The sequence below is a fragment of the Streptomyces sp. NPDC046465 genome (assembly GCF_040646035.1).
Taxonomy (GTDB): domain Bacteria; phylum Actinomycetota; class Actinomycetes; order Streptomycetales; family Streptomycetaceae; genus Streptomyces.
Window position 1 is genome coordinate 1 of record NZ_JBEYZK010000035.1, and the last position, 57,671, is coordinate 57,671.

Annotated in this window: 49 protein-coding genes, 1 tRNA gene and 1 pseudogene (1 of these 51 running past the window's edge); 29 read left to right on the top strand and 22 right to left on the bottom strand. The window is 71.7% G+C overall.

The features are described from left to right. Positions 1-96: 96 nt before the first annotated feature. Positions 97-2,343, bottom strand: coding sequence for an MMPL family transporter (locus ABZ953_RS35930; RefSeq protein ID WP_361733126.1), 2,247 nt, complete (start codon positions 2,341-2,343; stop codon positions 97-99). A gap of 141 nt (positions 2,344-2,484) precedes the next feature. Here ABZ953_RS35930 and ABZ953_RS35935 point away from each other — a divergent pair, with 141 nt between their 5' ends. Beyond that, positions 2,485-3,204: a TetR/AcrR family transcriptional regulator gene (locus ABZ953_RS35935; RefSeq protein ID WP_361733128.1), complete on the top strand. Its 720-nt coding sequence runs from the start codon at positions 2,485-2,487 to the stop codon at positions 3,202-3,204. 3 nt (positions 3,205-3,207) lie between these two features. Here ABZ953_RS35935 and ABZ953_RS35940 read toward each other — a convergent pair whose 3' ends face one another. Continuing rightward, positions 3,208-3,828, bottom strand: a complete 621-nt coding sequence (locus tag ABZ953_RS35940) for a helix-turn-helix domain-containing protein (RefSeq protein WP_361733130.1) — start codon at positions 3,826-3,828, stop codon at positions 3,208-3,210. 92 nt (positions 3,829-3,920) lie between these two features. Between ABZ953_RS35940 and ABZ953_RS35945 the strand changes: the two genes are divergently transcribed. Beyond that, entirely contained in the window at positions 3,921-5,372 is a 1,452-nt protein-coding gene (locus ABZ953_RS35945; RefSeq protein ID WP_361733132.1) for an amidase, read from the top strand. A gap of 20 nt (positions 5,373-5,392) precedes the next feature. Here ABZ953_RS35945 and ABZ953_RS35950 read toward each other — a convergent pair whose 3' ends face one another. Next, the gene (locus ABZ953_RS35950; RefSeq protein WP_361733134.1) at positions 5,393-6,778 is read right to left on the bottom strand and encodes an MFS transporter; all 1,386 of its coding nucleotides are present in this window, start codon (positions 6,776-6,778) and stop codon (positions 5,393-5,395) included. Positions 6,779-7,040: 262 nt separating this feature from the next. On the opposite strand from ABZ953_RS35950, the gene ABZ953_RS35955 reads away from it, so the two are divergent. Continuing rightward, entirely contained in the window at positions 7,041-8,681 is a 1,641-nt protein-coding gene (locus ABZ953_RS35955; protein WP_361733136.1) for a GMC oxidoreductase, read from the top strand. Between the two features lie 42 nt (positions 8,682-8,723). Here the strand turns inward: ABZ953_RS35955 and ABZ953_RS35960 are convergent, their stop codons facing one another. Then, complete coding sequence (locus ABZ953_RS35960; RefSeq protein ID WP_361733222.1) at positions 8,724-9,203, bottom strand: carboxymuconolactone decarboxylase family protein; 480 nt, start codon at positions 9,201-9,203, stop codon at positions 8,724-8,726. 15 nt (positions 9,204-9,218) lie between these two features. Next, positions 9,219-10,295 (bottom strand): dihydrodipicolinate reductase, encoded by a 1,077-nt coding sequence (locus ABZ953_RS35965; RefSeq protein ID WP_361733138.1) that lies wholly within the window; start codon positions 10,293-10,295, stop codon positions 9,219-9,221. A gap of 112 nt (positions 10,296-10,407) precedes the next feature. On the opposite strand from ABZ953_RS35965, the gene ABZ953_RS35970 reads away from it, so the two are divergent. Then, a complete protein-coding gene (locus ABZ953_RS35970; RefSeq protein WP_361733139.1) occupies positions 10,408-13,191 on the top strand; it encodes an AAA family ATPase in 2,784 nt (927 codons plus the stop codon). Between the two features lie 552 nt (positions 13,192-13,743). On the opposite strand, the gene ABZ953_RS35975 is transcribed toward ABZ953_RS35970, so the two are convergent. Further along, the gene (locus ABZ953_RS35975; RefSeq protein ID WP_361733141.1) at positions 13,744-14,535 is read right to left on the bottom strand and encodes a 3-hydroxybutyrate dehydrogenase; all 792 of its coding nucleotides are present in this window, start codon (positions 14,533-14,535) and stop codon (positions 13,744-13,746) included. A 93-nt stretch (positions 14,536-14,628) separates the two neighbouring features. After that, positions 14,629-16,347 (bottom strand): BTAD domain-containing putative transcriptional regulator, encoded by a 1,719-nt coding sequence (locus tag ABZ953_RS35980; RefSeq protein WP_361733143.1) that lies wholly within the window; start codon positions 16,345-16,347, stop codon positions 14,629-14,631. 247 nt (positions 16,348-16,594) lie between these two features. Between ABZ953_RS35980 and ABZ953_RS35985 the strand changes: the two genes are divergently transcribed. The 8 genes and pseudogenes from ABZ953_RS35985 to ABZ953_RS36020 all read left to right on the top strand — a co-directional run bounded on the left by ABZ953_RS35985 (position 16,595) and on the right by ABZ953_RS36020 (position 25,431). Beyond that, the gene (locus ABZ953_RS35985) at positions 16,595-17,173 is read left to right on the top strand and encodes a hypothetical protein (protein ID WP_361733145.1); all 579 of its coding nucleotides are present in this window, start codon (positions 16,595-16,597) and stop codon (positions 17,171-17,173) included. 21 nt (positions 17,174-17,194) lie between these two features. Then, positions 17,195-17,544 (top strand): annotated as a pseudogene (locus ABZ953_RS35990) (Clp protease N-terminal domain-containing protein); the annotation flags it as partial. A gap of 480 nt (positions 17,545-18,024) precedes the next feature. Next, positions 18,025-19,197 (top strand): radical SAM protein, encoded by a 1,173-nt coding sequence (locus tag ABZ953_RS35995; protein WP_361733147.1) that lies wholly within the window; start codon positions 18,025-18,027, stop codon positions 19,195-19,197. A 6-nt stretch (positions 19,198-19,203) separates the two neighbouring features. Further along, the gene (locus ABZ953_RS36000) at positions 19,204-21,351 is read left to right on the top strand and encodes a DegT/DnrJ/EryC1/StrS family aminotransferase (protein WP_361733149.1); all 2,148 of its coding nucleotides are present in this window, start codon (positions 19,204-19,206) and stop codon (positions 21,349-21,351) included. Then, entirely contained in the window at positions 21,348-22,514 is a 1,167-nt protein-coding gene (locus tag ABZ953_RS36005; RefSeq protein ID WP_361733151.1) for a hypothetical protein, read from the top strand. Before ABZ953_RS36000 ends, ABZ953_RS36005 begins: the two co-directional genes overlap by 4 nt. A gap of 7 nt (positions 22,515-22,521) precedes the next feature. Continuing rightward, positions 22,522-23,646: a hypothetical protein gene (locus tag ABZ953_RS36010; RefSeq protein ID WP_361733153.1), complete on the top strand. Its 1,125-nt coding sequence runs from the start codon at positions 22,522-22,524 to the stop codon at positions 23,644-23,646. Between the two features lie 24 nt (positions 23,647-23,670). After that, positions 23,671-24,531, top strand: coding sequence for a phytanoyl-CoA dioxygenase family protein (locus ABZ953_RS36015; protein ID WP_361733155.1), 861 nt, complete (start codon positions 23,671-23,673; stop codon positions 24,529-24,531). Positions 24,532-24,573: 42 nt separating this feature from the next. After that, on the top strand, positions 24,574-25,431 hold the full coding sequence (locus ABZ953_RS36020) for a class I SAM-dependent methyltransferase (RefSeq protein ID WP_361733156.1): 858 nt from the start codon (positions 24,574-24,576) through the stop codon (positions 25,429-25,431). Positions 25,432-25,467: 36 nt separating this feature from the next. Here ABZ953_RS36020 and ABZ953_RS36025 read toward each other — a convergent pair whose 3' ends face one another. Both ABZ953_RS36025 and ABZ953_RS36030 read right to left on the bottom strand, forming a co-directional pair. Further along, positions 25,468-26,520 carry a Gfo/Idh/MocA family oxidoreductase gene (locus ABZ953_RS36025; RefSeq protein ID WP_361733224.1) on the bottom strand — a complete coding sequence of 351 codons (1,053 nt, stop codon included), beginning with the start codon at positions 26,518-26,520 and terminating at the stop codon, positions 25,468-25,470. Further along, positions 26,517-27,518, bottom strand: coding sequence for a zinc-binding dehydrogenase (locus ABZ953_RS36030; RefSeq protein ID WP_361733158.1), 1,002 nt, complete (start codon positions 27,516-27,518; stop codon positions 26,517-26,519). Before ABZ953_RS36030 ends, ABZ953_RS36025 begins: the two co-directional genes overlap by 4 nt. A 310-nt stretch (positions 27,519-27,828) precedes the next feature. On the opposite strand from ABZ953_RS36030, the gene ABZ953_RS36035 reads away from it, so the two are divergent. Then, positions 27,829-29,349, top strand: a complete 1,521-nt coding sequence (locus ABZ953_RS36035; protein ID WP_361733160.1) for a glycoside hydrolase family 3 N-terminal domain-containing protein — start codon at positions 27,829-27,831, stop codon at positions 29,347-29,349. 82 nt (positions 29,350-29,431) lie between these two features. Here ABZ953_RS36035 and ABZ953_RS36040 read toward each other — a convergent pair whose 3' ends face one another. Continuing rightward, positions 29,432-31,819, bottom strand: a complete 2,388-nt coding sequence (locus tag ABZ953_RS36040; protein ID WP_361733162.1) for a collagenase — start codon at positions 31,817-31,819, stop codon at positions 29,432-29,434. 193 nt (positions 31,820-32,012) lie between these two features. Further along, the gene (locus tag ABZ953_RS36045; RefSeq protein WP_361733226.1) at positions 32,013-33,161 is read right to left on the bottom strand and encodes an MFS transporter; all 1,149 of its coding nucleotides are present in this window, start codon (positions 33,159-33,161) and stop codon (positions 32,013-32,015) included. Positions 33,162-33,389: 228 nt separating this feature from the next. Here ABZ953_RS36045 and ABZ953_RS36050 point away from each other — a divergent pair, with 228 nt between their 5' ends. The 15 genes from ABZ953_RS36050 (at position 33,390) to ABZ953_RS36120 (ending at position 44,258) form a co-directional block, all read left to right on the top strand. After that, entirely contained in the window at positions 33,390-34,136 is a 747-nt protein-coding gene (locus ABZ953_RS36050; RefSeq protein ID WP_361733164.1) for a helix-turn-helix transcriptional regulator, read from the top strand. A 78-nt stretch (positions 34,137-34,214) separates the two neighbouring features. Next, entirely contained in the window at positions 34,215-35,438 is a 1,224-nt protein-coding gene (locus ABZ953_RS36055; RefSeq protein ID WP_361733166.1) for an FAD-binding oxidoreductase, read from the top strand. A 68-nt stretch (positions 35,439-35,506) separates the two neighbouring features. After that, the gene (locus tag ABZ953_RS36060; RefSeq protein WP_361733168.1) at positions 35,507-35,830 is read left to right on the top strand and encodes a (2Fe-2S)-binding protein; all 324 of its coding nucleotides are present in this window, start codon (positions 35,507-35,509) and stop codon (positions 35,828-35,830) included. Further along, positions 35,811-37,466, top strand: a complete 1,656-nt coding sequence (locus ABZ953_RS36065) for an NAD(P)/FAD-dependent oxidoreductase (protein ID WP_361733170.1) — start codon at positions 35,811-35,813, stop codon at positions 37,464-37,466. The genes ABZ953_RS36060 and ABZ953_RS36065 overlap by 20 nt, the downstream gene beginning before the upstream one ends. After that, positions 37,463-38,383 (top strand): dihydrodipicolinate synthase family protein, encoded by a 921-nt coding sequence (locus ABZ953_RS36070; protein ID WP_361733172.1) that lies wholly within the window; start codon positions 37,463-37,465, stop codon positions 38,381-38,383. The genes ABZ953_RS36065 and ABZ953_RS36070 overlap by 4 nt, the downstream gene beginning before the upstream one ends. 56 nt (positions 38,384-38,439) lie before the next feature. Continuing rightward, positions 38,440-39,444: a proline racemase family protein gene (locus ABZ953_RS36075; RefSeq protein WP_361733174.1), complete on the top strand. Its 1,005-nt coding sequence runs from the start codon at positions 38,440-38,442 to the stop codon at positions 39,442-39,444. A 131-nt stretch (positions 39,445-39,575) separates the two neighbouring features. Then, a complete protein-coding gene (locus ABZ953_RS36080; protein WP_361733176.1) occupies positions 39,576-40,301 on the top strand; it encodes a GntR family transcriptional regulator in 726 nt (241 codons plus the stop codon). A 346-nt stretch (positions 40,302-40,647) separates the two neighbouring features. Then, positions 40,648-40,863, top strand: coding sequence for a hypothetical protein (locus ABZ953_RS36085; RefSeq protein ID WP_361733177.1), 216 nt, complete (start codon positions 40,648-40,650; stop codon positions 40,861-40,863). After that, positions 40,847-41,371, top strand: coding sequence for a DUF6879 family protein (locus ABZ953_RS36090; RefSeq protein ID WP_361733179.1), 525 nt, complete (start codon positions 40,847-40,849; stop codon positions 41,369-41,371). Before ABZ953_RS36085 ends, ABZ953_RS36090 begins: the two co-directional genes overlap by 17 nt. After that, positions 41,361-42,203, top strand: a complete 843-nt coding sequence (locus tag ABZ953_RS36095) for a helix-turn-helix transcriptional regulator (protein ID WP_361733181.1) — start codon at positions 41,361-41,363, stop codon at positions 42,201-42,203. The genes ABZ953_RS36090 and ABZ953_RS36095 overlap by 11 nt, the downstream gene beginning before the upstream one ends. A 38-nt stretch (positions 42,204-42,241) precedes the next feature. After that, a complete protein-coding gene (locus ABZ953_RS36100) occupies positions 42,242-42,556 on the top strand; it encodes a hypothetical protein (protein WP_361733183.1) in 315 nt (104 codons plus the stop codon). 38 nt (positions 42,557-42,594) lie between these two features. Then, positions 42,595-42,825, top strand: a complete 231-nt coding sequence (locus tag ABZ953_RS36105; protein WP_361733185.1) for a DUF397 domain-containing protein — start codon at positions 42,595-42,597, stop codon at positions 42,823-42,825. A 92-nt stretch (positions 42,826-42,917) separates the two neighbouring features. Next, positions 42,918-43,391 (top strand): hypothetical protein, encoded by a 474-nt coding sequence (locus tag ABZ953_RS36110; RefSeq protein WP_361733187.1) that lies wholly within the window; start codon positions 42,918-42,920, stop codon positions 43,389-43,391. Between the two features lie 15 nt (positions 43,392-43,406). Further along, positions 43,407-43,628 carry a hypothetical protein gene (locus ABZ953_RS36115; protein ID WP_361733188.1) on the top strand — a complete coding sequence of 74 codons (222 nt, stop codon included), beginning with the start codon at positions 43,407-43,409 and terminating at the stop codon, positions 43,626-43,628. A gap of 444 nt (positions 43,629-44,072) precedes the next feature. Continuing rightward, positions 44,073-44,258, top strand: coding sequence for a hypothetical protein (locus tag ABZ953_RS36120; RefSeq protein WP_361733189.1), 186 nt, complete (start codon positions 44,073-44,075; stop codon positions 44,256-44,258). 329 nt (positions 44,259-44,587) lie between these two features. On the opposite strand, the gene ABZ953_RS36125 is transcribed toward ABZ953_RS36120, so the two are convergent. Continuing rightward, positions 44,588-44,675, bottom strand: a tRNA-Leu gene (locus tag ABZ953_RS36125). 138 nt (positions 44,676-44,813) lie between these two features. Between ABZ953_RS36125 and ABZ953_RS36130 the strand changes: the two genes are divergently transcribed. Continuing rightward, positions 44,814-46,157 carry a DUF2254 domain-containing protein gene (locus ABZ953_RS36130; protein WP_361733190.1) on the top strand — a complete coding sequence of 448 codons (1,344 nt, stop codon included), beginning with the start codon at positions 44,814-44,816 and terminating at the stop codon, positions 46,155-46,157. A gap of 66 nt (positions 46,158-46,223) precedes the next feature. Here the strand turns inward: ABZ953_RS36130 and ABZ953_RS36135 are convergent, their stop codons facing one another. The 10 genes from ABZ953_RS36135 to ABZ953_RS36180 form a co-directional block, all read right to left on the bottom strand. After that, positions 46,224-47,279: a sugar phosphate isomerase/epimerase gene (locus tag ABZ953_RS36135; protein ID WP_361733192.1), complete on the bottom strand. Its 1,056-nt coding sequence runs from the start codon at positions 47,277-47,279 to the stop codon at positions 46,224-46,226. Positions 47,280-47,427: 148 nt separating this feature from the next. Then, a complete protein-coding gene (locus ABZ953_RS36140; protein WP_361733194.1) occupies positions 47,428-48,804 on the bottom strand; it encodes a nucleotide pyrophosphatase/phosphodiesterase family protein in 1,377 nt (458 codons plus the stop codon). Beyond that, on the bottom strand, positions 48,801-49,970 hold the full coding sequence (gene eboE, locus ABZ953_RS36145) for a metabolite traffic protein EboE (RefSeq protein WP_361733196.1): 1,170 nt from the start codon (positions 49,968-49,970) through the stop codon (positions 48,801-48,803). The genes ABZ953_RS36140 and eboE overlap by 4 nt, the downstream gene beginning before the upstream one ends. A gap of 3 nt (positions 49,971-49,973) precedes the next feature. Next, the gene (locus tag ABZ953_RS36150) at positions 49,974-50,825 is read right to left on the bottom strand and encodes a TatD family hydrolase (RefSeq protein WP_361733198.1); all 852 of its coding nucleotides are present in this window, start codon (positions 50,823-50,825) and stop codon (positions 49,974-49,976) included. A gap of 8 nt (positions 50,826-50,833) precedes the next feature. Further along, complete coding sequence (locus ABZ953_RS36155; protein WP_361733228.1) at positions 50,834-51,499, bottom strand: EboA domain-containing protein; 666 nt, start codon at positions 51,497-51,499, stop codon at positions 50,834-50,836. A 44-nt stretch (positions 51,500-51,543) separates the two neighbouring features. Beyond that, positions 51,544-52,560, bottom strand: coding sequence for a sugar phosphate isomerase/epimerase family protein (locus tag ABZ953_RS36160; protein ID WP_361733200.1), 1,017 nt, complete (start codon positions 52,558-52,560; stop codon positions 51,544-51,546). Beyond that, positions 52,557-53,579: an SCO3242 family prenyltransferase gene (locus ABZ953_RS36165; RefSeq protein WP_361733202.1), complete on the bottom strand. Its 1,023-nt coding sequence runs from the start codon at positions 53,577-53,579 to the stop codon at positions 52,557-52,559. The genes ABZ953_RS36160 and ABZ953_RS36165 overlap by 4 nt, the downstream gene beginning before the upstream one ends. A 178-nt stretch (positions 53,580-53,757) precedes the next feature. Continuing rightward, on the bottom strand, positions 53,758-54,846 hold the full coding sequence (locus ABZ953_RS36170) for an inositol-3-phosphate synthase (protein WP_361733230.1): 1,089 nt from the start codon (positions 54,844-54,846) through the stop codon (positions 53,758-53,760). A 230-nt stretch (positions 54,847-55,076) separates the two neighbouring features. Continuing rightward, complete coding sequence (locus tag ABZ953_RS36175; RefSeq protein WP_361733204.1) at positions 55,077-56,462, bottom strand: ThuA domain-containing protein; 1,386 nt, start codon at positions 56,460-56,462, stop codon at positions 55,077-55,079. Positions 56,463-56,467: 5 nt separating this feature from the next. Next, positions 56,468-57,671 carry the end of a PQQ-dependent sugar dehydrogenase gene (locus tag ABZ953_RS36180; RefSeq protein WP_361733205.1) on the bottom strand. Its footprint extends 1,280 nt past the window's final position, so only the last 1,204 of its 2,484 coding nucleotides appear in the window; its start codon lies off the right edge, out of view — the gene reads right to left on this strand; the stop codon is at positions 56,468-56,470.

A 57,671-nucleotide genomic window follows, 5' to 3' on the forward strand; every position in this document is an offset into this window, starting at 1 on the left:
GGTCCGTGCCCCCCGTGTCCCCCGTGTCCCCTGTGTCCCCTGTGTCCCCTGTGTCCTCCGTGCCGCCTGTATCTCCCGATGGGGTGGACGCCGGGGTCAGGCGTCCGTCGAGCTGTTGGCGTACGGTGACTCGGCCGCGGAGACCGGGGCCGGGGCCTGCGACGGCTCGGGGGCCTTTTCGCTGAGGCCGAAGCGGGCGTGGAAGCGGCGCAGGAAGCCGGGGGCGTACCAGGCGGAGCGGCCGAGCAGGCGCATCGCGGCGGGCAGGAGGATGCCGCGTACGGCGAGGGCGTCGATGAGGATGGCGAGGCCGCTGCCGAGACCGAACAGCTGCAGGAAGCTGATCTTCGCCGTGCCGAAGGCGAAGAAGCTCACCGCGAGCAGGACGGCCGCCGCGCTGACGATGCGTCCGGTGTGTCCGAGGCCGTTGGCCACGGCGGACTCGTTGGTCTCGCCCTGCTCGTGCAGTTCCTTGATCCGGCTGGTGACGAACACCTCGTAGTCCATGGAGAGGCCGAAGGCGACGCAGAACATCAGCACGGTCATCGATGTCTCCATCGGCTGCGCGGTGAAGCCGAGCAGGGAGGAGAGGTGGCCGTCCTGGAAGATCCAGGTCATGGCGCCGAGGGTCGCACCGAGGCTGATCATGTTGAGGACCAGGGCGCGCAGCGGCTGCACGACGCTGCCGGTGAAGAGGAAGAGCAGCAGGAAGGTGGTGACGGCGATCAGGCCGATGGCGAGCGGGAGTTCGGCGCCGATGGAGTCGTTGGAGTCGACGAGTTCGGCGTCGGCGCCGCCCACGAGCGGCTGTGTCCCGGTGGGCGGAGCCGCCGCCCTGACCTCGTCGACCAGGTTCTGGGCGGCGTCCGACTTGGGCGTCAGGGTGCTCACCACGTTGAGCTGCTGTGCGGCGGGGCGGCCGAGCGCCGCGTTGCCGGGTGTTTTCGCCTTGGGCCGTCCGTCGGTGTAGACGCCCGTGGCGGCCTCGACGCGGGCGACCCCGTCGAGTTCGGACAGCCCGGCCGCATACTGGGCCAGCGGGGCCTTGCCCACGGCCTTGTCGATGACGACGTGCAGGGCCGCGGCGTCGTTGCCGTTGAAGTTCTCCCGCAGCGACACCGAGACCTGGCGGCTCGCGGCGCCCTCGGGCAGTACGCGCTCGTCCGCCGTGCCGAAGGTGATGCCGAGGAGCGGGCTCGCCGCCACCAGGAGTACCGCGAGTACGGGCAGCGCGGTGAGCGCGGGCCGCCGCATGACGGTGCGGGCGAGCCGGCCCCACGCGGAGGTTCCGGCCGCGGCGGCGCGCCCCGGCTTCACCCACGGCATCCGCCCGCTGTTGACCCGGTGCCCCAGGACGTTGAGCAGGGCGGGCATCACGAAGAGGGTGCCGAGGGCCGCGATGACGACGACCCCGACGCCGGAGTAGCCGAACGAGCGGAGGAAGTACTGCGGGAACACCATGAGCGCCGCGAGTGCGGCCGCCACGGTCGCGGCGGAGTACGCGACCGTACGGCCCGCGGTGCTCATCGTCGTCCGTACGGCGTCCTCCACGAGCGCCCCGGCCGCGAGCTGCTCGCGGAACCGGCTGATCATCAACAGGCCGTAGTCGACGCCGAGTCCGAGGCCGAGGGCCGTGGTCAGGTTGACCGCGAAGATGGAGACGTCGGTGACGCTGCCGAGCAGGAAGAGCTGGGCGAACACCCCCACGATGGCGAGGAGCGCGATGGCCAGGGGCAGCAGCGCGGCGACCGCACTGCCGAAGACGACCAGGAGCAGCAGGAGGATCAGTGGCACGGCGATGCTCTCCGCCAGGACGAGGTCCTCCCCCGTCTGCGGGCCCATCTCGTAGCTCACGCCGGTGCTGCCACCGGCCTTGACGGTGAGGTCGCCCCGGTACGTTCCCGCGTAGTCGTCGATGACGCTCCTGGCGTGGTCCTTCCGCTCCGCGTCGTCGCCCCGCACCCGGGCGAGCACCACGGCTTCGCGGCCGTCCTCAGAACGCAGGTCTGGGTTGTCGGTGTCCCAGTACGAGACGACGTTCCGCAGGCCCCGCTCCCTCTTGAGGTCGGACACCAGCGCCCGCCCCGTCCGTTCGGCGGCCGGGGCGTCGACGCGGCCCTCGGCGGCACGGACAAGGAGCACCAGGTTCGTCTCTCCGCCGAACTTCTCGTCGATGACGTCCCGTGCGCGGGCGGACTGGGAGGCCGGGTCCTCGAAGCCGCCGTCCTGCAGCTTCCCGAACGCACCGGCGCCCAGGGCACCCATGAGGGCCACCACCACGGCGGCGGCGACAAGTACCAGCCGTGACCGGCGAATCGCCATGTCAGCTATGCGTTCAAACACGCCCGATCTCCTTCGGTTTCCATACGAAAACGGCGCGAAACGCACGCTGCGTCGCCGTGCACGACGTTAGTGAGACCACAGAAGATTTGGCAGTGTTAGATTTTCCGAACACTCTGACTTCCGCATGGGGAGGAACCCGCGATGTCCCAGCCCTCGCTGCGCGAACGACGCCGGGCCACCGCCACCCGGGAGATCGTCGAGGCCGCCGAGCAGCAGATCGCCGAAGTCGGGCCCGCCACCCTGTCGTTGCGCGCCGTCGCCCGCGCCCTCGGCATGACCGTGCAGGCGCTCTACCACTACTTCCCGAACCGGGACGCCCTGCTCACGGTGCTCGTCACCAAGGCGTACGACGACCTGGCCGACGCCGTGCAGGCCGCCGTCGACACCGCGGCCGACGACCCGGCGGACCCGGACCTGCCGCGTCTGGTGATCGCCGCCGAGGGGTACCGCAGTTGGGCGATCGCCCATCCCGAGCGCTTCCAACTCCTGTACGGCACACCGCTGCGGGGCTACGAAGCGCCCGCCGAGGGCCCGACCACCCGGGCGACGCGCCGGATGGGCACGCTCTTCGAGCGCGAGCTGTTCGGCGGGTTCACCAAGGCGCAGCTCGCCGCGGCCGACACTCCCCCGCTCTCCGCGCCGCTGCGGGCGTATCTGGAGCAGTTGCCGCCGTCCGGCCTCGGCGCGCTGCCGCCGCCCGCGACCGCGCTGTTCATGAGCGCGTGGGGCCGTCTGCACGGCCTCGTGGTCCTGGAGGTGTTCGGGCACACCTCGTTCCTCGGCGACCACCAGGCCGAGATCTTCCGCCTTTCGGTGCGGAGCCTGCTGGACGACATCCGCGGCAGGATTCCCGCCGCCTGAGGGTCAGTCGGCGGCGGCGGCCCGGTCCCGGTGCCGGTGCCGGTCCACGATCCCCTCGACGATGCGCAGCAGCCGCTCCCCCGTCCGGTCGATGCTTCCGTTCTGCCTGCTGACCTGGGCCCCTTCGAGTACGAAGGTGATCTCGGCGGCGACCTGCTCGGGGTCGGGCAGCCCGGCGGCGGCGCACATGCCGACGAGCCTGCGGGCCTGGCGGGCCTTGTGCTCTTCGATCACCTGCCGTGCGGGGTGGGCGCGGTCGGGCAGTTCGGCGAGGGAGTTGATGAACGGGCAGCCGCGGTGCGAGATCGCAGGCAGGCCCTCGGCGATGAAGCGGGCCAGGCCCATGATCTGTTCCTCGGGGCGGCCGGGGTGCTCGGCCTCGACCCGGTCGAAAGCGGCCTGGTAGTCGGCGGCGACGATCCGCAGCCACTCCGCGACCAGCGCGTCCTTGGTGTCGAAGTGCCGGTAGATCGCCATCTTGGTGGTCCTGGCCCGCTCGGCGATCGCCTGGACGCCCACCCGCCGGATGCCCTCGCTCTGGAAGAGCTCCTCCGCCGCGTCGAGGATGCGCTCGCGGGGCGGCAGTTGGGCCACCCGGTCCGGCCTGCTCACGGTCGATGCCATGCCTGCTACGGTACCAGTCCGTTCCACACGATACCGATCGGTATCGCGTGGACCCGCTAGGTATCGTTTGCTGTGTTCAGCTGGGAGTGACAGTGCGCATTACCGAGTACGTGACGTACGACGCGGTCGGGCTCGCGGAGCTGGTGGCCGATGGCGAGGTGACCCCCGCCGAACTGACGGCGGCCGCACGCGAGGCCGCACAGGCGGTCAACCCGCGCGTCAACGCCGTAGTGGAGACGTGGCAGACCGACGACGAGCCGCGCCCCGGCAGTTCACCGCTGGCCGGTGTGCCCTTCCTGATCAAGGACATCGCGGTCGCCATGGCCGGCCGCCGAATGGAACTGGGCAGCCGCCTCGCGGCCGGCAACGTCTCCGCCGTCGACTCCTTCCTGATGGGGCGCCTGCGCCGGGCGGGCCTCGTGACGTTCGGCAGGACCAGCACGCCGGAGATGGCCTACAGCACCACGACGGAACCGGTGCTGTACGGCGCGACCCGCAACCCGTGGGACCTCAAGCGCAGCGCGGGCGGATCCAGCGGAGGCGCGGGCGCGGCCGTCGCCTCCGGGGTCGTCCCGATAGCCCACGCCACCGACGCCGCGGGCTCGATCCGCGTCCCCGCGTCCTGCAACGGCCTCTTCGGGCTGAAGCCCACCCGTGGCCGGGTCTCCGTCGGGCCCGCCTTCGACGAGGTCTTCAACGGCCTGGCCGTGCACGGCAGCGTCAGCCGCACCGTGCGCGACAGCGCGGCACTGCTCGACCTGATCAGCGGCCCGGAGCCGGGCGACCCCTACTTCGCCCAGGAGCCGCCCCGGCCGTACGCGGAAGAGGTCACCCGTCACCCCGGCACCCTGCGGATCGGCGTCCTCACCCACGCGTGGGGCGGCCACCGCACCACCGCACCCGTGGCCGACGCCCTCTCGCGCACGGTGCGGCTGCTCGAATCCCTCGGTCACCGCGTCGAGGCGACCGAGGTCGAACTCGGCGTCGACTGGGAGGAGTTCCTGCTGTCCAACGCCCGGCAGTGGACGGCGAACCTGACGGCCCAGGTCGACGAGCTGGCCGCCGCGACCGGACGCCCCGTCGACTCCTCGACCCTGGAGCCGCCCGTGCTGGCCAGCTACCACTACGGGCAGCGCGTCAGCGGCACCGAGTTCGTCAGCGCCCTCGCGGTCCGCAACCGGGTGGCCCGAAGCCTGGCACAGTACTTCGACGCCCACGACGTGCTGCTCACCCCGACACTGCCTGAGCTGCCCGTGCCGCTGGGTACGCACGCCGAGGGCACGGCGGCGATGGACGGTCTGGACTGGCTCCGCCGCCTCTTCGATCTGTCGCCGTTCACGGCGGTGTCCAACGTCACCGGTACGCCCGCGATGTCCGTCCCGGTGACGGCCGACGCCGCTACGGGGCTCCCGGTCGGCATGCAGTTCGCCGCCGGGTACGGGAAGGAGGGGCTGCTCTTCCGGCTCGCGGGCCAGCTCGAGCAGGCGAGCCCGTGGTCGGGCCGGACCCCCGGAGTGTGGGCGGGGAACCACCCGGGCCACTGAGAGACAGGCGGCGCGGCGGGTCAGCCGCCGAGCGGTACGGAGCCCTCGGGGGCGGGCACCGGGCGCGGCGCGGGACCTGCGGTCTCCTCCGCGGCCAGGTCCCGCCCCCTCGTCTCCCTGGCGAAGTGCACGGTCACGGCGGTGACGAGGGCGGCCAGGCACATGTAGAGGGCGACGGGCACCGCGGAGTCGTAGTCCTTGAGGAGCTCCACGGCGATGATCGGCGCGAGCGCCCCGCCGATGATCGAGGCCAGCTGGGAGCCCATCGAGGCGCCCGAGTAGCGGACCTCGGTGTCGAAGAGCTCGGAGATGAACGCGGCCTGCGGCCCGTACATCGCGCCGTGGAAGAGCAGTCCGACGGTGACGGCGAGCGCGATGACCGGGAAGGACCGGGTGTCGAGCAGCGCGAAGAAGGCGAACGCCCAGCCGGCCACCCCCAGGGCGCCGATCATCGTGACCGGGCGCCGCCCGATGCGGTCGGAGAGCGCGCCCCACAGCGGGATGGTCACGAAGTGGACAGCGGACCCGATGAGCACCGCGTTGAGCGCGTCGCTCCTCGGCAGGTCCAGGTGCACGGTGACGTAGACGAGGACGAAGGCGGTGAGGATGTAGTAGGAGATGTTCTCGCCGAAGCGGGTGCCGATCGCGGTGAGCACCTCGCGCCGGCTCTTGCGGAACACCTCGACCACGGGCGGCTTCGACTCGGCCCCCGTGGCGGCCGCCGCCTCCGCCTTCCGCTGCGCCTGGAGGAAGACCGGCGACTCGGTGACCGAGATGCGGATCCACAGGCCGATCATCACGAGCACCCCGGAGAGCAGGAAGGGCACCCGCCATCCCCACGCGAGGAAGGCCTCCTCGGACTGGACGGCGGCGAGCAGTGCGAGCACGCCGGTGGCCAGCAGATTGCCGCCGGGCGCGCCGGCCTGCGGCCAGGAGGCCCAGAAGCCGCGGCTCTTGTCGCCGCCATGCTCCGACACGAGGAGCACGGCCCCGCCCCACTCGCCGCCGAGGGCGAAGCCCTGCACGAGGCGCAACACGGTGAGCAGGACCGGCGCGCCCACGCCGACGCTCGCATGGGTGGGGAGCAGGCCCATGGCGAAGGTGGCGCCGCCCATCATCAGCAGGCTGATGACGAGCAGTTTCTTGCGGCCCATCCGGTCGCCGTAGTGGCCGAAGACGACGCCGCCCAGGGGGCGTGCCGCGAAGCCCACCGCGTAGGTGAGGAAGGAGAGCAGCGTGCCGACGAGAGGGTCGCTCGACGGGAAGAAGAGGCTGTTGAAGACCAGCGCGGCCGCCGAGCCGTAGAGGAAGAAGTCGTACCACTCGATGGTGGTGCCGACGACGCTCGCCGCCACGATGCGGATGAGGCCGGCGCGGGCGGGCGGAGCGGTTCCTTGCGAGGCCATGTGCACCACTTCCAGGTGTTCTGCGGGGACGCTTCCGTACCGGCACAAGGTAGGAAACCGCAGATCAGTGGCGTATATGGCGGAGCCCCATGGTTCGGCGCCCGGCCGTGTGCACGGCCGACATGCGCGGCCGGGCGCGATGGGCGGCGAGCCGTTCCCGGGGTGCGCGGGGCGGCTCGAAATTACTCACAGGTATGGCGTGACTTCACACACGCTCCGCAGTAGAACTCGTTTCGATTCAGCCAAACGTGAGGAAGATCACATGAGTGCATCTGCCGCGCGTGACACCGGGATTGACGGTGTGTCACGCCGAAGATTCATCGCAGGAACGAGTTCTATTCTTGGGGCGGTCGCGCTGGCCGGTCAGACCACCCCGGCCCGCGCCGGGACCCTCGCCGCCGCACCGGTAGCAGACGGGGCCGACGTGCCGGTCCTGGTGATCGGCACCGGGTACGGCGGCTCGGTCGCCGCCCTGCGGCTCGCCGAGGCGGGCGTCGACGTGCACATGATCGAGATGGGGAAGTCCTGGGACACCCCGGGCTCCGACGGCAAGATCTTCGCCAACACCACGGCGCCGGACCTGCGCTCCTTCTGGCTCCGCACCAGGACCAAGCAGCCGATCAGCAACTTCCTCGGCTTCCCGATCGACAAGAACGTCCCGCGGCACACCGGCATCCTGGACGCCGAGGAGTTCGGCGGCATCATCGTCTACCAGGGCCGCGGCGTCGGCGGCGGCTCACTGGTCAACGGCGGCATGGCGGTCACGCCGAAGCGCGAGAACTTCGGTGCCGTCCTGCCGACGGTCGACGCGGGAGAGATGTACGGCACCTACTACCCGCGCGCCAACGCGGGCCTCGGCGTGAACACCATCGACCCCGAATGGTTCGAGACGGCCGAGTGCTACCAGTACGCCCGGGTCGGCCGCAAGCACGCCCAGCGCTCCGGCTTCCAGTTCACCTTCGTGCCCGACGTGTACGACTGGGAGTACATGAAGAAGGAGCAGGCGGGCACCGTCCCGAAGTCGGCGCTCGCGGGCGAGATCCTGTACGGCAACAACTACGGCAAGAAGTCCCTGCAGCAGACCTATCTCGCCCGCATCAAGGCGTCGGGGCGGGTCACCATCTCCCCGCTGCACCGGGTCACTTCGGTCGTTCCGGCAGCGGGTGGCGGCTATACGGTCACCATGGAGCAGCTCGACACCAGCGGCGACACCACCGCCACCAAGTCCGTGACGGCCGGCAAGGTGTTCTTCGCCGCGGGCAGCGTCGGCACCAGCAAGCTCCTGGTCAAGCTGAAGGCCACCGGCGCGCTGCCCCGCCTCAACGGCGAGGTCGGCAAGGGCTGGGGCGACAACGGCAACGTCATGTGCGGCCGCGCCAACCACCTGTGGGACCCGACCGGCAAGCTCCAGTCGTCCATCCCCACGGCGGGCATCGACAACTGGGCTGCGGGCGGCGCCTTCGCCGAGGTCGCGCCGCTGCCCACCGGCATCGAGACGTACGCCTCGTTCTACCTGTCGATCACCAAGACCCCGCACCGCGCCGAGTTCACCTGGAACGCGGCGGCCGGCCGGGCCGAGCTGAACTGGCAGACCGCCTGGAAGCAGGCGTCGATCGACGCCGCCAAGACGATCTTCGACAAGATCAACGCCAAGGAGGGCACGATCTACCGGACCGACCTCTTCGGGACGTACAAGGTCTGGGGCGACCACCTCACGTACCACCCGCTCGGCGGCGCGGTGCTCGGCAAGGCCACCGACAACTACGGGCGCCTGCACGGCTATCCGGGGCTGTACGTCATCGACGGCGCCCTGATCCCCGGCAACACCAGCGTCAACCCGTTCGTCACCATCACGGCGCTCGCCGAACGGAACATCGAGAAGATCATCGCGACGGATCTGTGATCCCGCCGCGGGCCGTCAGGGCTGTCAGGGCCGTCAGGGCCGTCAGGGCTTGGGCAGCGCGCACACGGTGTCGAGCCCGAGCACGTGATTGAGCCGGCCGAAGGCGAGCCACGATCCGATGCTCATGCTCAGCTCCACGATCTCGGCCTGGCTGTAGTGCTTGGCCATCCGCGTCCAGAACGCGTCGTCGAGGTTGTGGTGGTCCAGGGCGTACCGCTCTGCGTACTCCGCGGCCAGCCTCGTGCGGTCGTCGAAGGCGTCGGTGGTACGCCACTGGGTGACCGCGTCGGCGAACGCGTCGTCGACCTTCTCCCCGTTCCGCTCGGTGCGCCAGTCCTGGCAGAACACACAGCCGTTGATCTGCGCGACGCGCAGCCGCGCCGCCTCGAACTCGCGCAGACCGAGCGTCGTATGGGCGTACACCGCGAGCGAGAAGTTCGACGCGGCCGTCCCGATCTCGGGCACCATGTCACCCCACACGTACGGGATCGCCTCCTCCCCCTCGGGGATGTCGATGCGCAGCGGTCCGGTCATGGGTCACTTCCTTCCCAGTCGGCCCGCCGCCGGGCGCAGCGGGACGTCGAGCGCGTCGTAGAGGCCCGGCTCGGCCTCCGCCAGCCAGTCGACGGCGTTCACCAGGCGACCCACCGCCGTGGCGTTGCCGCCCGCTGAACGGTTCTCGCCCTCGTCGGTGGCCGCGACCGTGACCTCGATGCGCGGCCTGCCGTCGATGATCACCCGGTGGGCGCCGTCGCCGCCGTCCGGAGGCGAGGGCCAGTGGGGCGCGCAGGAGGGGTGGATGCGAGTGATGTGCTCGATGACGATGCGGGGTTCGCCCCCGACGATGCCCTGCACCTCGAAGCGCACCGCGCCCTGGGTACCCGCCGCGAACTCGCCCATCGTGCGCGTGTGCACCGCGGCGTCCAGCGGGTGGCGCTCGAACGTCTCGCGTATCGCGTCGAGTTCGACGCCGAGCGACCGCGCCATCAGCCGTATCTGCCCGCCCCACACCATGGTCGGGACCGAGGGCGCGAGCATGAGCGGCTCGTACTCCATCGGGTGGCCCATGCCGATCAGGTGCCGGACCGAGTCCTCCTGGTCGTACGTGGAGTAGTCGAAGATCTCCTGGCAGCGGATCGCGTCGAGAGTGGAACCGAGCCCGCTGATCAGCAGCGGCAGGACGTCGTTGCCCCAGCCGGGGTCCACGCCGGAGACGAACAGCGAGCCGCCGCCCGCCGCGACGGCCGCGAGCACCGGGTCCCTGAACTCCGCCGGGGCGCTGCGCTGGTCGTAGAGCGGGTACAGCGCGGGCGTGACGACCACGGCGCCGGCCCGCACCGCCCGCACGACGTCGGCGAGCGCCTCGTCGGGGCGCAGATCACCGGAGGCCGCGTAGACCACCGCGCCCGGCCCGGCGGCCAGGACCGCGTCGACGTCGGCGGTCGCGGCAACCCCCAACCGCGTCCCCATGCCCGCCAGTTCACCCGCGTCGCGGCCGACTTTGGCGGGGTCGTGCACGAGCACCGCCGCGAGGACCAGACCGGGATGGGCCTCGACGGCACGCACCGCCGCGCGGCCGACGTTGCCGGTGCCCCAGACCACCGTGGAAATCATGCGCGGAGGGTAGCGAGGGGCGGCAGCGGTTGACAGAGGCGCGGCCCGAGAAGAAAAGATACGTCCATTTCCCTCCCTCTCCGAAGTCACCTACCGCCGGTACGCTTTACGTATGCTCCTTGGGCGTTCCGCGGAATGCGCTCGTCTTCTCGCTCTCATCGACAAGGCACGCGGGGGCGAGAGCGGCGCCCTGCTCATTCGCGGCGAGGCCGGGATCGGCAAGACCAGCCTGGTCAGTCATGTCGCCGCGCAGGCCGCCGATCTGCTGCTGCTCTCCACGCGCGGCGTCGAGGTCGAGTCCGACCTGCCGTACGTGGGCCTCGCCGATCTGCTCCGCCCCGTCCTGACCTTCCTCGACCGCATCCCGGAGCGCCAGGCGGACGCCCTCACCGGCGCGCTGGCCCTTGGCCCCGCCGTCGCCCAGGACCGCTTCGCGGTGGCCGCGGGCACGCTCAGCCTGCTCGGCGCGCTCGCCGAGGAGAATCCGGTCCTTGTCACCGTCGACGACGCGCAGTGGCTCGACCCGTACTCCCTGGACGCGCTCGCCTTCGCCACCCGCAGGCTCGGCCGCGAGGGCGTCGTCGTCCTGTTCACCGCCCGCGACGAGCAGGAGGAGGCCGCCTCCCGGCTGGCCTCCATCGAGACGTTCACCCTCACCGGCCTCGACCCCGAGTCGGCGCACCGGCTGATCGCCGAGGAGGGCACCGCCGAGCTCACCGAGCGGGAGGCCGCCCGGCTGCTCACGGAGGCGCGCGGCAACCCCCTGGCCCTGATCGAGCTGCCCGCGCTCCTCGCCGGCAGCGCCGACGACGAAGACTCCGGAGCGCCCCTGCCCATCGGCGAGATGCTGGCCCACACGTTCGGCAGCGCCGTGGCCAGGCTGCCCTCGGAGGCGCAGGACGCGATGCTGCTGCTCGCGGTCCTCGGCACACGGCCCCTGGCGGGCACCGAGGCGGCGCTGCGGGCGCACGGGCTCAGTTACGAATCGCTGGAGGCCGCGGAGGCGGCGGGCCTGGTCGTCGAGGAGCGGGACGGGTACGCCTTCCGGCACCCGTTGGTGCGCTCGGCGGTCTACCACAGCGCGACGGCCGTCCGCAGGCGGCGGGCCCACCACGCCATCGCCCGTTCCCTGCAGGGCGCCACCGCCCCCGCGCTCGAACAGTACGCATGGCACCTGGCCGCCTCGGGCGCCGAGCCCGACGAGCACGTGGCGTCCCTCCTGGAGAACGCCGCCGCCGGTGCGCCGGAAACCCTCGCCTACCCCTTGGCCTCCCGGCTGTACGAGCGGGCCGCGCGCTTCACCCCCGAGGGGCAGCGCAAGGCCGAACGGCTGCTCGGCGCGGCCCGCGCCTCGCAGGCCGCGGGGGCCCTGAACGAGGCGGCCGCGATCCTGGACCGTGCCCTGGAGCACGCCGAACAGCTCGCCACCCAGCTCGACATACGCCAGCTCCGCTGCTATCTGGACGTGCAGCGCGGCCGGCCGACGCGCTCGCGCGAGCTGCTCAGGTCGGCCGTCGACGAGGCGGAGAAGGTCGACCCGGCGCTCGCCGCGGTGATGCTCGGCGGCATCGCGCTGACCGAGCTGGCGATCGGCGACCTCACGGCGGCCCACCGCACCTCCGCCACGGCGGTGGAGCTGGCCGACTCCGCGCACGAACCGCTGGTTCCCGTACGGCTGTTGCGCACCCTGGTGCTGCTGCTCGGCGGGGACGCCGAGGCGGGCCGTGCGCTCCTGCGCGAACTGGCGGGACCGCTCGCCTCCCCCGACCCCACCTTCCCCTATCCGGTCGCCGGGGTGGGCGGCCTGTGCCACCTCGCGGCGGAGGAACTCGACGAGGCGCACGGCCTGTTGGACCGCGCCGCGTACACGGCGCGCGGGTCCAGTGCGGTGGGGCTGCTCTCGCACCTGCTCGGCACGCTGTCGGTCGTCGAGTTCTGGCGGGGCCGCTGGACGCCGTCGCTCGCCAGCGCCGACGAGGCGGTGCGGCTCGCCGAGGCCACCGGGCAGGTCATCGAGGTCTCGCGCGGCCTCGCCGCCCTGGTCAGGACCGAGGCCGCGCTCAACCGCGAGGAGGACTGCAGGCGGCACGCGGCGCAGGCCATGGAGTGGGCCGCCTCCACCGAGCTGCAATTGGACGCGGCACGGGCGCTCGGCGGCCTCGGCCTGCTCGAACTGGGCCTCGGGCGCTTCGAGGAGGCGGTGCACCACCTGGAGGAGGTGCGGGCCTTCTCGCAGCGGCACGGCCGGGGCGACGGCCTGTATCTGACGTGGGCGGCCGACCTGGCCGACGCGTACGTCCATCTGCACCGGACCGCCGAGGCCCGCGAGGTCCTCGACGTCCTGGAGTACGAGGCGGGGCGCGGCCACCGGCCCGTCACGGCGGGCGCGGCGGCCCGGTGCCGCGGGCTGCTCGAACCGGGGGACCCGGAGGCCGCCTCGCACCACATGAGGCGCTCCCTCGCGCTGCTCTCCGAGCGTCCGGTGCCCTTCGAGCGGGGCCGCACCGAGTTCGCCTGGGGCGAGCAGTTGCGCAGGCAGGGCAGGCGCAGCGAGGCCCGGCGCCTCCTGGAGCGGGCGCTCGCCACGTTCGAGCGGCTCGGGGCGACGGGGTGGGCGGCACGGGTGGCGGCGGAACTGCACGCGGCGGGCGGCACCGAAGTGCAGCCCGAACGCGGCCCGTTGGAGCGGCTGACCCCGCAGGAGCTGCAGGTCGCCCTTGTGGTCGGCAGGGGGCTCACCAACCACGAGGTGGCGGAGCGGCTCTTCCTCAGCGTGAAGACCGTCGAGTTCCACCTGAGCAACATCTACCGCAAGCTCGAAGGGGTGCACCGCAGGGCGCAGCTGGTCCGCCTGCTCGCCCAGGCCGCGGAAGCCCCCGAGGTGTCGGAGGTCTGAGCCCGGTACGGGCGCCGGGTGCGGGATCCGGAGAGAGGGCTGGGCGGGGCAGTCCGGGTCTCGGCCGGACCGTCGGGCCGGAGAGCCCTGGCCCCGGGCCCGCTCGCACCTCGTCCGGCTCCCACAGCCGTACGAGCAGCAACAGCGCGCGTCCCGGTCCCGGCTACGTCCGGCACCCGAACGGGGGTGCCTCCGGGCACCCCCGTCCCCCGCCCTCGCGACGGTCGCTCCCCCGATCCACGACAGACCCTCCGTGCGTACACCCCCGTAGTACGTCCGGATCACCGGTCCAGCTCCCCCATTCCGGTGTTCAGGTCCGCCGCGTCTCCGCGACCGTGGGTACACCTTGGCCCCGTACGCGGGCGGGGGCGACCGTGAAAACCCTGGGGTCCGGGGGCGGGTGCCGGGGTGGGCGACCGGGGTCGGCGGGACGGGCGGGGCGTACGGGACGTACGGCCTCGAACGCCAGGTCGGTGAGCCGGTGGTTCCGGGGTTCAACCATCGCGCGCGGCCCCCGAACCCAGGGTTTTCCTCGGGGACCCCGGGGAGGGTTCAGCCGGCCCCCCAGCCGCCGTCCACGGGCAGCGAGGCGCCGGTGATGTACGCGGTGTGCGCCGAGCAGAGCCAGCGGGCGACGGCGGCGACCTCGGCGGGTTCGATGAGGCGTTTGATCGCGGAGCGGTCAAGCAGGACGTCCGTGACGACGTCCCGCGGGGCGATGCCGTGCAGGACCGCCTGATCGGCGATCTGCCCCTCGACCAACGGGGTACGGACGTAGCCGGGGTTGACGCAGTTGCTGGTCACGCCGTGCGCGGCGCCTTCGAGCGCGGCGACCTTGCTGAGCCCTTCCAGACCGTGCTTCGCGGCGACGTACGCGGACTTGAAGGGGCTGGCCCGCAGCCCGTGCACGCTGGAGATGTGCACCGCCCGGCCCCAGCCCTGCCGGTACATGTGCGGCAGGCAGTGCCGCAGCAGCAGGAAGGGCGCGGTGACCATCAGGCGCTGGATCAGTTCGAAGCGGGCCGGGTCGAACTCCTCGATGGGGGCGACGTGTTGGGTGCCCGCGCTGTTGACCAGGATGTCGACGTCGGCGGGCAGCCCGGGGATCGCGTCCGCGTCGGTGAGGTCCACGGCGTGCGCGTCGCCACCGACGGCGTCGGCCACCGCCTTGGCCGACTCCGCGTCGATGTCGACGACGTGGACATGCGCTCCGGCCGCGGCGAACGCCTCGGCGCAGGCCTGCCCGATGCCGCTCCCGGCGCCGGTCACCAGGGCGGTGCGGCCGGTGAGGTCGACGCCGTCGGCGCGCTGCGGGCCTGCGGGTGCGGGGGTTTCGCTCGTCATGCCCGTCACGCTAGAGAGTGGGTGGCGGGTCCTCCCATGGTTGAGGGCACCACAGTGCGCGTGATCCGGGTGTGGCCGAGCCCTGTAGCCCCGTCATGCTTCGACCACAGCGGCCCGCTCGGCGCGGGCGGCGTGCACCTCGTCCACGGCCTGCCGGTGACCGCCCGCGCGGGCACAGCGTTCCGCGCGGTCAAGGAGCGCATCGGCCGCCTCCGGCTCCACCGCCATGCGGACCCTGGCCAGGGCGGTGAGCGCGAAGGCCAGGACGGTGCCGCCGAAGGGTTCGGCCAGCTCCACGGCGGCGCGGGCGAGCCGGTCGGCCTCGTCGGTGTCCCCGAGCAGAAGCCGGAGCTCGGCGAGGTTGGCGCGCTCGAAGGCGGTGGCGGTGGGGCGGCCCTGCTGCTCGGCAAGGGCGAGCGCGCGCCGTCCGTGGGCCACGGCCTGCCGGTACCGTCCGGCGCGGCGGTCGTTCTCGCGGAGCACGGAGAGGACGGTCGCCAGCAGGGCGGGGTCGTCGCTGCGCTCGGCGGCGGCGAGGGCCCGCTCGGCCGGTTCCACGGCGTCGTCGAACCTCCCCAACAGGCCGTTGCAGGTGGCCTGCTGGGCCAGTGCCCGCGCCAGCAACCCGGCAAGACGTGCCCCGTGCCCGCCACCGTCGGAGTCCCCCGGCACGGCGCCCTCCGCGCCCTCCGCGCCCTCGATCAGCTCCTGTGCCTCGCGGGCCGACCCCAGTCCCGCCTCGTAGTCGCCCTCGTGGAACAGCGCCATCGCGCGGGCCATCCGGCACGCCGCCCGCACCTCTGCCGGAGCGTGCGGAGTGGGCTGGTGGGTGTCCAGGATCGCGTGCGCCTCGCGGGAGGTCCGGTGCCGGGCCAGGACCTCCGCGAGGCGGGCAGCCGCCGTCGCGCAGGCGTCCGCGCGGCCCTGTTGCCCGTACGAGGCCAGCGCGTCGCGCAGCACGCGGATCGCCTCGTCGTAGCGGCCCGAGCGCTCCAGGGAGCGGGCCCAGTCGAGCCTTACGTGCGCCGCGTCCGCCTCGGCCGGGTCCGGTCCGGGCGGCGCCGGGCGGCCGCCCAGTGCCACGCGGTGCAGCCGCACCGTCTCCGGCGCGGGACGCGTGCCGTGTTCCGCGGCGAGCGCCGCCGCGCACTCCTCGTACTGCCGCGCCGCCGCGGTGTGCCGCCCCTGCCGCAGGTGGGCCTCGATGAGGACGCGGTGGGCGCGCTCGTCCGCGGGGGCCTGCTCGACGAGCCGTCGCGCCGTGGCGGCCGCCTCCTCGGGGCACCCCTCGGCGAGCCGCGCCGTGGCGAGCGCGAGGCCCACCCGGTCGCGGAGGTCGGCGAGGCGGGCGCGGCGGGGCTCGGCCCAGGCGGCGTACCGGTCCTCGGGCAGCAGTTCACCGGTGAACTCGGCCCAGGCTCGGGCGAGTTCAGGTGCGGCGCCGACGCTCAGGGCTCGTTCGGCGAGTTCCTCGGCCCGGTCGGCGTCGATGCGGACGGTGTCCGGCACCAGGCGGAGCAGGGACCCGTCGGCGACCAGGTAGGAGGACGGGGCCCTGGCGGCGAGTTCGGGCTCCAGGGCGTGCCGGGCCGTGTGCAGGGCGACCCGCAGATTGCGCTGCGCGGCGCCGAGTTCGGCGTACGGCCAGCACACCGCCATGACGCGCTCGCGGTGCAACTGGTGCCCGGGGGTGACCGCGAGCAGTTTCACCAGGGTGCGGGCGCCCGGCCGCGTCCACCGCGCGGCGGGCGGCAGGCCCTGGACACGCTCGGTCCGGAAGCCGCCGAGCAGTCGGATGTGAAGTACGCCCATGAGCGCAGCACTCTAACTCTCGCCGCCGGGCGGCCTGTTACTGGCGTGTTACTGGCCGGATCTCGCCCCTCATAGCCCCACGTCACGGGCGTGCGGCAGCGCTGATCGCGTCGATGTCACGCGGGGCGCCGACCCAGCGGCGCACACGCGTTGATCTGCGGCGACGGCCTCCCGAGGATGAGTCCGTGCACCCTGCACCGGCACGTCGGACCCCACACCCCGTCAGACCCCACACCCCGGAGGAATCGTGAAGCGTTCCCACGCCATCGTCGCGAGCGTCACCCTGCTGCTCTCGGCGGGCGGCGCGGCGGCAGGCGCCGCCGACAGCCCCACCGCCGCACAGTCCGCGGGACACCGGTCGGCCGCCGCCTCCTGGTGCGCCAAGGAGGGCGGAAAGGCGCAGGTCCAGGTGCCGTACTACACGAAGACCGGCACACAGATCGTCCAGCTCGGCGGCGAGCGGGAGATGTGCACCTTCACCGCGAAGGACGGCACGAAGATCATGATCGGCGCGGACACCCTGGCCGCCCGCAAGCCGACGCTCGCGGCGCTGGCCTACATCCACAAGCCGGCCGACCCGGGCGGCCACCCCGGCAACCCGTCCATCGGCTACTGCCAGTCGCTCAACGGCACCGCGATGTACGGCCCGAAGGCGACGGACGGGGGCGGCTGGGCGCCCAAGGGGGAGACGTCCCCGTCGAAGGCCGTTGCCGCCTGCATGTTCGGCGACGGTTCGGTGATCGACGCGTGGGGGCTGAAGTACCACTCCGCCGACGTGATCCGTGGCGCCGATCTCACGAAGAAGTTCCGGGCGGACATCCCCTGATCCGCAGTCCCTGACGCGCACCAGCTCTCCGACGCGGTCGTCGCCGCCGACCACCTGGGCGAAGTGGCCGATCACCTCATCGGCCACTTCGTCGACCAGGCGCGGCGCTGACGAGACCTCCGGTCTCGACCCCAGCCAGGGCTTCAGCCGCTTCACCCCGCGGGCCAGGAACGTCGCGCTGGCCCCGCACAACGAGGCCAAATCCGCCCACCACGACGAGGTCCGCACGGAACACCTGGTCCTAAGACTCCTCAGCGAGCCCGACGCGCCGGCCGCCAAGGCCCTCGTCCGCGCAGGGCATCGCCTCCCCCCTGGACGACGTGCGCCGGGCGGCCCTCGACGCGCTGCCCGCGGCGGCCGCCGACGTGCCCTAGCTCATCCCGTACGACGCGGCGGCCCCATAACTCATCTGCCCCGCCGGAACCACCAGCCCCGCCAGCCCCACCCCCACCGGCCCACGTGTGCCTTCGCGGGTCGCAGGAGACGTGTTTCCGCCTCTTGACGGCCGAACAGGCATATGCGCTCCGGGTGTGCACAGCCGCCCGCCCCCACGGCCCCGTCGCCCCGGAGCCCGCCGCGCTCCACCTGCGAGACAGGCGGCCACCGAAGAGGTCCGGTACGGGCCTGAACACCGGGCGCGGAGCCGCCCCCGGCTACCACGGCGGACGGACTTTCCAACAGACCGGGGTGCTTGATTCCGCCATCAACTACCCGGTTGTCTAGACCCATTGACAGCACTTCTGGCGCTCCCTAGCGTTGCCAATAACCGCATTACGCTCGAACAACGTCACCGCACATCGACCATGCGTGGGGGGTTCGTGAACAGCACACCAGGTGTAGGCGAAATCGGGATGGCAGCCCCCCAAAATCGCGAAGGTCTGCCAATTGTCAGCCTCGACCAGGCGCACTCGCCCCAGAAGGTCCTCGCCCACGGCGAATTGCTGCGGCGTTTCGTGGCGGACCAGGAGATCAAACCGGTCCATATGCGGATCGGCATCATGGGCGCCTGCAACATGCGGTGCAATTTCTGCAACTTCCACTCCCCCAACGAAGAGCAGTTCTACGACCTGTTCTCGTTCAAGGATTCGATCGCCACCGACAAAGCGGTCACACTCCTCCGTGAATTCGCCGCGAACGACGGCCGCGCGGTCACTTTCTGCGGCAGCGGCGAGTGCACCATCCACCCCGGGTACGCGGACATCTGCCGGGCCGGGCACACGGCCGGGCTGCGGATCGGGCTGATCACCAACGGCTCGCGCCTCGGCCGCCCGAAGGTCGCCGACTGCGTCGCCGAAACGCACACCTGGGTCCGCATCGGCCTGAACGCCGGCACGGAAGCCACCTTCGACGACATCACGCGGGACCGCGAGCAGACGTTCTCGAAGTTCATCGGGTCCGTCGGCAAGCTCAGGGAGCGGGCCGTCGACCCCGACTTCCGCATCGGCTTCAACTACGTGATCACCCTGCAGAACTACCGGGAGATCGCGGAGGCGGCCCGTATCGCCCACGAGTCCGGAGCACATTACGTGCGCTTCGAACCCGAGTTCTACAGCGCACTCGGGCACGAGACCATCGAAACCGTGATGCCGGAGATCTCCGAGTCCCTCATCCGCGCTGCCGAATACTCCACCGACGCCTTCGAGGTGTCGGTGCCGAAACTCGACCGCGGCCCGATGGACCAGGTCGAAGAGGTCGAGGGCGACTTCGAGCGCTGCCACTACAGCCGTTTCGTCACGGCCGTCGGGGCCGACGGAAATCTCTATCCGTGCCCGCAGGTGCATCTCAACAGCCGCTATCTGATCGGCAACGTCATCGAACAGGGATATGCGGAAGTCCTCGAAGGCGGACCGCGCGCCGAGTGGGAGGCGTCCAACCCGCGCAGGACCGACCTCTGCAAATCCTGCTTCTACCGTCCGCAGAACGAACTCCTGGAACTCCTCAAACGCGGCCAGATCAAACTGGACGAGGCCCTGGACGCCTACGCGCTGGAAGTGCCGAGCACTTTGCACGGCGAGTTCGTCTGAACGCGCATGCAGCTACGTCACCTCCAGAGACTCCTCGCCGCCGAGCCCGCCCTGCGGCACGCCAAGAGCGCCGACGAGCACGCGGCCCGGTCCCGCCGGGTCCGTGCCGTCGTCGAGCGCCTTGCCCGCGTGGAGCGGGCCCCGCTCGTCATCGCCGAGTCGACCGTCTCGGCGCGCGACGGCCTCCACCACGAGCGGCTCCTGTTCGAATCCCCCGTACGCGGCTCCTTCCACGGCACCCTCCTCGCACCGCCGGACACCGCGCCCGGCCCGCCCGGCCCCGCCGTCCTCGTACTCGGCGGCAAGAACGCGCGGCTCGACCAGCTCACCGGGGACGTCCCGCCCGACCACCCCGACCGCAATGTCGCCGAGCACCTGGCGCGGGCCGGCTTCGTCACGCTCTCCTTCGACCACGGCATCGGCGGCGCCATGGACGCCGCCCGCAGGGCGGGCCGGGACGAAGGGGCGCTGCTCGCCCACGCGTTCGCCCTCACCGGCCGCTCCCTGCTCGGCGCCCTCACCGGCGACGCCCTGGGCGCCCTTGACGTCCTCGCCGCACACCCGCTCGTCGACGCGCGCCGCGTCGGCCTCTTCGGCCACAGCCTGGGCGCGGCGGTCGCCCTGCACACGGCGCTGCTCACCGAGCGCCGGGGCATCCCGCTCTGCGCGGCGAGCCACGTGGGCAGCTATCCGGCCCTGTACGAACGGCTGTTGACCGGGTACGAGGGGGCGGTGCTCCCGGGCATCCTAGAGTACGCGGACCTGCCCGACCTGTACGGCGCCCTCGCCCCGGCCCCGCTCCAGCTCCAGTACGGCACGGCCGACTCCTACCTGGAACCGGCCGACGCGCGGGCGGCCGCCGACAGCGTGCGCGAGACGTACGCGGCCGTCGGTGCCGAGGCGGAGATCCACGGGCTCCCCATGGGGCACGGGACCCACGTCGGCCACGCGGCGGACTTCTTCACCCGCACGCTGCCCGAACCGACCCTCTCCGCTGCCCCGCCACCTGCCGCCGGGGCCGAAGTACCCGCCCAGCGCATCCACTTCGAGGTCTCCGACCGGCGCGCCGTGCTCGACCGCGTCGACGCCGCGCTCGCCTCCGGCATCCTGACGCAGGGCCCGCAGGTGGCCCGCTTCGAGGAGCTCGCCCGGCCCTGGACCGGCGCGGACACGGCGGCGGTCGCCTCCGGCTCGGCCGCACTGGAGATCGCGCTGCGCATCATCGGCGTGGCCGAGCGCACGGTGCTCGTACCGGTCAACACGTTCTTCGCCACGGCGGCCGCCGCCGTCCGCGCCGGGGCGGCCGTACGCTTCGTCGACATCGAGCTCGACGGTCTCGGCATGGACCCGGACGCCCTGCGCGCCGCCCTCGACCGGCACCCCGACACCGCCGCCGTCCTCCCGGTGCACATCGGCGGCATCGTCTCGCCCGCACTGGAAGAGGTGCTCGCACACTGCCGCGACCGTGGCGTCCCCGTGGTGGAGGACGCCGCGCACGCCCTCGGCGCCACCCTCGACGGGCGCCCGGCCGGGAGCTTCGGCCGGTTCGGCGCCTTCTCCTTCTTCCCCACCAAGGTCGCCGTCAGCGGCGAGGGCGGACTGGTCTGCGCCCCGTCGGCGGACGATCTGGAGCAGGTGCGGCGCTGGCGCGACCACGGCAAGAGCGCCCAGGGCTCCACGCTGCACGACCGGCCCGGCGGCAACTGGCGCCTGAGTGAACTGCACGCCGCCGTCGGCACGGTCGACCTGGAGCGCTTCTCCGGCACGCTCGCGGCACGCCGTGCGCTGGCCGCCCGGTACGACGCGCTGCTCGCGGAGGTGCCGGGCGTCCGGCCGCACACCGTGCCCGAGGCAGCGGGCAGCAACTTCTACAAGTACCTCGTCTACCTCGACCCGGACGGGCCCCTCGACCGGCCACTCCTCAAGAAGCGGCTGCGGGAGCGGCACGGCGTGTCCCTGGCCGGTGAGGTCTACGACCATCTGCTGTGCGACCATCCCCACTTCGCCTCGCAGCGCCAACAGGGCGCCGGGGAGGGCCCGTTCGAGCGGGCCCGCTGGTTCGCACGGCACCACGTCGCCCTGCCGCTGTACCCGTCCCTCACCGAGGCCGAGCAGATACGGGTGGCCGCCGCGCTCCGCAGCGAGCTGCCGTGACCGCGCTGCTCCGTGCGTTCCGCAGGGGTGAGTGGCGGTCGTCCCTTGACCGGGCTCCCCTGCCCGGACCGCGGGGCCGGGAACTCTCCCTGGTGCCGGAGATCGTCGCCGACGCGGACCGCCGCTGGTGGGACAGCACGCTCTCCGGCCTGCCGCCGCTCCCCGGCCGCCGCGAACTCCTGCTCACCGCCGTGGAGTTGTTCGACCGCGCGACCCTCACCGTGGGCGGTGTCGGCGAGCAGAGTGCCGAGGAGTTCCGCGCGGTGCTGTGGGAGAGCGCGGGGCTGCCGCGCCCGCTGGTCGACCGGTGGTGCGCGATGCTCCGTGACGGCCTGCTCGAACGGGCCGAACCCCCCGAAGCCGACGGTCGCCTCGCCCTGGTCGCGCTGCCGGGCAATACCTTCACCTGCCTGGAGTCGGTCTGCGACCAGGCGGAGCGCTCGGCCGGCGTCTGGGTGCGCCCGAGCCGACGCGAACCCCTCTCGGCCGCCCGCCTCGTCGCCGCCCTGCTCGCCGCGGGCTGGCCCCCGGCCCGCCTCGGCCTGTACCCCGCGGCCCAGGAGGCCTTGAAAGGACTGCTGCGGCTCACGGACCGGCAGGTCGTGTACGGCGGCGCGGGGCTCGCCGCGTCGGTCCGCGACTCCCCCGGGCTCACGCTGCACGGTCCCGGCCGGGGCTGCGCCCTGGTGCCCCCGGGCATGCCGGTCGACGACGCCGTGTCGTGGCTCCTTCCGCTGGTCGCGGCGGACTCCGGGCGGTTCTGCAGCAACGTACGCACCGTCCTCTGCGAGGAACCCGGCGCGGCCGAACCCCTGGCACTGGCCCTGGCCGCCGCCCTCGACGCGCTCCCGCCCGACGGGGAGTGGCCGCTGACCGCCTTCCGCGAGCCCGGCGCGGCCGAGCGCGCGGCGCGCACCGTCAGCGACGGCCTGCGCCCCGGCGACCGCGTCCTCACCCGCCTGCCGCCCGTCGCGCACAGCGCCGCGAGCGACGCGTACGCCAGGCCACAACTGGCCCTCCTGAACAGCCACACCACGGACACCTCCCACCCCCTGATCGGACACGAGGTCCCCTTCCCCTTCGCCGCCGTCCTGAGCGCGTCCCCCGAAGCCACGCGGGCCATCACCGCCGAGTCCCTGTTCGTGTACCGCCCAGCGAAGTGAGGCCCGCATGACCACCGCCCTCGGCATGCTGCACGACACGCTGCGCGCACACGTCCCGGAACTCGGCGTCGACCTCGACACCTGGACGCGCCGCATGATGCGCTGGCACTTCGACCCGGAGACCGGCAGCCGCTTCTGGCTGGATCGCCGCGACAAGCTCGGCTTCGACCCGGTACGGGACATCGACGGCTTCGCCTCCCTCGACCGCTTCGGCCTCTTCGACAAGGCCGAACTGCGCGCCGCGAAGGCCCGCGACCTGTACCCGCGCGGCTACCGCGACAGGCCCTTCCGGGTCTTCGAGACCGGCGGCACGACGGGCGCGCCGTGCCGCATCGTCAACGTCACGCGCCTCGCGTACGACGTGGAGATCTACCGCACGGTGCTTGCGGCGCGCGGAGTGGCGAACGGCGACGTGCTCGCGATGACGCCGGGCGGCCCGCACGCGTACGGGCACTTCGTGGAGGGGCTCGCGGACAGCTGGCGCGGCGCCGTGCACGCCATCGACTTCGATCCGCGCTGGGTGAAGGCCGCGCTGCGCTCGGGCGGCGCCGCCGACGCGTACACCGGGCACCTGATCGACCAGACGCTCGCGCTGCTCGCGGCCGAGCGGCCCACGCTGCTCTTCACCACCTCGCGGCTGCTCGTGGAACTCGCGATGCGGCTGCCGCGCCCCCTGCACACCTACGGCATCCGGGCGGTCTGCACCGGGGGCACCTCGTGCACCGCCGCCGAGGCGGAGTTCCTGCACGAGGAACACCTGCCTGGCGTGCAGTGGATCGACACGTACGGCAATACCCTCGTCGGCCACGCCCTGCAGGCCGACTCCGTGCCGGGCGCGCCCGTCGTGCCCGACGGGAACGGCGGGACCGGCCACTCCTACCATCTGCCGCCGCCCTTCGCGGTGTTGAAGGTCGTCGACCCGGCGGACCCGTGGCGCGAGGTCGAGGTAGGGCAGCGGGGCCGCATTCGGGCCACGACTCTCCTCGAAGACCTCTTTTTGCCCAATCTCCTGGAGCGGGACAGCGCGGTGAGGACCGGGCCGCACCCGTGGTTCCCCTGGGACGGAGTCGCCGCGGTGCGGCCCTTCCAGGAGGCCTCGGACGCCGAGGAGGCAGTGGAAGGCGTCTACTGACCGAAGGATCGAGGGACACCCATCGTGAATCTGTCATCGAACGGCTTACCCATACCCTTCACGCCGGAGCTCTTCGGCCCCCTGCGCCCCAGCGCGCACCTGCTGTCACGGGGAGATCCCGGCGCGCTGCGGGAGCGGCTGCACGAGGACGGCCATCTCTATCTGCCGGGGCTGCTCGACCGTGCGGAGGTGCTGCGGCTGCGCGGGCGGTACTTCTCGCTCTTTCCGCCGGACCTGCTGGCCCCCGGCACAGGACCGGAGGACGGCGTCTTCTCGGGACAGGTGCCCGCGGACGTGCCCGAGCACGGCGTGGCGGGGCATCCGGCCTACGCGTTCGTGCGCTCGGCCCCCTTCGCCCACTTCGTGAGCAATCCCGTCCTTGCCGATCTCGCCTGCCAACTCCTGGACGGCAAGGCGGGGATGCTGCCGCGCCGCATCCTGCGCCACTTCCACCGGGGCACCCGGCGCGCCTCCCGCGCGCATGTCGACCACGACTACATGGACGAGGGCTCACCACGCGTCGTCACGTTCTGGATCCCCGTCGGCGACTGCCCGCCGCAGACCGGCGCCCTGGTCTACCTGGAGGGCTCCCACCGGCTGTCGCCCGAGGAGTACGCGCCGCTGCGCGACGTCACCGACCGCCCCGGCGACCGCCGCCAGATCTGCCACGATCTGGAGCTGACCGCCCGCACGCTCGGCCGCCGCTGGCTGTACGCGGACTTCTCCGCGGGCGACGTGCTGGTGCACGTGCCCCACGTCATCCACGCGTCCCTGGACACGACGACGGACGCCATGCGGCTGTCCGTCGACGCCCGCTTCGTCCGTTCGGGAGACACCCCCGACCCTCGCTGGCTGCGGCCGTGGTCGGCAGACGACGGGGCCTGAGCGCGCCGTCACGGTCGGGCCCGGTGTCTCGTTGGGAACACCATGGTGGATGAGCAGATGATGATGCCGGACAGCACTGCCGTACGGACCGCGCTGTGGCGGGCGATGCACCTCCAGGTCGACCCGCCGCCGCATGTGTTCGAGGACGAGATCGGGCTGCGGCTCGCGGACCCGGACGACGCCTGGCGGGAGCGCCCGGACATGGACCCGCGGGCCACCAGCACGTTCCGGGCGGCGATCCTGGCCCGCGCCCGTTTCGTGGAGGACCTGGTCGCCGAGCAGGCCGCCCGTGGCGTCTCCCAGTACGTCATCCTCGGCGCGGGCCTTGACACCTTCGTCCAGCGCGAGCCGGAACTGGCGTCCCGTCTGCGGGTCTTCGAGGTCGACCGCCCGGGACCGCAGGCCTGGAAGCGCCGGCGCCTGGCCGCACTCGGCTACGGCATCCCCGACGGCCTGCACCTGGTGCCCGTCGACTTCGAGGCCGACGCGCCCTGGACCGAGCAGTTGGCCGCCGCCTCCTTCGATCCGGCCCGCCCCGCCGTGGTCGTCTCCACCGGCGTCAGCATGTACGTCAGCGAGGGCGCCACCGCGGCCACCCTCCGCCAGGTCGCGAGTTTCGCCCCCGGCTCCACGCTCGCCATGACCTTCCTGCTGCCGACGGACCTCATCGACGCGGCCGAGCGCCCTGCGCTCTCGGCGTGCGCGGACAGCGCACGGCTGTCCGGCACGCCCTTCGTCAGCTCCTACACGCCGCAGGCGATGCTGACACTCGCCCGCGCAGCGGGCTTCGCCGACCCACGGCATGTGTCGGGGCCCTCGCTCGCCGAGCGCTGTTTCGCCGGTCGCACCGATGGCCTCCACCCGTCGAGCGGAGAGGACCTCCTTCTCGCCGCCACCTGACCGCTCAGCCCCGGAGCCACGCAGCCCCGGAGCCACTCAGCCCCAGGGCCGCACCGCCCGCCCGCCTGCGGCATCCGAGCGCTCCGCCGCGACGATCACGTCGTCGACCAGCAGGGCCTCGGCCACCGGACAGACCGGGTCGGCGCCGGTCGCGACGGCGGCCACGAAGTCGGCGAGCAGCGGCTGGTGCGGGTTGGCGGCGGGCGGCAGGAAGAGCGGCGCCGGTGATCCCGCGTCGCCCGCCACCCTTGATCCAGCATCGCCCGCCACCCGTGATCCAGCATCCCCCGCCACCCGTGATCCCGCAGCGCCCGCCACCCGTGATCCCGCGGCGCCTTCCACGCGCCCCGAGTCGAGCGGGTCCAGCGTCACGGTCCGGCCGCCGCCCGTGAGCCGCATCCGGTCCACGGGCGGCCCGTCCCCCCACTCCACGAGGCAGTGCGCCCGCAGCCCCGACCGCCAGCGCAGGGCCAGTTCGGCCTGCCGCTCGGCTCCGCGGGGGAAGCGCCCGCCGAGCCGGGCCGTGATCTCGTACGGCCGTCCGAACAGATGGAGCAGCAGGTCGATCCGGTGGCTTCCGGCGTCGGCGAGGACTCCGCCGCCCGATACGGCGGGGTCGGTGCGCCAGCGCATCGGGTCGTAGGGCCCCGGCGCGAAGGCGCACCGGAAGCGCACCTCCACCCGTTCGGGCGTCCAGCCCTCCAGCTCCTGGCGCAGCCGCCGCACGGCGGGGGCGAGCCTGCGGTAGTAGGCGACACCCGCGCACGGTCCCGCCGTGTCGAGCGCCCCGCCGGTCCCCAGGCCGCCCGCGAGCGGCTTCTCGATCAGGACGGGCAGACCGGCCGCCAACACGGCCTGGGCGAGCGGCACATGGCCCACGACGGGGGTGGCGACGTACACGGCATCCACGTCGGCCAGGAGCACGTCGGGGTCGCCCCCGGAGCGCGCGACGGCGTACCGCTCGGCGGTGCGCGCGGCGCGGCGCGGGTCACGGCCCCAGAGGGCCACCGGCTCCTCGCCGAGCGCGTGCAGGGCGGGCAGCACGCGACGGGTCACGATGTCGCCGTATCCGGCGATGCTCCACCTCAGGGGACGATCGCCACCTTCAGGGTCTCGGGCGGCGGGCCGTCGTAGGGGGCCTGCTCGGCGTCCGGGTAGAGGGAGCGGCTGGCGGAGAGCTGTTCCATGGCCTTGGGGAGTTCGTCGAGAGGATAGGTGTGCGTGAGCAGGTCGGGCAGGCGCAGGGCGTCGGTGCGGCGGTGGGCGAGGCGTTCGGCGACGGCGAGCGCCTCCGCACGCGCGGTGTCCAGGGGTTCGGCGGAGCTGTGCACCCGCAGGCCCTTGCGCTCCCAGGTGACCAGGTCGAGGGTGACGTGCGTGTCCACGTGGTGCGTGCCGAGGAGGACGACGAGGCCGTTCTGCCGGACGAGCCCGACGCAGGCATTGAGGGTCGTGGGAGTGCCGACGGCGTCCACGGCCACGTCGAAGTCCGCGCCGACGGCGGCCAGTTGTTCCGCGCTGCCGTCCACCCGGCGCACCGCGTCCGCGCCCGCGGCGGTGGACCGCTCCAGACGCCAGTCGTCGAGGTCGACGGCGACGGCCTCGGCGGCGCCGCGCGCCACGGCGACCCGCAGCGCCAGCTGCCCCACGGGTCCCTGCCCGACGATCGCGACCCGGTCGCCGAGGCGGATGCCCCGGGTGGCGTGCACGGCGAGCGGCAGGAGCTGCAGGATCGCGCCCTGTTCGTAGGGCACGGAGTCGGGCAGGGCGCCCACGGCCACCTCGCGGGCGAGCGCGAAGTCGGCGTACCCGGTGGTGAGCGGCGTCCGTACGAAGACTCGCTGGCCGGGCACGACACGGCGCACACCCGCCCCGGTCGCCTCGACGACCCCGGCGACCTCATGGCCGAAACAGCCCTGGGAGCAGTGCTCCCGCAGCCCGTGATAGTGGAAGTAGGCAAGGTCGCTCCGGTTGCAGACCGTGCAGGCCCGCACCCTGACGAGTACCTCCAACGGTCCTGGTTCCGGCACCGCGACGTCGGTCACCAGCCTGATGTCGCGTCTGCCGACGAGCTCGTACCTGCGCATGAGCCTCTCCCCTTCACCGGATGCGACCAGCGGAAGTCCCAAGGATTCCCCAACTCGCGCCCCGTCATGGCGGAATCGCCCGGCTCGACCGGTTCGGACGCCTTGACAGCCCTGTTCGGTACGAGCCAATATCCACTATCCGATTGGCCTGGACCAATGGGCAGGAGTCTCACCCCATACTCCGTGCACCGTACGCCCCACGCACCGTCTGCCGCTCCATGCACCGCCTGCCGCTCCACGCACCGCTGCCGCTCCACCACGAGCCACGCACCCGCATTCAGCCCGTACCCGCAACTTCGGAGGTCGCGCCATGGCACCGAGCAGTGACCCGACTCTGGAGCACCTCGCCAACTCCGTGCTACAGCCAGGCTTCGAGGGCACCACGGCCCCCGGCTGGCTGCTCCGCAGGATCGCCGAGGGCCTGGGCTCCGTCGTGCTGTTCTCGCGGAACATCGAGACGCCCGAGCAGGTCGCCCGGCTCACCACGTCCCTGCGCGCGGAGAACCCGGACCTGATCGTCGCCATCGACGAGGAGGCGGGCGACGTGACCCGCCTGGAGGCCTGGACCGGCTCGTCCCGGCCCGGCAACCTGGCCCTCGGCGCCGTCGACGACATCGACCTGACCGAGCGTGTCGCCCACGACATCGGCCGCGACCTGCACGCCGCCGGCATCTCCCTCAACTTCGCGCCCAGCGCCGACGTCAACTCCAACCCGCTCAACCCGGTGATCGGCGTGCGCTCCTTCGGTTCCCGTACCGACGTCGTCTCCCGGCACACCGCCGCCTGGATCCGCGGTCTGCAGCAGGCCGGAGTCGCCGCCTGCGCCAAGCACTTCCCCGGCCACGGCGACACGGTCGTCGACTCGCACTACGGCCTGCCGCAGGTCCAGGGCTCCGCCGAGGAGATCGCGCTCACCGCGCTGCCGCCGTTCATCGCGGCGATGGAGGCGGGCGTCCGTGCCGTCATGACCGCACATCTGCTCGCCCCCGCCTACGACCCGGACCTGCCCGCGACCCTCAGCCATCGCATCCTGGTGGAACTCCTGCGCGGGGAGCTCGACTTCGACGGCCTACTGGTCACCGACGGCATCGAGATGGGCGCGGTCACCGACCGCTACGGCATCGACGGGGCGACGGTGAAGGCGGTCGCCGGGGGCGTGGACGCGGTCTGCGTGGGCGGCGAGAGCGCCGACGAAGCGACGTTCGAGCTGCTCTCCACGGCCCTGGTGAAGGCGGTGCTCGACGGCTCGCTCCCCGAGGGCCGGCTCGTCGAGGCCAGCAGACGCGTGGAAGAGTTCGCCGCCTGGTCCGGCGCACGGTCCCGGGCCGTGGCCCGTGACGCGGGGCCCTCCGACATCGGCCTGGTCGCGGCGCGCCGCGCCGTGCGGGTGCGCCACCGCTCCGGCACCGCGAACGCCGCGCTCCCGCTCGCCGGGACACCGCACGTCGTGGAGCTGTCCCCCACGATGAACCTCGCCGTCGACGGCCACACCCCCTGGGGCGTCGCCGTCCCCCTGCGCGACCTGCGCCCGGGCACCACGTCCGTCCGTCTGACGGAGCCCGAACTCGACCGCGCCGAGGACCTCCTGGACCGGGAGGTCCTGACCCCGGCGACGGGCCGGGCCCTGGTCGTCGTGGTCCGCGACGCGGCCCGGCACCGCTGGATGACCGACACCCTCAACCGGATCCTGCGCTGCCGCCCGGATGCCCTGGTCGTGGAGATGGGCGTGCCCGTGGGCAATGCGTTCGGCGCCACCCATCTCGTCACGCACGGCGCCACCCGGGTGTCGGGCATCGCGGCGGCGGAGCTGCTCGCGGGCGCCGCGGGCTGACCGCGGCCTGACCGCGCCCCGCCACGGGGGGCCTCCGGAGCCCTCGTCTGCCCGACGACGGACGGTCCGGAGGCCCGCTCCCTCACCCCTTCGGCTGCCCCTTGAGCTGTCCCTTGAGCTGTCCCTTGAGCGGCCCGTCACAGCTGAAGTCCGCGCTGCCCGCGCGGCCGTCGGACCAGATCTCCACCGTGCCGAACGAGCAGTTCATGTCGGCCAGGTTGTTGTCACCCGACGCGGACCGGTCGAGAACGAAGTAGTCGACCGTCTCCGACATGTCCTCGAACACGGCGTCCGGGTCCCCGGACGCGCCGAGGTTCGCGGTGATCCGTCCCGTGCAGGTGTACCGCGGCCGCTCCGGCGCGCCGTTCGAGCGGCAGGCGGGCGCGATGCCCGTGGTGGCCGCGAAGGAGGCCCGCACCTGCTCGGCGGTGGTGTCGCGCAACTCGCCGACCGGCACGTACGTCGTGTCCGGCACGAAGAGGTCGTCGACGTGCGCGATCTGCTTGTCGAGGAAGGCGTCGTACCGGCTCTGCAGCCCGCCGTCCCTGCCGAGCCGGGCGCGCCAGCCGTCGAAGCCCGCCGGGTCGTCGGCCCGCAGCAGGCGGTACATCTCCTGGAGCAGCGCGGGGCGTTCGGTCCACAGGAACTCGAAGAACGTCCCCGCGTAGTCGTAGAAGCGGAAGCCGTCGCCGTCGTACGTGGCGTGCAGCAGCTGGTCCACGGTCATCCGCGGGCCGCCGTTCGCCGTATCGTCGATGATGCCCTGGACCAGCGACTTACGGACCTTGATCCCGTCGTCGCGGGTGGCGCCGTCGAAGAACTCGGCCGTCCCCTCGTCCATCGCGGTGGTCCGGTCACCCTGGTACCACGGTCCCTCGCCGAAGAAGCCGGGTACCGCCCAGCGGCCGTTGAGGTAGTGCGTGTACTCGTGGCGGAAGAGCTCCTCCAGCGTCAGCGTGGAGTCCTGCGGCACGCGCCGCTGATAGGTGTAGAAGGTCGCGCCGCGCTCGATGTAGACGCCGCCGTTGTTCGTGTCCATCCCGGTGAGGAGCGGGTGGTAGTTCTCGTAGTCGGCGCGCGAGGCGTAAAGCACTGTCGTGAGACCGGTGTTGGGGTCACCGGCGAGCGGCTCCTCGGTGCCGACGACCCGGTGGAAGTGCGCCTTGACCTGCTTGCTCGCGTAGTAGAGCTGGTCGACGGTGCCCCGGTCGAGGGACGTGCGCACCTTCATGCCGCCCTTGTCGTACGTATAGGTCTGCGGGAAGAGGCGGCGCTCGATGTCGGCCTTGCACACCTTGTACGGCGCACAGGCGTCGAACTCGTTCAGCCAGGTGGCGACCTTGGCCCAAGGGGCGCTGCCCTCACCGAAGTTGCGGGCGGTGACGGCCACGAGGCCGCCGAGTCCGGGGACGATCTCGCCGGTGAGCCCGTCGATCTGGCCGAACCGCCCGTACTCGCTCAGCGCGTCCCGCACCACCCAGGCGTTGCCGGTGCCCTTGAGGAGGGTGTAGGTGGCGAAGGCCTTGAAGGCGGCACGGTACGAGGGGTCGGCCTTGACCGCCGCGTGGAAGGCGGCGTCCTGATTGCCGGGGTAGACGCCGAGGTAGCTCAGGGAGAGCGCGGCGAGCGCGGACCCGCCCCAGGCGGCATCCTTCGCGGTCTCCGCGTGAGCGGCGTCCATGGTCGACAACACCCGCTTGATCAGTGGCAGTTGGTGTTGCCGCAACCCCGGGGCGCTCGCCGCGTAGAGCGCCTCCCGCAGCGAGTCGGCGTTGGTCCGGGTCACGTCGAAGGTGCGGCCCGCCGAGCCGAAGGCCGCGACGGCGCGGCGCATCGCGTCCACGGTCGGGCCGTCGGTCACGTCGATCTCGTCGTGCGAGAAGTCCTGGTAGGCGACGGCGTGCAGATAGGTGAGCAGCTCCAGGAGGTTGCTGCCGTTCTTGCCGTCGTGGGCGGGGGCAAGGCGGGCGATGCGGCTGGAGACGGCCTGGACGTGTGCGTCCGACATGACGGGGGCGAGCCGCGGGTCCCAGGTCCACACGAGGGTGCGCAGACAGCCGTCGGCGGTGACGGCCGGGTCGGCCAGGAAGTCGGCGAACCGCTCCGGCGAGAGTCCGGTCACGCCGTCGAGGGTGCACGGCGCGACGTCGGCCCGCGCCGTGCGCTTCTTCTTCGGTTCGGGCGTGCGGGCGCCCGGCGTGCGGTTGTCCTTGAGCCCGCCGGGCGCCGGGATCTCGTGGGCGCCCGGCTTGGGCGCCTTCGCTCTGCGGTCGACGACGTCCAAGGGGTTCGGGGCGGCGGGCGCGGACGGCGCCGCGGCGGCGCGGGACTTCGCCGCCGCGGGGGGAGGCTCGGCCGCGTAGGCGAACTGGGCGGCCGAGACGCAGAGGGTCACCGCGGTCGCGCCGGCGAGCACGGATCTGCGCAGGGTGCGCAGAGTGCGCAGGGTGCGTAGACGTATCTGGGACACCGAATGCTCCTGTGTGGGAGGTGGGGGCGTGAGGTGCTGTCCATGCGGTGCGGTCAGCATCAACTGACGTTCACGCAGCGGAGTTTGAGCAGGTGCCTCGTGGCCACCGCTGCGTCATGTGATGCGTAACGTAGTAATGTGATATTGCACTGACAACCCCTCAGACGCCGCCAACTGTGCGGGACTTCGGGGCTCAGGAGTGCGACTCGGGCGCTGACCCCGGCTCGCGCAGCGTGCGCAGCAGAAGCCAGCCGAGTGCGGGCAGCGCGATGAGGGGCGCGAGAGCGACCCGCAGCGAAGCGGCATCGGCGACTACACCGATCAGCGGACTCGCGAGGCCGCCGATGCTCACGGTGAGGCCCAGAGTGACGCCGCTCGCCGTCCCCATGCGCCGGGGCAGATAGTCCTGGCCGAGGGTGATGTGCAGGGAGAACGGCACGTACAGCCCGGCCGAGGTGAGCGCGACGGAGACGTACAGGAGCGGACCCGGTACGAGTACGACGCCCGCCACCGCGAGGACCGACAGCGCGTACGACCACCGGACGACCGGGAGGCGGCCGTGCCGGGCGGCGAGCCGCCCGCCCGCGACGGTGCCGACCGCGCCACCCACGTAGAGCACGAACAGCCCTACCGTGCCGGAGACTTCGCCTCCGCCGGTGCGCTCGCGCACGTACAGCGCGAGGAACGTGCTCAGTCCGGTGAAGACGACCGCGCGGCAGACGACGGCGCCGGACAGTATGAGGAAGGACGGCCAGTCGTCCTCGGCGGCAGCGGTCCCCACCGGGGCCTCCCCCGCGGGCGCCGCCGCCTCCCGCGCCCTGACGCTCCGCAGCGCGGCCACGCACAGCACCGCACCGACGAGGGCGGGCACGACGAGCAGCGGTGACGCGCGCAGTCCGCCCGTGGCGACGACGGCGGAGACCAGCAGGGGCGCGGTCGCGAAGCCGACGTTGCCGCCCAGCGAGAACCAGCTCATGGCGGTGTGGCTGCCCCGGCTCGCCTGCCGCGCCACCCGCGCGGCCTCCGGGTGGTACGCGGCGACACCGATGCCGGACACGGCGACGACCAGCAGGGTCAGCCCATGGCTCCCGCCCACCCCGGCGAGGGCGACCCCGGCCCCGCCTACCAACGTGCTCACCGGAAGCAGCCACGGCATCGCCCACTTGTCGGTGAGCGCGCCGAACAGCGGCTGCACCACGGAGGAGAGCAGCGAGGCGGCGAGCACGATGCCGGATGCGGCGGCATAGGTGTAGGCGCGCTCCGACACGAAGAACGGCACCAGGGCCGCGACGGACCCCTGGTAGACGTCGACGCAGGCGTGGGCGAGTGCGAGGGCGAGCAGGGTGATGGGGCGGGTACGGGAGGGGGCGCGCCCGGCGCGGCAAGCGTCCGCAGCCCGGTCCGCGGCCCGGTTCGCAGCCTGGTCCGCGGCCCGGTTCGCAGCCCGGTTCGCAGCCTGGTCCGCGGCCCGGTTCGGGGCACTCTCCGCCGTGTCCGGCGTCCGGTTCGTCGACATCTGCTCATCGTCGTCACGGTCCGCCCTGGCCCGCTTCCGATAAAGTGCCAATCTGTGCCGAACATCCGCCACACCCCCGCAGCGCCCACCGCCACCCGCACGCTGGCCCCCGGCGAGCACATCGACGCGCACCGCCACGACGACCACCAGATCGTCTACGCGGGCTCCGGCGTGGTGACCGTCACCACCGACGCGGGCACCTGGTTCGCGCCCGGCACCCGGGCCATCTGGGTCCCCGCCGGATGCACCCACGCGCACCGCGCCCACGGCCACCTCGCCCTGCACCTGGTCGGTCTGCCCGCCACCACGAACCCGCTCGGCCTCGCCGCCCCGACCGTCCTGGCCGTCGGCCCCCTGCTGCGCGAACTGATCCTGACCTGCACCCGGACCCCGCACGACGAGTCCCCGGAACGCCGCCGCCTGCGCGCCGTACTCCTCGACCAGCTGCGTGCGTCGCCGCAGGAGCCCGTGCAGTTGCCCACCCCGTCGGACCCCCGCCTCACGGCCGTCTGCGATCTGCTGCGCCGCGACCCCGCCGACCCGCGCGGACTGGCCGATCTCGCGACCGCGGCAGGCGCGGGCGAGCGCACCCTCAGCAGGCTCTTCCGGCGCGAGCTCGGCATGACGTTCCCCCAGTGGCGCACCCAACTGCGCCTCTATTACGCGCTGCGCATGCTGGCCGACGGCACGCCGGTCACCACGGTCGCGCACCGCTGCGGATGGTCCTCCACCAGCGCGTTCATCGACGTGTTCCGCCGGGCCCACGGGTACACTCCCGGCGCCCATCACCGGCGCGTCTGATCTTCGACACCCGGTGCCTCAACTGCGGTGTTCGTACGGCCCCTTGGCAGCACCAGTGCCATGTGAAATATTACTGCCGTGCTCACGGGACACCCGTCCGGACCGCCGGACCCCTCGGCCCTTTCACCCGACTCGTACCGCACAGACCGTTCCGACCTCGTCATCGTCGGGGCGGGTGTGGTCGGCGCGGCCTGCGCCTACTACGCCGCCCGCGCCGGCCTCCGCGTCACCGTCATCGACCGCGGCCCCGTCGCCGGCGGCACCACCGGAGCGGGCGAAGGCAACCTCCTCGTCTCCGACAAAGAGCCGGGCCCTGAACTCGAACTCGCCCTCTTCTCCGCCCAGTTGTGGCAAGAGCTCGCCACCGAACTCCCCGCGCGCATCGAGTACGAGACGAAGGGCGGCCTGGTCGTCGCATCCACCGAGCCGGGTCTTGCCGCACTGCGCGACTTCGCCGCGCGTCAGACGGGCGCGGGCGTCGTCGCCGTCGACGTCCCGGCCGACCGCCTCACCGACCTCGAACCGCACCTCGCGCCCGGTCTCGCGGGCGGCTTCCACTACCCGCAGGACGCGCAGGTGCAGCCCGCCCTCGCCGCCGCCCACCTGCTGCGGGCGGCCGCCGACGCCGGACGCCTCACGCTGCGGCTCGGCGAGGAGGTCACCGGGTTCCTCATCGGCGCGCGCGGCGAGGTGCGGGGCGTACGGACACACCGGGGCGAGGTGCGGGCCCCGCACGTCCTCAACGCGGCAGGTACCTGGGGCGGTCAACTCGCCCGCCTGGCAGGCGTGGAGCTGCCCGTGCTCCCCCGGCGCGGCTTCGTCCTCGTCACCGAACCGCTGCCGCGCGTGGTGCGCCACAAGGTGTACTCCGCCGAGTACGTCGCCGACGTCGCGAGCGGCTCCGCGGCGCTGCAGACCTCCGCCGTGGTGGAGGGCACTCCGGCGGGCCCGGTACTGATCGGGGCCAGCCGGGAGCGGGTGGGCTTCGACCGCACGCTGTCGGTCGAGGTCCTGCGGCGCCTCGGGGCCCAGGCCCTCCGGCTGTTCCCCGTACTCGCCGAGGTGCGGGCGATCCGCACGTACGCCGGGTTCCGCCCCTACCTTCCCGACCACCTCCCGGCGATCGGACCCGATCCGCGGGTCCCCGGCCTGCTGCACGCCTGCGGCCACGAGGGCGCGGGCATCGGTCTCGCTCCGGCGACGGGGGCACTGGTCGCCGCGCTGCTCACGGGCCACGAACCGCCGTTGCCCATGGGCCCGTTCGCCCCCGACCGCTTCGCGCGGGAGGGCGCCGCACGATGAGACGCCGCCGATCCTTCGCCGCACGCCCGCCCGCACGACCACGACATCCTTCGAGAGGAGCCGACCTCATGGCACGTGCCGACCGGACCCCCGCCGACCTCGTCGGGGCCGCCCCCGACGCCACCTTCCCGATCACCTTCGACGGACTCCGGCTCGACGCGCTGCCGGGGCAGTCCATCGCCGCCGTGCTCTGGTCCGCGGGGATCCTCGCCTGGCGGACCACCCGGAGCGGCGGGCGGCCGCGCGGGGCGTTCTGCGGGATCGGCCAGTGCCACGACTGCCTCGCGACCGTCAACGGGCGGCCCAACCGGCGCGCCTGCCTGGTCACCGCCAGCCCCGGCGACGCGGTCACGACCCAGGAAGGACACGGTCATGCCGGGCTCGGCATCTGAGGCCCCGTACGGGCCCGGGACGCACCCCAGCCCCGACCCCAGCCCCCACCATGGTCACGGTCACGGCCACGACGAGCGGTACGACGTCGTGGTGCTCGGCGCCGGACCCGCAGGGCTCGCCGGAGCCGTGCGGGCGGCCGAACTCGGCCTACACGTAGCCCTGTTGGACTCGGCAGCACAGCCGGGTGGACAGTTCTTCCGACACCCTGCCCCCGCCGCACGCGCCACCCGCCCCGAGGCCCTCCACCACGACTGGCCGCTCTTCGCCGACCTGCGCGACCGCTTGGAGACGAGCGACGCCACCCCGCTCTTCGGCCACCACGTGTGGACGCTCACGCGCGAGGCCGAGGAGCACTGGGCCGTCCACGCCCTCACCGGCGAGGACGGGCAGAACCAGGACCCGGTGGTCGTGCGCGCCCGCAGCGTCCTCCTCGCCACCGGCTCGTACGAACGCCATCTCCCCTTCCCCGGCTGGACGTTGCCGGGCGTGGTGGGCGCCGGTGGCGCCCAGGCCATGCTCAAGTCCGGCCTCGCCCTGCCCGGCAGGCGCGTGGTCGTCGCGGGCAGCGGCCCCCTCCTGCTCGCCGTGGCCGCATCACTCACCGCGGCCGGTGCCGAGGTCCCCGAACTGATCGAGGCCACCGGCTACCTCGGCTATGCCCGCCGTCCGGGCGTCATCGCGGCCCAGCCAGGAAAGTTGGCGGAAGCCGCGCTCCACGGCACCGCGCTACTGCGCCACAAGGTGCGCCTGCGCACCCGGCACGCGGTGACCGAGGCACACGGTACGGACCGGGTGACCGCGGTGACCGTGTCCCGCCTCGACCGCGACTGGCGTCCGGTACCGGGCTCGGGCCGCCGCATCGCCTGCGACGCGCTGGCTGTCGGCCACGGCCTGATCCCGCAGATCGACCTGGCGACCGGCCTCGGCTGCACCACCCGCCGCGCGGCCGACGGCACACACGCGCTGGCTCTGGGGCCGCTACAGGAGACGTCCTTGCGCGGGATGTGGGCGGCAGGCGAGACCTCCGGCGTCGGCGGCGCGCAACTCGCCGTCGCAGAGGGCGAGTTGGCCGCGCATGCCATCGCGGCCCGGCTGACCGGGCGACGCCCCGCCTCACTCTCGCACCTGCGCGCCCTACGGCGCGGCCGCGACCGGATGCGCGCCTTCGCCGACGTCATGACCGCCGCGCACGCGCCGGGCCCCGGCTGGACCCGCTGGCTCTCCGACGATACGGACGTGTGCCGCTGCGAGGAGGTCCCCGCGGGCCGCGTCCGCGAGGCCGTCACGGAGTACGGCGCCCGTGACGCGCGCACCGTCAAGCTGCTCACCCGGGCGGGCATGGGCTGGTGCCAGGGCCGGATGTGCGGACCGGCGGTGACCTGCCTCACCGCGCCCCCGCCACCACCTTCCTCCCCCTCTCCCTCTATCCCTCCCCCTACCCCTTACTCGGGTCCCGCGTCTTCGGATCGCCGCCCGTTGGCCACGCCCGTGCCGCTCGCCGCACTCGCCGCACTCGCCGCACTCCCGGAAGCGCCACAGGAACCCCACCCGGATGCCCCCGGCACCCCCGACACCCCCGGCACTTCCAGCACGCCCGCCTCCCCGCCCCACCCAACAGAAGGGCAGCCCTCATGACCTCAGCCACGGCCTCCGCCACCTGGACCGCCGAACGCCCCTGGCGCGGCATCATGGTCGCCACCGCGCTCCCCCTGCGCGAGGACCTGTCCGTCGACTACGACGCCTACTCCGAGCACGTCCGCCACCTCATCGGCAACGGCTGTGACGGCGTCGTCCCCAATGGCTCCCTCGGCGAGTACCAGACCCTCACCGACGACGAGCGCGCCCGCGTCGTCCGTACCGCCGTCGAGGCCGCGGGCGACGGGGCCCGCGTGATGCCCGGCGTGTCCGCGTACGGCAGCGCCGAGTCCCGCCGCTGGGCCGAACAGGCCGCGGCGGAGGGCTGCGGCTCGGTGCTTCTGCTGCCGCCCAACGCCTACCGCGCCGACGACCGTTCCGTGCGCGACCACTACGCCGAGGCGGCAAAGGCCGGTCTGCCCGTGATCGCCTACAACAACCCTCTCGACACCAGGGTCGACCTGACGCCGGACGTGCTGGCCCGACTGCACGGCGACGGCAGCGTCGTGGCCGTGAAGGAGTTCTCCGGGGACGTCCGCAGGGCGTACGAGATAGCCGAACTCGCCCCAGATCTCGACCTGTTGGTCGGAGCGGACGACGTCCTGCTCGAACTCGTCCTCGCGGGGGCGGTCGGCTGGATCGCCGGATACCCGAACGCCTTCCCGGCCGCCTGCGCGGAGCTCTACGATGCCGCCCGCGCCCAGGACCTCGCCACGGCACTCCCGCTCTACCGCTCTCTGCACCCGCTGCTGCGTCAGGACTCCAGGACGGAGTTCGTGCAGGCCATCAAGGTCTCGATGGACATCGTGGGCCGCCGCGGGGGTCCGACCCGGCCGCCGCGCGCACCGCTGTCCGGCCCCACGGAGGCGTTCGTGCGGTCGGCCACCGAGAAGGCGCTGGCGGCCGGCCACCGCTAAGACCGACCCACGGCCGCCTCCGCGCCGAGGCCGGGAACGACAACCGGAAGGGATCCATGCGCACCCGACACGTCTTCCACGCCGTCGACTCGCACACCGAGGGCATGCCCACGCGTGTGATCACCGGTGGCGTCGGGGTGATCCCCGGCGCCACCATGGCCGACCGCAGGCTCCACTTCATCGAGCATCTGGACCAGCTGCGCACCCTGCTCATGTACGAGCCGCGCGGCCACTCCGCGATGAGCGGCGCGATCCTCCAGCCCCCGACCCGCCCCGACGCCGACTGCGGGGTCCTCTACGTCGAGGTGTCCGGGCTGCTGCCCATGTGCGGTCACGGAAGCATCGGCGTGGCCACCGTCCTGGTCGAGACCGGCATGGTCCAGGTCACCGAGCCGGTCACGACGGTCCGCCTGGACACTCCGGCGGGCCTGGTCTCCGTCGACGTACGCGTGTCCGACGGCGCGGCCACCTCGGCCACCCTGACCAACGTCCCCGCGTTCTGCGTCGCCCTTGACCGCAAGGTGGAGGTGCCGGGGCACGGCACGCTCACGTACGACATGGCGTACGGCGGGAACTTCTACGCGTTCGTCCCGCTCGACGCCCTGGGGCTCCCGTTCGACCGGGCACGCAAGGGCGACCTGCTCGCGGCGGGGCTCGCCGTCATGGACGCGATCAACGCGTCGCCGGACCGCCCGACGCACCCCGAGCAGCCGGACATCAGCGGAGTCAAGCACGTCTATCTGGCCGCCCCGGGCTCGGACGCCCGCCGTTCGCGGCACGCGATGGCGATCCACCCGGGCTGGTTCGACCGCTCGCCGTGCGGGACGGGCACGTCGGCGCGGATGGCACAGCTGCACGCCCGCGGCGAGCTCCCGCTGGACCGGGACTTCGTGAACGAGTCGTTCATCGGCACGGAGTTCACCGGGCGGCTGGTGGCGGAGACGGAGGTGGCGGGGCTGCCCGCGGTCGTGCCCCGGATCACCGGCCGCGCCTGGATCACCGGCACGGCCCAGTACTTCCTTGACCCCGACGACCCCTTCCCCGCGGGTTTCCTCCTCTGAGCCCCTGAGTCCCTGAGCCCCTGAGCTCCGGAGTCCCTGGGCCCCCCAACTGGCAACGTGACATTGTACTTTGGTGATCCGCGCGGGCGCGGGTACGTACCACGGGCGCGGGGATCACCGGAGGGGACACCATGGGGCACCTGAAGCAGAAGAACCTCATCACCACCAGGGAGCGGCTGCGCGACCAGGTCGGCCACGCCCTGCGCGCCGCCCTGATCTCCGGCGAACTGCGCCCCGGCGAGATCTACTCAGCGCCCGGCCTCGCCGAGGACTTCGGCATCTCCGCGACACCGGTCCGCGAGGCGATGCTCGACCTGGCCAGGGAGGGCCTGGTCGAGCCCGTCCGCAACAAGGGTTTCCGGGTCACGGAGGTCAATGAGCGCGACCTCGACCAGTACACGGAGATCCGCAGCCTGATCGAGGTCCCCATGATCGGCCGGATCACCCGCACCGCGGCCCGGGAAGATCTGGAGGTGCTGCGTCCGGTCGCCCAGGAGATCGTGCGCGCCGCTCGCGACCACGACCTCATCGGCTATCTGGAAGCCGACCGCCGCTTCCACCTCTCGCTCCTCGCCCTGTCGGGCAACGACCGGCTGGTCGAAACGGTCGGCGACCTCCGCAAGCGCTCCCGCCTCTACGGACTGACGGCCCTGGACGAACGCGATCAGCTGACCCCGTCGGCCGAGGAGCACATTGAGCTCCTCGACCTGATGCTGTCCGGCGACGCGAAGGGCGCGGAGCGGTGCATGGCGCGACACCTGGGGCATGTGCGCTCCCTGTGGGCCGAGGGTCGCACCACGGCCGAGAGGCGCCCCACGGCCGAGAGGCGCACCACAACGCAAAAGAACCCCAGATGAACTGGGGTTCCTGCTGGTGTCCGAGGGGGGACTTGAATCTCCACCCGGGCACTAGCACTTTACTTAGCTGACCTGGGAAAACGCACCCGGCACGCCGCAGGCTTGACCAGCACCGTTGGTCATGCGTTCCCCCTGTTTCGGCCGTTTCGGACCGCTGTTGGTCATGCGTTGGTCACGTGACCAGCCCGCCCACGCCATTACTCAAGGCCGCCTCTGGCGGCGGGGGCGAGCACCACAGTTTTATGCGACAACACAAATATTGGCGTGACCGCATGGACGGCGACGGCACGCCCTCCGTACGGTCGTGGAGCCGCCCCACGAGGGGCGGGGGACAGGGGGTTTCACCATGGCTCGTGAGGAACTGACCCGACTCACCGGCAACGGCAACGGCAACGGGGGACCGTGCGGCAAGGACGACTGCCCGAACGTCTACCGCACCGCGTCCGGCTCCATCGTCGTCCAGGGCGACGTGTCCAAGGCATTCCAGCCCCCGGAGGGGGAAGGGCTTGTCGAGATCCCCGAGGACGTCCTGAAGGAGGCTGTCCGTGCTCTTGGCTGGTGAAGAGTGGGCCGCACGCTTTGAGGGTTTCCAGCGGGAAGCATGGCGTCTTGAGACCCTGCCGCAGTACCTCATGCCGCAGGAAGCCGAGGAGCTTCAGGCGTTCCGCGACGGCGCGCGTATCGACCCCGCAACGGTCCACAACGAGTACACAGACCGGCTCCGCAGGCAGGTCACGGAGGGACGCGTTCAAGGACGCGTCCACATCGTCACTCGACCTCTGTCTGAGTACCTGCGGTTCGAGTTCTCCCAGTACTACCGGCCGCACCTCTTGGCCGGGGAGCAGATCCGCATTCTCGACGTGACCGACAGAACCAACCCTCTTGAAGGGGTTCAAGACTTCTGGATGTTCGACCAGTCGGAAATCGTGCTCATGAACTATGAGCCTGACGGAAAGCAGATCAACCGCGAGGTATTCGAGGGCGACGTGGCCCCGTTCATCGAATACCAGCGAATCGCGGTAGCTGAGTCCGTACCCTTCGAGGAGTTCGTGAAGGGTCTTGAGCTTTGAGCCTGAACGGCTAGGTCAGTCCAGGTCGGACCTAGCGGAAGCACTGCGAAGCCTGCGGAAGCGAGCCGGGAAGACTCAGACCTGGCTCGCTCGCCGCTGCAACATGTCACAAACCAAGGTCAGCAACATGGAGAGCGGGAAACTCACTCCCGCCATTGTCGACGTAGAGCTGATCCTTGAAGCGCTTGGGACCGATGATCCGGCAGCCTCACAGATCCTCGAAATGGTTCGCACCGCGAATACCGAGTGGCAGGATCATTGGTCTTCTCGGCGTCGGGGCCTAGACAAGAAGCAGAACGAGCTAGCCAGGATCGAAACGGTTACAACAGAGTTCCGATTCTTCCTACTCTCGGCGATCACAGGGCTGCTTGCTACGCCGGAGTATGTGCGTGCCAGCATCGCGGATACTCCCGGAGACCAGTCCAAGACCATTGCGAAGAAGCTGGAACGCCAGAGCGTCCTCTACGACTCGTCAAAGTCGTTCACGTTCCTGCTGACGGAACAAGCCGTTCGCTGGCCCTTGCTGCCACCTCTCGCCATGGCAATGCAGCTCGACCGGCTGGCTTCGGTATCTCGAATTCCTAGTGTTCGGCTTGCGGTCATCCCTTTGGCAGGCCACATTTCGGAGATGCCGCTGAACACTTTCACGGTATACGACCGGCGACTAGCTACCGTGGAAACGGGCACTGGTGCATTGATCCTGCGGGACCATCGCGACGTGAACGCGTACCGCGAGGACTTCGAGAGGTACGAGTCGTACGCAGTGTTCGGAGACGAGTGCCGAGAACTCCTGAACGAGTGGTCTGGGATCTTTACCCGACAACGCGAATAACGCTAGAGGTCCCACGCCTGCGGGACGAGGGTGTAGCCATGCCGACCGAACCGAAGAAGGACAGTCAGAAGGCGCCGCAGGGTTGGCGGATGGACCCGATCCCAAGCCGTCCGGCATATCAGGATGATGATGGGAACATCCGTGTGCCTATTTGGCTGACGAAGAACGGTCGGCATATGGCAGACACAGAAATGGTCCTGCTTCCGTCAGAGGCCGCCTTACTGGCGGGCAACCTGACCAGCGCCATGGGGGACAACTCCCGGTCGGTGCTGCACGAGTTGTTCCGGGAGTCCGTGACGGCCCTTGCCCCTGGCGTTGTGTACGTGTCGAAGTCGGAGCAGTACCAGCCCTGAGTCTGCCCCCGTCATTGACCTCTCAGGAAGGCACACCCATGCCTGGAACCGACCTGTACAGCCTGCCCATCGACGGAGCCACGTTCTACAAGGCGTGCGGGGGCAACACACACCCCGACGGCGAGTCCTGCGCCACGCTGGCGAAGATCGGCCCCAACGCGTGGGCGTTGGGCGACAGCAAGCGGCCCGGCGCGGAGCCGTTGCGCTTCACCACCGATGAACTGAACGCGGCCGGTATCGACCCGGCCCGCTTCGGCCTGTCTGCCTGACGGCCAACCCTGACGCCTCCGGCCCTGGCTCACCCCCGAGAGACAGGGCCGGTCGGGCGCTCTTCCTCTTCCTGCACTGGACGGGACGACAGTTGCACCACCACGGCTACCTGTGGACTGGCTCCAAGCATCGGTTCGATGACGAGGCACTGAGACGGCCCCCGCACCCTGATCCCCCACTGGCCGATGGACCAGAGCTGATCCAGCGGTACAAGGAAGTGAGGACGGAGTTCCCAACCGTGGTCCTCCCACCGCTCGAAACGGCCCACTGGCTGATCAAGCCCGCGAAGTTGGTGCGCGGTACCTGGGAGGAGCCGAAGGAAGCGGCGGAATGGCTCGGGGAACAACTGACCCAGTACGCGCCCCGGTTCGCCTCCGAGTCCGACCGCGACAGTACGCGTCTGGCGCTACTGGTCCACTGCGCTGCCGAACGGCTGGGGTGGGGTGGAGACGTGTCCCACGGCTTCTACCTGGAGAGACCCGCGTTTCTGTCGGTAGCTCTGGTCACGTGCTCCCCGAACCGCGCCGCACCGGACCTTGCCTGCCCGACAGACGACATCCGATAAGGGGAGCACTCCACGATGCCCCGTTCGATCCTGCGCTATACGAAGCACCGGATCACCCAGCAACCGGACACAGAGGCGACGTTCGAGGCGAAGTGCCTGACGTGCGCCTGGGAGGCTAAGCCTGCGTCCGACGGCGCGACCGTCGACGTGGAGTGCATGAGCCACACCGGCCGAACGGGACACGCCCAGTTCCGACGCCTGTGCACATCGGTCGCCCTGGTCGAACGAGCGGAGTAGGGCCGAAGCAACGAAAGAGCCCCGGCCAGAATCGTCCCGGTTCTGCTCACGCACCGCGCGGGCTGGTTGCGGCACAGCGTCACCGGAACTGTCACCGCGGAGCGTGAAAACGGTGGCCGGTCGGCCAGTCTTCCCCGAGCGGTCCACCGTCACGATGATTGCGGGCAGTTCCTTGACCTCAGCGGCCGACGCCCCCACGTACGGAAGCACCTGAGACGACGTGGCCCGACCGCCGTGCAGTTCGATCCGGGCACGGACAGAGCGGCGCACGAGAGTGAACGCGGCCGTCAGGATCTCGTCCGTGATGGTCTCGGAGCATTCGGAGGCCGCAAGCAGGCGGTCAGTTCGGAGCCGTCCACCTTCGGCAGGCTCACGGGGCTTCCCCACCCTGGACGACGACGGAACCGCCCGCTTCCTGCCCTCGGTATGGGAGCCCTGCTGGGTATGAAGTGGTCCCTTATCAACTGTGCTGAGGTCGAGGAAGGGAACACCTACCGGCTGCGGAAGCTGACGAAAGACGGTGACGCCAACGCCGTGATCTACGTGGACCAGTCCGTGATGAACGTCCTCAAGTGGCAGAAGGAGCGCCAGGACGCGGAGAGGGGGGCGCCTCGGCTCCGCGTGGACTGATCACGACCTCGTGTTCGCCCGCGACGGCTTCAAGCTCTACCGAGGCGAAGCAGGAGGACCCCAGGCACAGCATGGTCACGAACGATCTGGAGGCCGGGAGAACCCCGTAAAGGTCTCCGCCAACGTCCGGCACCACTCGCCGGGCTGCACCATGGCCCGCTACGGCCACAGCAGGAAGAACGGAGCCCGGAAGCTCACCGCCTCCGGAGCCGACAGGCTCGGCCTGTCATCCCTGGTCTGACCTGGGAGATCTCTGGTCTATTGGTCACGTGGTCGGTCACGCCACACCCCAGAAAAGCAAAAAACCCCACGCGAAGTGGGGTCTCAGCTGGTGTCCGAGGGGGGACTTGAACCCCCACGTCCGATAAAGGACACTAGCACCTCAAGCTAGCGCGTCTGCCATTCCGCCACCCGGACAAGGTGTCTGCCGCTCGGGGTGTTCCCCGCGGCGACATGGACAACAATACCAAGGTTTCGGAGTGCCTTTCACCTGCGTATCCGCCCGCTGGCCGCGAGATGCACGGTGGCCCGCACGACCCCGCCTAGAGTCTCACCATGAGTGACGGGTTGATTACCGGTGCGGCTGGGGTGCTGGGCGACATGAAGGGGCGCCGCCCTCGGATGCTGTCCCCGCTGCGCGAGCACCTGCGGGACACCATGTGGTTCGCGCCGACCGCGGGGCTGCTGGGGGCCATGCTCCTGTGGTGGGCCGCTGCGGAACTGGACGCGCAGATCGTCGCGACGCTGCGGGACGACGGCGACTACGACGCGATCAAGGACCTGATGGGCATCGCCGACGACGCCAAGGCGGTGATCAGCACCATCGGCAGCGCCATGATGACGTTCATCGGTGTCGTCTTCAGCATTTCGCTGGTCGCCGTCCAGATGGCCAGCGGCCAGTTCAGCCCGCGGGTGGTGCGGCTGTACGTCCGGTCCCGCATCACCAAGATCACGCTCACCGTGTTCATGGCGACGTTCCTCTTCTCCCTGCTGACGCTCACGTCGTTCGACAGCGAGCGGGACCCCCGGCTCCTGACGAGCGTCCCGCTGATCGAGGCGGTGCTCGCGATGGCGATGGTGCTGTTGAGCCTGCTGCTGTTCGTGGCGTACGTGAACGGCACGGTGCGGATGATGCGGATCGGCTTCGTTATCGACAGGATCGCGCACGAATCGTTCCGGGTCGCCGTGAAACAGCCCACGGAGCTGCCGGTCGACACCGGGCAGCTCGGTCCTGAGACGGCACGGGTCACCCACCACGGCAGGGCCGGGGTACTGAGGGATGTGAACATCGCGCGGGCCGTGCGGGCGGCCCGGCGCCAGGGGGTCGTCCTGCGGCTGATCCCACGGATCGGGGACTTCGTGGTGCCGGGGACGCCCGTGTTCACGGTGCACGGCGGTGCCGCGCCCTCGCGCCGCGCGCTCGGCTACACCGTGTACGTGGGCGTCGAGCGCACCTTCCACCAGGACCTCGGCTTCGGCCTGCGGCAGCTGTCCGACATCGCGCTGCGGGCCCTGTCCCCCGCGGTGAACGACCCCACGACCGCCGTACAGGCGCTGGACCGCATCGTGCAGTTCCTGGCGTCGATCGCCCCGTACCCGCTGGGCGCGCTCGGCCACCGCGACCGGCGCGGTGCGCTGCGGCTCGTCCAGTCGGTGCCGGACTGGACCGCCCTTGTCGATCTGGGCTTCACCGAGATCAGAGGGTGTGCGCTCGGTAACCCTCAGGTGACCCGGCGCATGCTGGCCGGTCTCGACGATCTCCTGCTGCTCGCCCCCGCGGAACGGCGCGAGCCGCTGCTGCGGCACCGGGAGCTCCTCGCGCAGGCAGTGGAGCGCTCGGTGCCGGAAGCGGCGGACCGCGCGTTCGCGCTGACGCCGGACCGCCAGGGCATCGGCTGACGCCCCGGAGCTCCGGGGGCCCTTCCCGCCGTCGGGCAGAAGGGCCCCACCCGTCCCGCCGTACGGTCAGTCGCCGCAGCGTCCGGAGCGCAGCGAGTGCAGGTGCTCGCTGGACTTGCGGGCGAATGCGTAGGACTCGACCGGGTTGTCGTGCTCGGTCTGCCAGTGGTGGTAGCGGCGGCCGTGGTGCGTACGGGCGGTCACCTTCGACAGGAACTTCTTGTAGTCGATGTCACCGTCACCGACATCCGTCATGCGGTAACCGTCGCGAGCGGTCTCGTCGCGGATGCCGTCCTTCACGTGGAACAGCGGGTAGCGGTGCGGCTGCTTGAGCACGTAGTCGAGCGGTTCGAAGGGCGCGGGGGTGCCGTCGAGGCGCTTGCCGAAGCGGAACTGGGCGCTGAACGCCCAGTAGATGTCCATCTCCAGGTACACGAAGTCGGGATCGGTCTCGGCGAGCAGTACATCGTAGAGGCGGACGTTCGGCTTGTCGGTGGCGAAGGAGAACTCCTCGGCATGGTTGTGCTGGTAGAACTTCATGCCGCGCTTGCGGGCCGCTTCCCCGTACGTGTTGAAGTCCTCCGCCGCACGTTTCCAGGCGTCGACGGTGGTGCCGTAGCGGAAGGGGCCTGAGGCGGTGCCGATGTGCTTCAGACCGAGTGCCTCAGCCTCGTCGAGGACCTTGGTGAGGTTCTGCGCGAACGTATAGGCGTTGGGATTGTTGTCGTCGTAATAGCCGACGTGCGAGCCGATGGGGTGCAGTCCGTGGTCACGGGCCAGCGCCTTGAGCTGGGCGAGGGTGATGGCGCCCGCCGAGCCCTGGGTGTACCCGGCGAATTCGATCTCGTCGTACCCGTACCTCTCCAACTCGGTGAAGACCGGGGCGAATCCGACCGTCGAGATCTTGTCGCGCAGGCTGTAGAGCTGGATGCCGAGCCGGCCCGGCGGCAGAACCGGGTGCCCCTTCCCGTGGCCGCGTCCTGCGGCGGGCGCGGCGGCGGCCGTCGGGGTAGCGGCGCCCACGAGGGCCGCGGCGGTGGCTCCGGCCGCCACGCCGAGCATGCCGCGTCGGCTGAGTCTGCGGGCGAGTTCGGGATCGGTGGCGGATGCCTTGTGGCTCATGTGGTTCTCCTCGGCAGGGTCAGGGGCGCATCAGGGATGGGTTCGAAGAACGGATCAGGGATCGCTGGGGGTCGGACCCTGATGGCAGGGCCCGAGCTGTCTGGTTCAGTGGAGATCAAGCAGATTCAGCGGCGCGGTCCGGCGGACGTCAGCGCAGGCCCGCGAGGTCGAGCAGGAGCGATTTCACATCGGTGGCCGCGACGCGGCCGCTGACGGCACGGGGGGTGGAGCACAGAATGAGCGGACTTTCGTCCTCGCTCGTGGGAAGGCGGCCATGGCTGCCGCGAATAGGTGACGGGTCCAGAGGCACGACCGCCATGCGGTAGCGCATGCCGAGCTTCTTGCGGGCCAGCGCGCCCGCGGCCTTGACGCGGACGTAGGGGTCCTCCGGGTCCATGAAGAGTTCGACGGGGTCGTAGCCGGGTTTGCGGTGAATCTCGACGAGCTGTGCGAAGTCGGGCGCGCGGGCGTCGTCGAGCCAGTAGTAGTACGTGAACCAGGCGTCCGGCTCCGCGACGGCGACGAGTTCGCCGGAGCGCGGGTGGTCCAGGTGGTGTGCCTTCTTGCCTTCGTCGTCGAGGAGTCGCTCGATGCCGGGGACGTCCTTGAGGGCGGCGCGGGTGGCGTCAAGGTCTTCCGGGCGGCGGACGTAGACGTGGGCGATCTGATGGTCGGCGACGGCGAAGGCGCGGGACGCCATCGGGTCGAGGTACTCCATGCCGTCCTGGGTGTGCACTTCGAGGAGCCCGGCGCGGCGCAGCACCCGGTTGATGTCGACGGACCGGCTCACCCGGGTGATGCCGTACTCGGAGAGGGCGACGACGGTCCGTCCCTCGGCTTTCGCGTCGTCCAGGAGCGGTGCGATGGTCGCGTCCAGCTCGGCGGCCGCCCGGAAGGAGCGCGGGTCGTCGGGGCCGAAGCGCTGCAGGTCGTAATCGAGATGAGGGAGGTAGCACAGGGCCAGGTCGGGGTGGCGGGTGTCGATGACGTGCCGGGTGGCGGCCACGATCCAGCGGCTGGACACGATGTCGGCGCCGGGGCCCCAGAAGTGGAAGAGAGGGAACGTGCCGAGTTTCTCGGTGAGTTCGTCGTGAAGGGCCGGGGGCCGGGTGTAGCAGTCGGGTTCTTTGCGGCCGTCGGCGTAGTAGACGGGGCGGGGGGTGATGGTGAAGTCGGTGTCGGCGCCCATGGCGTACCACCAGCAGATGTTGGCGACGGTGTAGCCGGGGTGGGCGCGGCGGGCGGCGTCCCACAGTTTGTCTCCGGAGACCAGGCCGTTGTGCTGCCGCCACAGGAGTACGTCGCCGAGTTCGCGGAAGTACCAGCCGTTGCCGACGATGCCGTGTTCGGCGGGGGTGGTGCCGGTGAGGAAGGTGGACTGGGCGGCGCAGGTGACGGCGGGCAGGACGGTGCCGAGCGGTGCTCTGGATCCGGACTGGCCGAGTGCTTTGAGGTGCGGCATGTGGTCGAGGAGGCGCGGGGTGAGGCCGACGACGTCCAGGACCAGCAAGGGGGTCGGGGTCATGGCAGTTCCTTGAGGCCGAGTTCGGTCAGGAGGTCGCGGGCGAGGGCGAGTTCGGCGGCGATGCCCTCGGCGAGCTGGGTGCGGCCGCGCGGGCGCAGCGCGGGCGGGAGGGCCTGCCAGGTGTAGGTCTCGACCTCGAGGTGACGGGTGAGCGGGGTGGGTCCGCCGACGAGCCGGGTCAGGACGTCCTGGAGCACGGGAAGCGTGGAGGTGAGGGGCGCGGCGGGGGCCGCGTGCAGGGGAACGTGGAAGTGGGCGCGCCAGGGCGCCGTGTCGGGCAGCGTGCCGGGGGTGAGGGCTTCGCCGAGGTCGTCGGTGCCGTGCAGGCCCGCGTCGGTCAGGGTGCGGGTCTGGTGGAGGAAGCGGGGTTCGTCGAAGGCCGCCAGTGCTTCGCGTACTTCGGGGAGATGGGGGTGTTCGGCATGGAGCGCGGCGGACAGCTGCGACTTGACGACGGGGATGCCCGCGACGGCGAGGGCGTCGAGCGCGGTCTTCGGGTTCTCGAAGGAGGTGGCGAGATGGCAGGTGTCGACACAGACACCGATGCGGTCGTGGCCGACCGCGGTGAGTGGGGAGATGGCGTCGGCGGTCGTCTCGACGGTGCAGCCGGGTTCCGGTTCCAAGCCGATGCGGATCGATCGTCCGGTGAGCTCGGTGAGGGCGTCGAGGCGCTCGGCGAGCGTGGTGAGGGCCGTGCGGGCGGCCTCGGCGTGGGTGGCGTCGAACGGAGCGCGCCAGGCGATCGGAAGGGTGGAGATGGTCCCTTCGGTGACATCGTCGGGGAGCAGGGCGGCGAGCAGCCGGGCCAGGTCAGTGGTGTGGCTCAGACGTTCCGGGTCGGTCCAGTCCGGCTTGTACACGCGGTACTTGACCTGTTCGGCGCCGAAGCCCTCATAGGGGAAGCCGTTGAGCGTGACGACTTCGAGGCCGCGCCGGACGAGTTCGGTGCGCAGGTCGCGCAGCGCGGCCGGGTCGGTGACCAGGGCATGGGCGGCGTCCTTGGCGAGCCACAGCCCGATGCCGATGCGGTCCCTGCCGAGCCGTTTGCGCACGGGCTCGCAGTGGTCGCGGAGCTGGGCCAGGACGCCGTCGAGGGTCTCGGCCGGGTGGACGTTCGTGCAGTAGGCGAGGTGGACGGTGGAGCCGTCGGGGTGCCGGAAGCGCATGGTTCACGACCCTCCGCGCAGGATGGAGTTCCCTTCGTGGGTGGCGGCGTCCGGTTCTCGCACATCGAGCTGGAGACGGCCACTGAGGCCGTAGAAGGCCACGGGGTTGCGCCACAGCACGAGGTCGACGTCGTCCTCGTCGTACCCGGCCGACAGCATGGCGTCGGCGACCTTGCGGGTCTTGAGCGGGTCGCTCTTTCCCCAGTCGGCGGCGCTGTTGATCAGGACGCGGTCGGGCCCGACGTCACGCAGGATCTCGATCATGCGTTCCTCGTCCATCTTGGTGTCGGGATAGACGGAGAAGCCCAGCCAGCAGCCGCTGTCCTTGGCCTCCTTGACGGTCGTTTCGTTGAGGTGGTCGATCAGGACACGGTCAAGGGGCAGGGCGGACGCGCGGACGGCGTCGATGGTGCGGCGCAGGCCGGCGAGCTTGTCGCGGTGCGGGGTGTGCACGAGAGCGGGAAGCTCGTGGTCGGCGGCGAGTTGCAGCTGGGTGGCGAGTGCGGAGTCCTCGGCCGGGGTCATGGAGTCGTAGCCAATCTCCCCGACGGCGACGACGTTGTCCTTGACGAGATAGCGGGGCAGCTCCTCGAGGACGGGCGTGCAGCGGGGGTCGTTCGCCTCCTTGGGGTTGAGGGCGATCGTGCAGTGGTGGGCGATGCCGTACTGAGCGGCACGGAAGGGTTCCCAGCCGAGGAGGGAGTCGAAGTAGTCGAAGAAGGAGGCGGGCGACGTGCGGGGCTGGCCGAGCCAGAAGGCGGGTTCCACGACCGCACGGACACCGGCGGCGTACATCGCCTGATAGTCGTCGGTGGTGCGGGAGGTCATGTGTATGTGGGGATCGAAGATGCGCATCAGGACTCCTACTGCTCGCCGGTCACAGGGCCTGCGGGGGCCGAGGGAGCCGCCGGGGCCGCGGTGGGCCCGGGGGCGGTCAGAGACAGGACGCGTTGCAGGTCGCCGGGGACGGGGCGGCCGGCCGCGGTCCGCTCGCTCGCGTAGTCGCCGAGCATCCGGGCGAGTTCGCCGTCACCGCGGGCGCGTCTCGGCAGATCGGCGACGGCGTCCACGGGGACACCGGTGAAGAGGCACTTGAGGACGGCGTGTCGCCAGTCGTGCGGGGCGAGGTGTGCGGCGGCGTACGGGCCGACGGCCGCGGCGACCAGCCGGGTGTCGTTGGTGCGCAGAGCGTCCTCGACCATCGGGAGCGCCTCGGGGCCGGGCACCAGGTGGGGCAGGGCGTGCAGGACGGCGCGACGCTCGGCGGCGGTGCCTTGCGCGTAGATGCGAGAGAGAGTGGCGGGAGCGGCGTTCGCCGCGTGCAGGAGCAGGATGCGGGCGGCGTCCGCGTGGTCGGTCCCACAGCGGCGTCCGGCCTCGGCGAACCTCAACTCCCAGGTGGGGGCGGGCCCCTGCCTCTGTCCCTCCGGTCGCCCGTCGTGTGCCGTGGCCTCGGCGACAGCCTGGTCGAGCCAGGCGCGGGCGGCTCCACCGAGGTCGGCTTCGAGGCGAGCGCGGTGGGCGACTATCCCGGGGGTGTCGTGGGCGGGCGTGTCGTGGGCGGGGGTGCCGGTCACAGGAGGCCTCCTTCGGCGGGCGCGACGGCAGCGGCCACGGTGGCGGCTTGGGCGGCGCCGCCTGCTTGGGCGGGGGCGGTGTCGGCGGCGCGGTTCAGGAAGTCGATAGACCGGGCGGCGAGTTCGGGGCCCGCGTGGGAGTGGCGGGGCAGTTCGACGACCGTCAACCCCTGGTAGCCGCTGGTGGCCAGGGCCTCGAGGACGGGCGGGAAGTCGATCTCTCCGTCCCCGAAGGGCAGGTGCTCGTGGACTCCGCGGCGCATGTCCTCGATCTGGACGTGCCGCAGCCAGGGGGCGGCGGCTCGTACGCAGTCCGCGGGAGGGAGCGGTTCGAGGCACTGGCAGTGGCCGATGTCGAGGGTGAGGCCGAGGAGGTGGGGGTCGGGGTCGTCGAGCGCGTGGCGCAGCCGGTGGAAGTCGGCGAGTGAGGAGAGGAGGTGGCCGGGTTCCGGTTCGACCGCCAGCGGGACACCGGCGTCCGACGCGGCGTCGAGCACCGGGCCGAGGGCGTCGGCGAGGCGCCGCCAGGCGGTGTCGTCCGAGGTGTCCGCCGGGATGGTGCCGCTGAAGCAGTGCACAGCGTGGGCGCCCAGGTCCGCGGCGACCTGGACGGCACGGATCAGGAGGCGGACCCGGTCGGAGCGGTGCTTCGGATCGGGGTCGAGGAGGGAGGGGCCGTGTTTGCGGCGCGGGTCCAGGACGTAGCGGGCGCCCGTTTCGACGGTGGCGGTCAGACCGAGGTGGTCGAGTCTGCGGGCCACCGTGCGGGTGCGGGCGGCGAGATCGGGGGCGAGGGGGTCGAGGTGCATGTGGTCGAGGGTCAGACCGACTCCGGCATAGCCGAGGTCGGCGAGGAGACCGAGGGCGTCGTCGAGGCGCAGGTCGGTGAGGCCGTTGGTGCCGTAGCCGAACCGGAGCGAGCTGAGGGGGTTCGGGGGCCGTGGAGTGGTTCCGCTGGTACCGCCTGTACTGCCCGTACCGCTGGTTCCGTTGTTACCGCTGGTTCCGCTCATGTGACGCTCACCTTCCGTGCGAACTTCCGGGCGGCGGGGGCGAGGGCGGCGGTGAGCAGGGCGGTGCCCGTGGCGCCGGCGCGGGCGGCGAGCGCGGCCTGTAGCGGGATCATGGCGCGGATCCCACCGCCGACGGCCCGCTGGGTGAGGGGCGGTGAAGGATTGAGCACGGCGTGAAAGAGGGGTTTCGCGGCGGTGCCGGTGTAGGCGAGAGCCAGCGCGGCGGGGAGGGAGTGCCGGGCGACGCGTAGCGCGGTGCCGATGCTCGATGGACCGGTGCTTGATGTGCCGATGCTTGCGGTGCCCGTGCTTGTGGTGCTGGTGCTTGTGGTGCTGGTGCTTGTGCTGGTGGTGCCGGTCCGGCGATTGCCCTCACCGGAGGGCCAAGGCAGGCCGCCTCCCACCACCCCGGCCAGTGCCGTCGTCACCGCCAGCGCGGCCAGGGGCGCTGCCGAGGAGCCACCCTGGGCCTCGCGGCGGGAGACCGCGGTGACGGCGAGGGTGTGGGCGGCGAGGGCGCCCGCGGAGGGGGCCGCTGCCTTGGTGCTCCGGTCGCCGTCCAGGCCAGGGCCCGCCGTGGCGGTCGCGCCGAGGAGCAGGTCGAGGCCGCGTGCGGCGGCCATGGCTGCCGGTCCTGCGGGCGTGTGCTTCAGGCCGAGGTCGTAGGCCCATACCGTCGCGGCCAGGGCGCCCGCCGTCGCCAGGGACGGTCGGCCCGCGCGGGAGGCGAGGGTCAGGCCGGCGACGGTGAGGGCGGTTGCCGCGGCGAGGGCCGCGGGGGGTGCGATGCGGCCGGAGGGCAGGGGGCGTTCGGGGCGCTCTACGGCGTCTTCGGCGCGGTCCGCCCAGTCGTTGAGGGCCATGCCGGCCTCGTACAAGCAGAGGGAGGAGCCGATGGCGAGGAGAGTACGGCGGTTGGGGCGCAGGCTGGTCGTCGCCGCACCCGCGAGGGCGTCGCCCGGGACGGTGAACAGGGCGGGGACGCGAAGGAGTTCGGCCCAGGCGCGCGCGGCGTTCACGATGCGTCACCCGCCGGTACGGCGTCCTCGGGGGCCACCCGCACCGACCGGCCGCTCGGACCACTCCGGACGCCCCGAGCCGCCCGAGCCGCCCCCACCACCAACCACTCCCCCCAGCCCCCACCCATCCCGACCGTCCCGACCGTCCCGACCGTCCCGGCCACGACGCCCCTACCCCTCATCGCTCATCGCCCAACTGCGCCGCGAACCCGACCAGTGCCGCGTACTGCTCGCCCAGGGCTGATGGTGCTCCGGGGTCCGGGTCCTTGAAGTAGAAGGACAGGGCGGGGAGTGCGCCGGAGAGGCCGCGTTCGTGGGCGCGGGATGTCAGGCGGGCGAGGTCCAGGATCAAGGGGGCCGCGAGGGCCGAGTCACAGCCCTGCCAGGTGGTCTGCAGGACCATGCGGGTGCCGAGGAAGCCGTCGAAGGCGACGTGGTCCCAGGCCGTCTTCCAGTCGCCGAGGGAGGGCACGTCGTCGATGTGGACCTCGCCCTCGGGGGCGGCGCCGAGAGTGTCGGCGAGGACGCGTTCCTTGCCCGCGTTCTTCGCGGCGGCGGCCGCCGGGTCGGCAAGGGCGGCGCCGTCCCCGCCGCCCAGGAGGTTGGTGCCGGACCAGGCCCGGACGGCGAGTGCCCGTTGCGCGAACATCGGGCCGAGCACGGAGCGCAGCAAGGTTTGGCCGGTCTTGCCGTCGCGGCCCGCGTGCGGGAGGCCGGAGGTGCGGGCGGCCTCGGTGAGGCGGGGGTGGTGCAGGCCGGTGGAGGGGGTGAAGTTCACGTAGGGGCAGTCGGCGCGCAGTGCTGCGGCCGCGTAGAGGGAGCTGGCGGGGAGCCGCTGGTCGTCGTGGGAGGGGCGCGGTTCGGTGGAGGCGACGTTCAGCACCACCGCGCGGGCCAGGCCCCGGCGGCGTACGAAGTCGCGCAGGTCGGCGGCGAAGGCGTCGATGAGCTCCTCGTCGCTGCGGGTGTCACCCGGCTGCGGCCCGCCGGGGCGTATCTCGGCGTCCGCGGCGGCGAGTTCGGCGTGTACGGCCGAGGGGAGGCCGTGCGGCAGGACGCCGCCGGCGGCGAGCTCCTCGGCGCGTTTGGGCAGCGGGCAGCTGATGGTGTCGTGGCCGCCGAAGACGAGGGAGGGCAGAGGGGGCAGGCCGCAGTCCAGGAAGGGTTGTGTCTCGGTGACCATGCCGGTGGGCGCGTGGAGTCCGGCTGTCAGCGCCGCGCAGCCCGCGACGGCCGTGGTCGCGACAGAGCCGCGCGCCCCGATCAGCCAGACCCCGACAGGAGAGGACTCGACAGGAGAGGACTCGGCGGGAGAGGCCCCGGCGGGGGAAGTGGAGAGCGCAGATGTAGGGGTCGCGGATGTAGAGGTCGCGGATGTGGACACGGCTGCCTCCTGCCATGGCTCAGGAGCTCGGGAAACACGACTCGGGAGCTCGCGGAACGTGAGTGCGGTGCAAGACGGCGGGCGGAGGTCCGGCGTCCTCCGCCCGCCGCCGTCTAGCGGCCCACGCCCGGACCGGTCGGTGCGGGTGGGCCGGAGCGGTGCGTCGGCAGGTCCTTCATCCGGATGTTCCGGAAGGAGACCTCGTCGCCGTCGCCGTGGTTCTGCAGGCCGATGTGGCCCTGGAGCAGGCTGCGCGCCGGATCGGTGTTGGTGTAGTCGTTGATCTGTACGCCGTTGAGGTAGATGCGAAGGCGTTCGCCCTCGACGCGGATCTCGTAGGTGTTCCACTCCCCCGGTGGGTTGAGGGCCTTGTCGCGCTTCTTCAGGTCGGCGGACCGGAAGCCGTAGACGGAGCCCGTGGTCTTCTCGGGGACGTCGGTGGCGTCGATCTGGATCTCGTAGCCGTTGTTCACGGCCGACCAGGGGTCGTCGGAGGGCGGGAAGCCGACGAAGATCCCGGAGTTGTCGTCCCCGGCCGCCCGCCAGTCGAGCTTGAGCGAGTACGAGCCGAGTTCGCGCCGGTCGTACCAGAGCATGCCCATGCCGCCGGTGCTCGTGAGCGTTCCGTCGTCCTCGTTGAGTGCGAAGGAACCGGGTCCCGCCTGTTTCCAGCCCTGGAGGGAGGCCGCCGTGCCGTCGAAGAGCGGCGTGTAGCCCTTCTCGGGCCGGCAGTCGGCCTGGGCCGCGCCGACCGCCCACCGTATGCCGCCCAACAGGTGCTTGCGGAAGGCCGGTTCGGCGAACGACTCCTTGGTGTGGCCGCCGCCCGTGTAGAAGGAGCGGCCGCCCTCGTAGCTCTGGCACCAGGCGATGGGGTGGTCGCCCGACATGGTGCCGCCGGTGTACGACGACTCGTCGAGCGTGGCGAGCACGCGGGCCCGGTCGCGGGGGTTGGAGCGGTAGTTGTACCACTCGTCGGTGCGGTCCCAGCTGCCGGTGCCGAGGTGGGCGGTGGCCGGGTGCGCGTGGTCCGCCACGTGTACCTTCGCGGGCTGGATCGCGGGGTGCGACTGGAAGTAGGCGCCCGCGAGCCCACCGTAGAAGGGCCAGTCGTACTCGGTGTCGGCGGCGGCGTGCACGCCCACGTAGGCGCCGCCGCCGCGGACGTACCGTTCGAAGGCCGCCTGCTGGGCGGCGTCAAGGACGTCGCCGGTGGTGGAGAGCCAGACCACGGCGTCGTAGCGGGCGAGGTTCTTGGCCGTGAAGGCCTTCGCGTCCTCGGTCGCGTCGACGGCGAAGCCGTTCTCCGCGCCCAGTTCCCTGACGGCCGTGATGCCCGCGGGGATCGAGTCGTGCCGGAACCCGGCGGTCTTGGAGAAGACGAGCACGCGCTCGCCGTTCCTGCCAGGACCCGGCTTCGAGGACGCCGTTCCCGAGGCGCACCCGATGAGCAGGGCGGCCACCGCCGTCGCGGTGATGATGCGGGCTCGTCCGCGCATCGCGGTCACCTCTTCCGGCCGGCGACGGCCTTGGTGGTGAGGGTGAAGTCGTCCACGTCGTACAGCGCGCCGGTGCCCGAGCCCTTGAAGACCAGGTACAGGGTCGTGGTCCCCGACGGCGCCTTCGTGATGGCGGTGCTGACGTCGGTGTACGTCTCCCACGAGCCGGTCAGCGCGACCTTCGCGGAGCCGAGGAGCCTGCCCGTCGCCGATCCGCTGCGTACTTCCAGGGTGCCACCGGACCCGGCGGAGGCGACCCGGGCGGTCATTTTGGTGACGTTGCCGAGGATGTACGGCTTGAAGGAGACCCAGTCGCCGTTGTGGATGTCGCCGACGGTCTTGCCGCCATGTGCGGGGGTGTGGTTGATCACGGAGACGCCCTTGGAGTCGCCGTAGTGCTCGCCCTGGCGGTGCTTGGGCTGGACGATGTTCTGGTCGTGGGTGGTCAGCGCGGGCTGCCCGCCTGCGCCCTTGTCGGTGTATTCGGCGTCGAAGACCCCGAATATGTTGGCGTTGGGGTCGTGCTCGCCGTCCGCCGACGTCTGCAGAGTGCCCTCACAGCCGTTGGCCGAGGTGACCGGGTGGCCATGGCTGTCGTGGCCGAGGATGTGGGTGACCTTGACCTTGGTGCAGTCGATCGGGCCGTCTTCCTTGTCGGTCACCTTCACCTTGAAGGGCACCTTGTCGCCGAAGGTGAACAGCTGGCCGTCGCCGGGGAGTTCCAGGGTCACCTTGGGCGCGGTGTTGCCGACGGTGACGTGTGCGCTGGCCGAGCCGGTGCGCCCGGTGGAGTCCTTGACGGTGACGGTGGCTGCGTAGACGCCGTTCTTCTTGTACGTGTATGTGGGGTTCTGCTGGGTGGACTTGCCGCCGTCGCCGAAGTCCCAGGCATAGGTGAGCGTCCCGCCGTCGGCGTCGGTGGCCTTGGCGGTGAACTTCGTCTTGAGCGGGGCCTGGCCGCTGGTCACCGAGGAGCTCGCCTCGACGATCGGGGAGTGGCCGTCGGTGGCGTTCTCGATGCGGAAGAGGGCGGAGTTCTCGTCGCCGTTGAAGTAGCCGGTGCCGTAGTCGAGGACGTACAGCGCGCCGTCGGGGCCGAAGGCCATGTCCATGACCTGCGTCCCGGTCCACGGGAACGCGTTGATCTTGGAGACGGTGCCGTCGGTGCCCTGCTCGATGCGCTTGATCCAGCGGCGGCCGAACTCACCG

Coding starts and splice junctions, on each gene's coding strand:
- ABZ953_RS35935 (WP_361733128.1), top strand. CDS start 2,485: ATGTCCCAGCCCTCGCTGCGCGAACGACGCCGGGCCACCGCCACCCGG.
- ABZ953_RS35940 (WP_361733130.1), bottom strand. CDS start 3,828: ATGGCATCGACCGTGAGCAGGCCGGACCGGGTGGCCCAACTGCCGCCC.
- ABZ953_RS35950 (WP_361733134.1), bottom strand. CDS start 6,778: ATGGCCTCGCAAGGAACCGCTCCGCCCGCCCGCGCCGGCCTCATCCGC.
- ABZ953_RS35955 (WP_361733136.1), top strand. CDS start 7,041: ATGAGTGCATCTGCCGCGCGTGACACCGGGATTGACGGTGTGTCACGC.
- ABZ953_RS35965 (WP_361733138.1), bottom strand. CDS start 10,295: ATGATTTCCACGGTGGTCTGGGGCACCGGCAACGTCGGCCGCGCGGCG.
- ABZ953_RS35970 (WP_361733139.1), top strand. CDS start 10,408: ATGCTCCTTGGGCGTTCCGCGGAATGCGCTCGTCTTCTCGCTCTCATC.
- ABZ953_RS35975 (WP_361733141.1), bottom strand. CDS start 14,535: ATGACGAGCGAAACCCCCGCACCCGCAGGCCCGCAGCGCGCCGACGGC.
- ABZ953_RS35980 (WP_361733143.1), bottom strand. CDS start 16,347: ATGGGCGTACTTCACATCCGACTGCTCGGCGGCTTCCGGACCGAGCGT.
- ABZ953_RS35995 (WP_361733147.1), top strand. CDS start 18,025: ATGGCAGCCCCCCAAAATCGCGAAGGTCTGCCAATTGTCAGCCTCGAC.
- ABZ953_RS36000 (WP_361733149.1), top strand. CDS start 19,204: ATGCAGCTACGTCACCTCCAGAGACTCCTCGCCGCCGAGCCCGCCCTG.
- ABZ953_RS36010 (WP_361733153.1), top strand. CDS start 22,522: ATGACCACCGCCCTCGGCATGCTGCACGACACGCTGCGCGCACACGTC.
- ABZ953_RS36020 (WP_361733156.1), top strand. CDS start 24,574: ATGGTGGATGAGCAGATGATGATGCCGGACAGCACTGCCGTACGGACC.
- ABZ953_RS36030 (WP_361733158.1), bottom strand. CDS start 27,518: ATGCGCAGGTACGAGCTCGTCGGCAGACGCGACATCAGGCTGGTGACC.
- ABZ953_RS36035 (WP_361733160.1), top strand. CDS start 27,829: ATGGCACCGAGCAGTGACCCGACTCTGGAGCACCTCGCCAACTCCGTG.
- ABZ953_RS36060 (WP_361733168.1), top strand. CDS start 35,507: ATGGCACGTGCCGACCGGACCCCCGCCGACCTCGTCGGGGCCGCCCCC.
- ABZ953_RS36065 (WP_361733170.1), top strand. CDS start 35,811: ATGCCGGGCTCGGCATCTGAGGCCCCGTACGGGCCCGGGACGCACCCC.
- ABZ953_RS36070 (WP_361733172.1), top strand. CDS start 37,463: ATGACCTCAGCCACGGCCTCCGCCACCTGGACCGCCGAACGCCCCTGG.
- ABZ953_RS36075 (WP_361733174.1), top strand. CDS start 38,440: ATGCGCACCCGACACGTCTTCCACGCCGTCGACTCGCACACCGAGGGC.
- ABZ953_RS36080 (WP_361733176.1), top strand. CDS start 39,576: ATGGGGCACCTGAAGCAGAAGAACCTCATCACCACCAGGGAGCGGCTG.
- ABZ953_RS36085 (WP_361733177.1), top strand. CDS start 40,648: ATGGCTCGTGAGGAACTGACCCGACTCACCGGCAACGGCAACGGCAAC.
- ABZ953_RS36100 (WP_361733183.1), top strand. CDS start 42,242: ATGCCGACCGAACCGAAGAAGGACAGTCAGAAGGCGCCGCAGGGTTGG.
- ABZ953_RS36105 (WP_361733185.1), top strand. CDS start 42,595: ATGCCTGGAACCGACCTGTACAGCCTGCCCATCGACGGAGCCACGTTC.
- ABZ953_RS36115 (WP_361733188.1), top strand. CDS start 43,407: ATGCCCCGTTCGATCCTGCGCTATACGAAGCACCGGATCACCCAGCAA.
- ABZ953_RS36120 (WP_361733189.1), top strand. CDS start 44,073: ATGAAGTGGTCCCTTATCAACTGTGCTGAGGTCGAGGAAGGGAACACC.
- ABZ953_RS36130 (WP_361733190.1), top strand. CDS start 44,814: ATGAGTGACGGGTTGATTACCGGTGCGGCTGGGGTGCTGGGCGACATG.
- ABZ953_RS36135 (WP_361733192.1), bottom strand. CDS start 47,279: ATGAGCCACAAGGCATCCGCCACCGATCCCGAACTCGCCCGCAGACTC.
- ABZ953_RS36140 (WP_361733194.1), bottom strand. CDS start 48,804: ATGACCCCGACCCCCTTGCTGGTCCTGGACGTCGTCGGCCTCACCCCG.
- eboE (WP_361733196.1), bottom strand. CDS start 49,970: ATGCGCTTCCGGCACCCCGACGGCTCCACCGTCCACCTCGCCTACTGC.
- ABZ953_RS36150 (WP_361733198.1), bottom strand. CDS start 50,825: ATGCGCATCTTCGATCCCCACATACACATGACCTCCCGCACCACCGAC.
- ABZ953_RS36160 (WP_361733200.1), bottom strand. CDS start 52,560: ATGAGCGGAACCAGCGGTAACAACGGAACCAGCGGTACGGGCAGTACA.
- ABZ953_RS36175 (WP_361733204.1), bottom strand. CDS start 56,462: ATGCGCGGACGAGCCCGCATCATCACCGCGACGGCGGTGGCCGCCCTG.